Below are 55628 nucleotides of genomic sequence, written 5' to 3' on the forward strand. Positions count from 1 at the left end.
CGAGGTTGAAGCCGCTCGCGTTGCTCAGGAAGTCGTTCGAGATGGCCGTCCGGTAGCCCGACGGCACCGTGTCGAAGCCGTTGCCATGAACGATCGACGCGAAGCTCGCGTTCGTGAAGTGCGCGTTCAGGAAGTCATGCACGGCTGTCTTGACCGACGCATCCGCGTAGCACTGGCTCAGGATGATCTGGCTCGTGCCCGAGACCGGATAGCCCGACGTCGGCTTGCCGACGTTCGGCACCCAGTTCGCCGGGTTCGAAGCGGCGGCCTTGGTGGTCGGCGCTTGAGCCGTCGCCGTGCTGGCGATCGCGGCCGAAGCGTTCGCATACGTCGGCGCGTAGTACTGGGTGCCGTTCACGAGGCTCGCCACCGGCAGTTGCAGCGCGCCGGCCGCCGTCACGACCGTGCTCGACGGGGCGAGGAACGTGTTCGTGTAGTCCGGGCTCAGGTAAGCCACGGCGGCCGTGCCGGCCGACGAGAAGCTCGCCAGCTGGCCGCGCACGCCGCCGCTGCCCGACACGGGGACGAAGTTCGACGGGACGCCGCCTGGGAACGCGGTCGTGTTCGCGAACGTCAGCGAGTCGATGAACGTCACGCCGGCGGCCGTGTTGACGGTCGTACAGACGGCTGCGAGATGGCGGGTCAGCAGTTCGGTGGTGCCGCTGCCGTCCGCACGATAGATCACCTTGATCGGCGCGTTCAGCGGGTAGGCCGAGCCGGTTTCCGGGTTGACGACCTGGTTCCAGTTCGTCAGCTTGCCCGAGAAGACGCCGCACAGGTCGTCGTCGTTCAGCGCGATGCTGTGCGCCTGACCCGGCGTCGTTTGCGGCGTCGTCGTGCTCGCCACGGCCGGGCCGTTGACGACCGGCACGGCGATCGGCGTGACGATGTACGGGATCTGGATCAGCGGACCGTTGGTCGCGCCGAGGCCCGACTTGTACGACGTGAGCTGCGTGGCCGACAGCGCCGCATCGCTGTTCGCGAAATGGACCGTGCCCGTGACGCCCGCGCCGAAGAACGTCGGCTGGTTGTTCAGGAACGCGTTCATGCCGGCGCCCGAGCCGACCGAGTAATACGTGAACGAGCCTTGGGACGTGCCGAACAGGCCGATTTCGGTTGCGGGGTTGCCGATCGCGCCGATGGTCGGCGCGACGAGCGACGAGCCGCCGCCTTGCACGTTCGGAGCGGCCATCGCGGCCGTTGCGCCGATGCTCGAAACGAGAAGAGCCAGGACCTGACAGATCTTGCGCTTGCTGGATTTCATGAAAATTCCCTTGAACGAAGATAAACGACGGGGAGCCTGCTGCTGCGGCCTGAATGCGATATCGGCCGCGGAGTAACTGTAGGAGGGAATTCGCAATGCGCGTGTGAATTTTTCATAAAGAATGGTCCGTAACATTTTTGATGAAAGGCCGATTGCCTTGCTCCGATTGATAAATCATCGAATCAACGAGAATGCAGGCCAGGGTGTTGCTCGAGCGTGGCGGAGCATCACCCGGAATCGCGCTAGCGTAGCCCCGAGTCATTTTCGTGGCAGATGTTACGGACCTTTCCGACGATCGGCGCGCGGGTTGAAAGTCGAATTTCATTAATTCATTTACCGGTCGGCGAAAATAGCAAATGCCGACAAGAAAAGAATCAAACCAAATAATCCCCGCCGTCCCAAAAGGTAGCCCAACATCCGTCACAAATTTGCGCCGGTTCACTCTTTAGTCTTTGCCCGCGAATCCACCGGGCGCGACGTCGCTCGAGGCAGTGTTGCGCGTGACGGGAGGCCGCTGACATGTCCGCATTCCGCTATGAAGCGATCGATCGCGTCGGCAAGACGCTGAGGGGCGTGCTGGAAGCCGACAGCGCGCGCGCGGGGCGCAGCCAGCTGCGCACGCAGGGGCTCACGCCGCTCGTCGTCGAGCTGGCCGCGTCGCGGCTGCACGGCGAGCGCAATCAGCGTCTCGCGCTTGGCCGCAAGCTGTCGCAGCGCGAGCAGGCGATCCTCACGCGCCAGCTCGCGAGCCTGCTCGTCGCCGGGCTGCCGCTCGACGAATCGCTGTCGGTGCTGAGCGAGCAGGCCGAGCGCGAATACGTGCGCGAGCTGATGGCGTCGATCCGCGCCGAGGTCGTCGGCGGCCATTCGTTCGCGAATGCGCTCACGCAGCATCCGCGCGATTTCCCGGAAATCTATCGCGCGCTCGTCGCGGCGGGCGAGCACACGGGCAAGCTCGGCATCGTGCTGTCGCGTCTCGCCGACTACATCGAGCAGAGCAATGCGCTGAAGCAGAAGATCCTGCTCGCGTTCACGTATCCGGGGATCGTCACGCTGATCGCGTTCGGCATCGTCACGTTCCTGCTGAGCTACGTGGTGCCGCAGGTCGCGAACGTGTTCACGAGCACCAAGCAGCAGTTGCCGATGCTGACGGTCGTGATGATGGCGCTGTCGGATTTCGTGCGGCACTGGTGGTGGGCGTCGCTCGCCGCGTTCGCGGGGGTGGTCTTCGCGATCCGCAAGGTGCTGTCGCAGACGGGGCCGCGCCTCGCGTTCGACCGCTGGCTGCTGACCGCGCCGCTCGCCGGCAAGCTGGTGCGCGGCTACAACACGGTGCGCTTCGCGAGCACGCTCGGCATTCTCACGGCGGCCGGCGTGCCGATCCTGCGCGCATTGCAGGCGGCGGGCGAGACGCTGTCGAACCGCGCGATGCGCGGGAACATCGACGACGCGATCGTGCGCGTGCGCGAAGGCTCCGCGCTGTCGCGCGCGCTGAACCACGTGAAGACGTTTCCGCCGGTGCTGGTGCACCTGATCCGTTCCGGCGAAGCGACCGGCGACGTGACGACGATGCTCGACCGCGCGGCGGAAGGCGAGGCGCGCGAGCTCGAACGCCGCACGATGTTCCTGACGAGCCTGCTCGAACCGCTGCTGATTCTCGCGATGGGGGGCGTGGTGCTCGTGATCGTGCTGGCGGTGATGATGCCGATCATCGAGCTGAACAACATGGTGCAGTGATTTTGACGCGAGAGCGAATGACGACATGATGACGCGAGACCACGAGACCGAACCGGCGCACGACGCGATGCGCCGAACCTGCGGCGGCGGTCGCCACGCGCAGCGCGGCTTCACGCTGATCGAGATCATGGTGGTGGTCGCGATTCTCGGCATCCTCGCCGCGCTGGTGGTGCCGAAGATCATGAGCCGGCCGGACGAGGCGCGCCGCATCGCGGCGAAGCAGGACATCGGCACGATCATGCAATCGCTGAACCTGTACCGCCTCGACAACGGCCGCTACCCGTCGCAGGAGCAGGGCCTGCACGCGCTGATCCAGAAGCCGGGCACCGAGCCGATCCCGGGCAACTGGAAGGACGGCGGCTATCTCGAGCGGCTGCCGAGCGACCCGTGGGGCAATGCGTACCAATACCTGAGTCCCGGCACGCACGGCGCGATCGACGTGTTCAGCTACGGCGCGGACGGCAAGGCGGGCGGAGACGGAAACGATGCGGACATCGGCTCGTGGCAATAGGCGCGTCGGTGCCGCGCGGCGCGCGGCGGGCTTCACGCTGCTCGAAATGCTCGTCGTGCTGGTGATCGTCGGGCTGCTGGTCGCGGTCGTGACGCTCGCGCCGTCGCGCAACCGGCGCACGGAGCTGGCCGAGGACGCCCAGCGGCTCGCGAGCCTGCTCGAATCGGCCGGCGACGAAGCGCAGGTGCGCTCGATGGCGATCGCGTGGCAGCCGGTCGGCGGCGGTTACCGGTTCGTGCAGCGCACGGAGAGCGGCGCATGGCTGCCGATGACCGACGACCTGTTCCGCGCGCGCCGCTGGGGCGCGGAAGTGACCGGCGTGTCGGTCCGTCATACGGGCGGCGGCGAAGCAATCGAGCGCGTCGTGCTCGGCGACGAAAGCATCGACGTGCCGGTGACGATCACGCTGTCGTCCGGCTCGACACGGCTTCGCGTCGTCGGCACGGGGATCGGCAACTTCGTCGTGCAACAGCCTTGAGCGGCCCTACGACCGGCATACGAAAGGCTCGCGATTTGGCCGCTCGCCGTCACAATTCACCTGACTGTCACACGCTCCGCGCACAATCCGTCATTCGCTTGCCGCGAAGTCGCCCACGGGGGTGCGGGGGATTCGCCGGCAGCGTGCAACTTCACTTCCGTCCAGGAATTCATGATTCGTTCACGGGCGCCGGCCGGCGTCCTGGCGATCGTCGCGTGGTTCACCCTTGCCGCGTTGTTCATGCGTGTCGTGCACGCGCAGGAGACCGGAACCGCCGGACGTCAGCCGGGTGCCACGGCGCACTTCGATCTGCCCGCGCAGCCGCTCGCGAAGGCCTTGCAGGATTTCGCGCGGATCACCGAGCTGATCGTGCTGGCGCCCGCGCCGCTGCTGGACGGGCGCACGAGCGCGCCGGTCCGGGGCGAATTCATGCCGCGCGAAGCACTGGAGAGGGTGCTGGCGGGAACGGGGTTGCGCGCGGAATTCGCGCGGCCGGACGAGGCGATCATCGTCGCGCGGCCGGCGGCCGACACGGCGCCGGCCACGGTCGAGGCGCCGGCGGATTCCGCGCTGCCGATCGACGGGGTCGGCGCTTCGGACGAACTGCACACGTTCGCGGGCCTGTTGCAGGCGCATCTGGTCGATGCGCTGTGCGCGCAGCCGGCGGCGGTTCCGGGAAGCTATCGACTCGTCGCGCAAGTGCGCATCGATAACAAGGGGGCGGTGGTGGCGGTCAACATGGTGGCATCGAGTGGTCTTGCGTCGCGCGACGCGGCGGTCCTGCGCGCGCTGCGCACGCTGAGGCTCGACGCGGCGCCGCCGGCGGCGCTGCCGCAGCCGGTCACGATCCTGCTGCGGCCGGTCGGCAACGGCGTGCATTTCCGCTGTCCGCGGACAGCCGAACGGAACTAGGCGGTCATGTCCGACACCACCCGCGCCGGGCTCAGGAAGCTGCTGGCGTCGCGCTACGCGTACCTGGTCAGGCGGCTCGAGCGCGTGACGGGATCGAAGGACGGCGCCGCCGACGCGCTGCACGAGACCTGGCTGCGCCTCGAAAACGCGAACGTGTCCACGCAGGTGACCAACGCCGACGCCTATATTCTCGGGATGGCGAACAACGTCGCGATCGACCAGCATCGCCGCGAGCGGCGGCACCTGCACGACGACGACGTCGAGACGCTGCTCGAGCTGCCCGACGAGGTGGCCGATCCCGAGCGCATCGTCGCCGCGCGGCGCAAGGTCGACGCGCTGAAGGACGTGCTGCGCGGCTTGCCGCCGCGGCGCCGGGCGATCCTGCTGGCCGCCCGCGTCGACGGGCTGCTGAATCGCGAGATCGCCGAGCGCTTCGGCATTTCGCTGCGGCTCGTCGAAAGCGAGCTGAGCGCGGCGATGAAGTACTGCCTGCAGCGCATGCAGGAAGAGGGTGAGTCGTACACGGGTTCGCGCGGCGGGCCACGTAAATTTTGAGCATCCGGACGATGACGAAAGCCCAGGCCGATTCCGCACACGACACGCTCGACGAAGCGAGCGCGTGGCTGCTGCGTCTGCGCTCCGGCAGCGCGACCCGGGACGACGTCGACGCGTTCGAGCGCTGGTGCGCCGCTCGTCCGCAGGCCGCACAACTGCTGCGCGACACGTGGGGCACGTTGCGCACCGCCACGGCGGAACTCGCGCAGGAGGAACGCACGGCCGCCGCGTGGGCAAACGTTGCAAAGCGTGAACGCACGATGCGCACGGGCCGGCGCGCGTTCGTCGGCTTCGCGGTCGCGGCCGGCGCGTCGTGGCTCGCGCTGCGGCCGCCGATGGCGCTGTGGCCGTCGCTGGCCGAGCTCGCGGCCGACTACCGTACGGGCACCGGCGAGCAGCGCCAGGTCGCGCTGGCGGCGGGCGTGACGGTCGAGCTGAACACCCGGACGCGGGTCGACGTGCTGCCCGCGAGCGTCGCCGCGCGCGGCGTCGAGGTGGTCGCCGGCGAAGCGGAGATCGACGCCGCGCCGGCGTCGGGCCGTGCGGCGGCGCTGCAGCCGGTCGTCGTGGTCGCGGGCGGCGGCCGGATGCAGGCGACGGTCGCGAAGTTCAACGTGCGCCGCACCGGTGCGCAGGTATGCGTGACCTGCCTGTCGGGCACGGTCGCGCTGCAGCATCCGCGCGGCGCGCGCACGCTGCGCGCCGACGACCAGGTGACCTACGACGACCGCGGCGTGCAGCCGGTGTCGCGCGTCGATCCGGGCGCCGTCAGCGCATGGCGGCGCGGGATGCTCGTGTTCAACGGCGTGCCGCTCGCGGAGGTCGTCGACGAGATCAACCGGTATCGGCCCGGCAAGGTCATCCTGCGCAGCGGCGCGCTCGCCGCGAACCGCATGCAGGCGCAATTTCCGATCACGCGGCTCGACGACGTGATCGACATGGTTGGCCGCCTGTACGGCGCGCACATCACGCGGCTGCCCGGCAACATCGTGCTGCTGAGCTGAGCGCCGACGCGCCGCATCTCCATCATCGCGTCCCGCGTCCTGCGGGTTACGCGTCTTCGATTCGACATCGTCAATGAGGGCCGGCAAACGCCGGGCGGCCGTTCGCGGCTGCCCGGTGGAGCGTCGTCGGACCCGAGGCGTGTGTGGCAAAGCGCCCCGCGCAGCGCATCGCTGCGTTGCGCGGGAAGAACGCGTTCATTTGGCTTCGGGCGGTGGCGTGATCATGACCATATCGCAACGGGATGAATATTCCGGCGACGCGCAGGCGCTCGCCGACGAGATTCGCGAGGGCGCCATTCGCTGGCTGCTCTGGCTGCGCGCCGGCGATGCGACCGCGCGCGAGCTCGATGCTTTCCGGCGCTGGCGAATGCGCAGCGCCGAGCATGCGCGCACCGCGCACGAGCTGATCTGGCTATGGGCGGTGCTCGGCATGCTCGGGCAAGCGGAACCGGACGGGTCGACGCAGGTGCATTGACGCGACCGCCCTACAGGTCCGACGGCAGCAGCGTGACGCGCTCGCCGGCGAGCGGCATCGGACACAGCGCGACCGCGCGCAGGATCCGCTGCCGGTTCAGCTCGAATGCGAGCAGCAACTGCCGATGGCTCGCGTCCGCCGCGCCGAGGTGCTGGCGCAGCGTGTCGGGCGGCAGCGCGTAGGCGGCGTAGCCCCAGCCGAATCCGTAGGCCGAAAACCAGATTTCCGAATCAGTCGACGCCATCGGTGCAGTGAGGTAAATGCAGGGCAAGGGCATGTCGCAGGTCCGTTGAAGTGTTGGGATTGTGACGACGGCGTGACGCGACAACACTACCGCAACGTTGCCGGTTTGGCGATGGATGCGATGCGCGACGATGCCCGCATCGCAAGAAAGTCTGCGGGTTATGCGAACCCGCTACGACCTAGTAAACGAGAGCGAGGGGCCGTGAAGCGGGACCGGGGGGGCCGGCCATCCGGGGCCGGCCATCCGGGGCCGGCCGTCCGGGGGCCGGGCGAGACCGCCCCCCGGATTGCCGCGACCGAGAGAGAGCAGGTACAGAGCAACGACAGAGCAAGAGAACTCAGGGGCCGAGCCGCGCGCCGGCGGCATCAGCGCGCGGACGGATCGTCCTGCGCACCGGCGCGTGCGCGTGCCCAGGCGGCATCGAGCGGGTCGTCGGCGTCGCGCAGGGGCTCGCGCAGAAACGGAAAGCGTTCGGCGAGCGGTGCGGATTCTTGCAGGGCCACGATATGGTTGATCATCCATTGCAGCAGCTCGCCGCCGTGCCGGACCTGGTCCGGCCGCCAGTGCGGCATCGCGGCGAACAGCCCGGCGAATCCGCTCCAGCGGGACGGCCGGTCGTTGTCGCCGGGCCGCAGGTAAGTGTTCATCGACACGTCGCGTGCGTCGGTCAGCACGCCGACGAACAGCCCGAGCGAGGTCGGCACGCCGACCTGCCGCCAGCCTTCCGCGAGCGCGAGCGAGCGGATCACGCGCGCGCACACGAACGCGATGCGTGTTTCATGTTCGATCCCGGCCAGCGACATCACACCGTTGCGCTGCATGCAGCGGGCCACCGCATGCGGCCGGATCGCGTTCGACGCGAAGCTGCGCAGCACGAGATCGGGCACCGTGAGCTGCAGCTGGAATTCGCGCAGGCCGTGCTCGGCGCTCATCGTCGAGAAATTGACGAACAGCCCTTCGAGCCGGCCGAGCGCGCCCACGTAGGGCTCGAGCCCGAGCCGCGCGAGCTTCGGCGCGATCTGCCGTTCGAGGAGCCGCATCAGGTTGCGGCGGGTGCGCGCGCCGGTGAAGCCGTCGATGCCGCGCGTGACGACGTCGCTGATCTCCCAGCGGCGTTCTTCGGCGAAGAGGCGGGGCGAGCGGCTCAGGTCGAACCGGGCGCGGCCGTGCGCCACGCGGGGGTCTACGTACATGCCGGGGTCTCGTGCAGCGATTGCGGGCGGAGCGCCGCGACGCGACGTCGTCGCGCGCATCCGGTCGCTCACGATGCTGCTGCGTCGCAAGCGGCGCGTCAAGTGCGGCCGGCCCGAGCGTGTCGCGCTCGCGTCCAATCCAACCCAGACGAGGTGATCAGGTGATGCGCATGGTCGTGGAACGCTTTGTCGAACAGAGTCCGATGACGATCATGGCGCGACTCGTCCTGCAATGCGCGCTGCATGACGACTGGATCGACGGCGCGGCCGCTACGGGCGACGAGCCGGACGGCGAGGCGATCCGCGAAGCGCTGTTCGCGCTGGCGGTCGACGCGATCGTGGCGATCGCGGCGCGGCAGCCGGGTTCGGGCCGTCCGCCGCACGCGTTCGACGGCGGCGCGGCAGCGGGGTTCGGTCCGGCCGTCGCGGCGCTGCACGACTGCATGAGCCGGCTGCGCGCCGGCTGGGGCCGCGCGCTCGTGAAGGACAGCGTCGAGCTGCTGCTGTCCGCGACGGCGCCGCGCCCGCGCGAAGGGCCTCGCTTCACCGGCGGCATGCGGCTGCGCGTGCTGGACGGCGGGATGCCGTGCGGGCACGACGCCGCCGGCTGCGGGTGCGGGTGCGGCAATCCCGGCCGCGAGGCCGCCGCGCACGCGCGGGTGCTGCCCGTCTATGACCCGGATCTTGGCATGATCGTCGATCTGCTGCCGCACGAGCGCGGCCGGATGCACGAGCGCGCATTCGCCGGTGCACTGCGGGAAGCGGTGCAGCCGGGCGAGCTGTGGATCATCGACGGCCGCTTCGAGACGGACGCGATCCTGTCCGGCTGGCCGCGCCGCGGCGGCGCGTGCATCGTGCGCGAGCACGGCCGCGCGGCCGCGTGCCGCGCGCTCGGCGACTGGCGCGACGCCGGGACGCACGACGGCGGCACGGTGCGCGAGCAGGCGGTCGGCCTGGCGGGCGACCACGATGCGTCGGCCGCGCTGCGGCGCATCGAATGGCGCAGCGCGCCGGACGCCGTGGTGACGCTGCTGACGGACCTGCCGGCCGCGCAGTTCGATGCGCGGCAGATCGTGCAGCTCGCGTGCCGGCCGTGGCGCGACGCGCTGCCGCTCGGGCCGGCGTTCGACGGCGCGCTGTTCGGCGACGTGCCGGCGCGCGCGGCGCTGCTCGCGCACGGCATCGTCGCGATGGCGTACAACGCGTTCGCCGCGATGACGAGCGTCGTTCGCGCCGCGCTCGATCTCGACGCGCGCGACGTCGAACGCCTGCCGTCGCACATCGCCGACGGCGTCGCGGCGACCTACGCGGGAATGATGATCGCGCTGCCGCCTGTGTGGTGGCGGCGCTACGACCAGTTGCCGGCGACGACGCTCGGCCAGATCGTGCGGCTGCTCGCCGCGCACGTCGATCCGCGCAGCGAGCGCAGGAAGCGTCGCGACAGCCGGCTGTCCGCGAAATCGCAGGCGCTGCTGCGCGCGGCGACGCTCGAGCGCCTGCTGCACGACGACGGCGACGATGCCGCGACGAACGTGTTCAGCCTGCGTACGATCGCGATGGCGACGCGCGATTTCAGCAGCAATCCGTCGAAGGCGCTCCGGCATGCGAGCGAAGCGCTGGTGATGGTCACGAAATACAACCGGCCGATCGCGCTGCTGGTGTCGATCGACGACTGGAACCGGCTGCTAGGCGAGGTGCGCGAAACGAGCATGACGCGGCTGTCGCTGGACTATGCGGGCGCGATGCAGAGCCTGCGTCCGGCCGCGTTCGGCGATGCGTCGCCGAATCAGGACGCGCGCGCGGCCGGCGTGCCCGGCGTGCCGGCCGTGGCCGCGCTCAGCTCGTGAGGCGGCGCACCCAGATCACCGACGTCCACGTGAAGTTGCCGCTGCCGTAGCGCGCGATCAGCGTGTCGATGCGCGCATTGATCCGTGCGGACTGCACGCGGCAATGCACGATGAAATAGCCGCTGTTCACGCCGACGGCCGAGCCGTCCGGCAGCGTCGCGTTGCCCTGGACCGGCGCGAGATACTCGGCGACGTCGCCGGTGCTGACGAAGTACGCGGTGCGGCGGCGCTCGACGAGGCGGCGCGCCTGGCTGCGCGACAGCGTCGGGATCGCGGCGACGAGCACGGGCTCGGCCGCGGTGTTGACGTTGACGGTGGTCAGGTCGGGCAGGATCGTCACGAGCGGCGCGAGCGCGGCGATCGCGCGGGCGTCGTAGCCGGGAATGCGCGCGAGGTCGTCGACCGACACGAGCTGCAGCGGCCAGCCGCCGGGACCGTTCGCGTCGCGCAGCGAGCGCAGCAGGTAGTCGGCCGTCTGCTGCGCGAGCGCCGGATCGAGCGACAGCTCGCCGAGCAGCCGGCGATACGCGAGCAAACCCTCGCCGTGGGTCTGCCACGGCTTGCCGGGCGCGACGCGCGACACGAGATTCATCAGGTTGAAGCGTGCCTGCGCATCCTCGACGTGGCCGGAAATCCGCGCGCGCGCGAGCTCGGCGTTGACCGTCGCGGCGGCCGGCGGCAGCAGGTTCGAGAGCGGCACGTCGGCGGCCGGCTGCGACCACGTCTGGCCGTCGAAAGTCACGTTCGACGTGGCGCTCTGCGCGCGCAGCGTCGCCCGTGCCCACTCGACGGCCGCGCGTTCGACCCACATCGTCTGCGTCGCGAGCCGCTGGTTCTCGACGTCGCGCGTCGCGACCTGCTGGCGCCACAGCACGCTCGCCGCGAGGGTGGCCGCCAGCGCGACGACGAGCAGCACCGTCACGATCGCGATGCCCCGTTCGCGCCGCGCGGCTGCCTTCCGCCCTCGTTCGTATCGATGCATTCGCGTGTCCCCGACAGTGCCCACATTGCCCACGGTGCCCGCCGTGCCGGTGCGGCCGGCCGTCAATCCTCGAACGCCAGCCACGCGTGCACGATGCTCGCATGCGCGGATGACGCCATGCCGAACGCGGCGGCCAGCCCGGCGACCCACAGCGCGAGCGGCGCGCGCCGCGTGCCGTCGGCCGACGCCGCGAGCGGGCCGACCAGGCCGGCAATCGCGTGCGATTGCCACAGCAGCAGCACGAACAGCGCGCCGCCGACCGCCGTCGCGACGGCGAACGCGTGGAGCGCGACCGCCGTTCGGCGCAGGAACGGCGCGCGGTGATGGCGCTGGTTCGTCGCGACGATCGCGACGCCGTTCGCGACCGGCACGATCGCCATCGCGGCGGCCCAGAAGAACGGCTGGTCGCTGGACGGATTGATCAGCAACAGCGTGCCGATGGTCCAGAACGGCGGCGCGAGCAGCGTGAGCGCCACCCACGACAGCATCTGCCACGCGAGCCACGGCGCACGCCAGCGCAGCGGGCGTTGCGCGAGGCGGGCGGCGAACGGGCGTGCGCGGTCCGGGAGCGCGGCGGCGCCGGGCAGGCGTGCCGAGAGCCACCGCGCGAGCATCGTAGCGAGCCACATGGGCGTTTCCCATCGTTGACGTTTTTCTCAATAGCTAGGACGTAACGGCCGGCCGCAAGCCGCAGGATTTCGTCGCATGGCGGCCCCGGATAGACGGGACGCGCGCAATCTGGTGCGAATCTTCAGCGGAATGTCACAAAAACTTCCCGGTTGAGACACGACGATTGTCGGGCCGCGCGAGAACGCGGCGGCCGACGCATCGCAGCGCCGGGCAGAACGACAAGCACACGAAACGGGGGCCACGCACATTCATGCGCAACGTGCCGCGCGAAGCCGGCGCGGAACCCGTTGCGCGCGCATCGTCGGCCGCTCGCCGGCACGGCCGCAACGACGGGCCGGCGGGCCGCATGCAAAAAAATTGCGGCAATGCGCGTCTCGTTCCGTCTAGGTAGGTGTGAGCGGCGACCGGAGGCATCCGGTCGCGGTCACGCGCATTCATTTCATCGGGCGGCGCACAGCCGACAGGATCATGAACGTGGAACAGTTCGACGAAAGCCGATTGACCGGCGACGCAGCGCCGCCAGACGCGGATGCCGCGTCGCCGGTCATCAACCTGCGCGATACGGGGCGTTTCCTGCAGGTGCTCGCCGCGCTCAAGTGCTCGCTCGCAGTGAGTCGCCGTCCGTCCGGCGTCGCGCTGATCGGCGTCGGCGACGATGGCGTCCCGACGCTGTCCGCGTGTCAGCTGCCGCGCTCGATGGGGATGGCGGTGGCCGGCAACCGGCTCGCGGTCGCGACGATGCACGAGCTGATGGTGTTCGCGAACGTGTCGACGCTCGCGCCGCACTATCCGGCCCGTCCCGCGCATTACGACGCGGTGTTCGTGCCGCGCATCGCGTATTACACGGGCGATCTCGACCTGCACGACATGGCGTTCGACAAGCAGGTCGTGCTGGCGGTCAACACGCGCTATTCGTCGATCTGCGTGATCGACGGTTACTTCAATTTCACGTCGATCTGGCAGCCGCCGTTCGTGACCGCGCTGGCGCCCGACGACCGCTGCCACCTGAACGGGATGGCGTTCAGCGACGGCAAGGTCCGCTACGCAACCGCGCTCGGGCAGACCGACACGCCGTTCGGCTGGCGCGGCGGGATGGCCGACGGCGGCATCGTGATGGAAGTGCCGTCGGGGCGCATCGTCGCGTCCGGCCTGTCGATGCCGCATTCGCCGCGCGTGATCGGCGGCCGCCTGCACGTGCTCGAGGGCGGTCGCGGCCGGGTGCTGCAGATCGATCCGCAGACGGGCGCGAAGCGCGTGCTCGCGACGCTGCCGGGCTTCACGCACGGTCTCGCCGAATACGGCGGCGTGCTGTTCGTCGGGCTGTCGAAGCTGCGCGAGAAGCGCGGGCCGCAGGGCCTGCCGATCGAGCGCGAGGCGGACGCGCTCGTCGCGGGCGTCGCGGCGCTCGATGCGGGCAGCGGCGACGTGCTGGGGATTCTGCAGTTCTTCAACGGCGTCGACGAGATCTTCGACGTGCAGGTGATGCCGAACGTGCTGCGCGGCGAGATCCTGAGCCCGCACCAGTGGAGCGAGACGCCGTCGATCGTGACGATGCAGGGCGGCTTCTGGCAGACGCGTCCGCGCGAGCAGGACGAGCCCGCGAATCATGAAAGCTGAGCCGCCGATGAACGCCGATCGCTGCGGGTTTGCCGCGCCTGTTTCGTCATTACCGGTAGACGCGTGCGATCGCAGCGATGCGGGCGATCCGAGTGGCGCGGGCGGCGTGCTGTGGCTCACGGGGCTGTCGGGCGCGGGCAAGAGCACGCTGGCGGATGCGCTGGCCGACCTGCTGCGGCGCCGGGGCCTGCGGGCCACGGTGCTCGACGGCGACCGGCTGCGCGCGGGGCTGAATCGCGATCTCGGATTCTCCGAGCGCGACCGCTTCGAGAACGTGCGGCGGATCGCGGAAGTGGCGTCGCTGTTCGCGGATGCGGGATTCATCGCGATCGTCGCGGCGATCTCGCCGCGCGCGGCGATGCGCGACGACGCGCGGCGCGTCGTCGGCGCGGGCTTTCGCGAAGTGCACGTCGCCGCATCGCTCGAAGTGTGCGAGGCGCGCGATCCGAAAGGGCTGTACCGGAAGGCGCGTCGCGGTGAGCTGCGCGAGTTCACCGGTGTCTCGTCGCCGTACGAGGCGCCGCGTGCAGCGGACCTCGTGCTGGAGACCGGCAGCCGGTCGCTTGCCGACTGCGTGAACGCATTGCTGGACTTCGCGTTGCAGCAGTTCGGCCGAGTCGGCGACAGGCAGCCGGTCGTGCGCGAGACCGAGACCGGCTGACGATGGCGGAAACGAACAGGGCTGGAGCCTGAGAGACTTATTAAGGATGGCTGATAAAAAGTCATCAATTTGAAACAACGCATTGATAGCGGACATACCGAATGTCCGCGTCAGCGCGAGGATGATCCGCGACAGAAAGGGGAATGGCGCATGCCGCCAACAGCAGACCGTAAATCACGCGAGCCGCGGCGGCTCCGACGCCGGTGCCTGGCCGGCGTGGCGCTGGTCGGGGGACTGAGCCTCGCGTCCGGCGCTCGCGCGCAGGAGGCCGGCGCGGGGGCGGCGACGCCGGCGGCGCCGCCGGCGAGCGGCGTGCCGCAGACGTTCGACGTGAACGCATTCATCGTGCGCGGCAACACGACGTTGCCGAGCATCGAGATCGAGAAGGCGGTGTATCCGTTCGAGGGGCCCGGCCGCACGCTGGCCGACGTGAACGCGGCGCGCGATGCGCTGCAGAAGGTGTATCAGGACCACGGCTACCAGTCCGTCGTGGTCGAGCTGCCGCAGCAGCAGGTCAAGAACGGCGTAATCCTGCTGCAGGTGGTCGAGGCGAAGGTCGGGCGGCTGCGCGTCGACGGCGCGAAGTACTACTCGCCGCAGAACATTCGCGACGCGGTGCCGGCGCTCGCGGAAGGCGTCGTGCCGGATTTCAACCAGGCGCAACTGCAGCTCACCGACCTGAACCGCTCGGCGGACCGCCAGGTGATTCCGGTGCTGAAGCCCGGCACGCTGCCGCAGACGGTCGACGTCGACCTGAAGGTCGACGACCACAGCCCGCTGCACGGCTCGCTCGACCTGAACAACGACAGCAGCCCCGGCACGTCGTCGCTGCGCACGACCGCGACCCTCAGCTATTCGAACCTGTGGCAGCTCGGCCACGTGATTTCCGGCACCTACGTGCTCGCGCCGCAGCATCCGAACGACGCGCGCGTCTATGCGTTCTCGTATCTCGCGCCGATCAGGGACACGCGCTGGAGCTTCCTCGCGACCGTGGTCCACTCGGACAGCAACGTCGCGTCGGTCGGCGGCACCAACGTGCTCGGCAAGGGCACGACCTACGGGTTCACCGCGATCTACGCGCTGCCGGCGTCCGACACTTACGCGCAATCGGTGAGCATCGAGATCGACCGCAAGCATTACGACGAGAAGGTGAGCGTCGCCGGACAGTCGTCGACGGTGCCGCTGACCTACGTGCCGGTGACGTTCTCGTACAGCGGCCAGCTCAGCCTGAAGCAGTCGCAGACGTCGTTCTCGGCAGCGCTCGTGACCAACATCCGCGGCATCGGCAGCGACTGGGGCGCGTGGGACAGCAAGCGCTACAAGGCGACGCCGGATTTCGTCTACGGAAAGTTCGACGTGAACCATACACAGCGCTTCAACAACGACATGCAGGCCAACGCACACGTCAGCGCGCAGATCTCGAACTCGCCGCTCGTGTCGAGCGAGCAGTTCGCCGCGGGCGGGATGAACAGCGTGCGCGGCTACCTGCAGGCCGAGGACACGGCCGACAGCGGCGTGATCGGGTCGCTCGAGCTGCGCACCCCGTCGCTCGCGAAATTCCTCGGCGGCGCGATCGGAAGCCGCATCAACGAATGGCGCTTCCATGCGTTCGTCGATGCCGCGCATCTGTGGCTGCTGAGCCCGCTGCCCGAGCAGACGTCGAGCTTCAACCTGCTCAGCGTCGGCGTCGGCACGCGGCTGCAGCTCGCCAAGTACGTGAGCGCCGACTTCGAGGCGGGCTGGCCGCTCAAGGCGGGCGTCTATACGAAGCAATACAGCCCCCGGTTCGATTTCTACGTGCGACTGGGGTTCTGACGGTTTTTTTGATCGTGCCGCGCATCCGCATATCTGCGTATGGGGGCGGCGCATTCGGGGAGTGGATCGTGAAGCGAGTGATGGGGTTACTGTTGGCGGCGATGCTGGGCGTGCTGCCCGGCATCGCGAACGCGTGGTGGCAGAACGACTGGTCGTACCGCAAGGCGATCACGATCGATGCCAGCGCGAAGGGCGCGAACCTGACGGAAGCGGCGGGCCGCGTGCCGCTGCTGATCCGCCTGCATTCGGGCAATTTCCAGTTCGACGGGCTGGCCGACAACGGCGCGGACATCCGCTTCGTCGCCGCCGACGACAAGACGCCGCTCAACTATCACATCGAGCAGTACGACGCGATGCTCGGCGTCGCGCTGGTGTGGGTCGACATTCCGAAGCTGCCGGCCGGCACGGCGGAGTCGATCTGGATGTACTACGGCAACAAGAAGGCGCCGGACGGCGGCAAGCCGGCCGAGACGTTCGACGCCGACACCACGCTCGTCTATCACTTCAACGGCGCGGCGGGCGCGCCGCCGAAGGACGCGACCGCGTATGCGAACAACGCGCAGAACGCGCCGTTTCGCAGCGTCGAGGACGGCATCGTCGGCAAGGGCGCGCAGTTCGACGGCAGCGCGGCGCTGACGCTGCCGGCCAGCCCGTCGCTGAACGTCGCCGCGGGCGGCGGCTTCACGTTCAGCGCGTGGGTCAAGCCGTCGGCGCTCGCGCCGAACGCGCTGCTGTACAGCCGCCGCGACGGCGCGAACGCGCTGTTGATCGGCCTCGACAACGGCGTGCCGTTCGCGCAGGTCGACGGCGCCGCCGGCAGTCCGGCGCCCGTGCGCACGCCGGCCGCCGCGCCGGTCGCCGCGAACCAGTGGACGCATCTGGCGGTGACGGACGACGGCCGCAACCTGACCGTCTATGCGAACGGCAAGCAGGTCGCGCAGGTCGCCGCGCCGCTGCCGGCCCTGACGAGCGCGGCCGCGGTCGGCGCGGACGTCGCGGGCGCGCCGGCCGGCTTCGCGGGCTACGCCGGCGCGATCGACGAGCTGCGCCTGTCGAAGGTCGCGCGCCCGGCCGCCGCGCTCGCGGTCGACGCGCTGTCGCAGGGCTCCGAATCGAAGCTCGTCGCGTACGGCAACGACGAGAAGCAGTCGGGCTTCGGCTTCGGCTACTTCGGCGTGATCGTGCAGTCGGTGACGGTCGACGCGTGGGTGGTGATCACGATCCTGCTCGCGATGGCGATCGTGTCGTGGGTCGTGATGTGGACGAAGGCGCGCTACGTCGGCACGGTCGACAAGGCCAACCATTACTTCGTGCAGCGCTTTCGCGAAGTCGCGGGCAAGCACCTGGTCGGGCTCGCGCACGTCGACGAGCGCAGCGACGACGGCCGCCGCCTGAACCAGTCTTCGCTGTACCGCCTGTACCGGGCCGGCGTGCATGAAATCCACAGCCGCGTCGACGACAACGGCCGCACGGTGATCACGACCGAATCGATCGAGGCGATCCGCGCGTCGATGGATGCGACGCTCGTGCGCGAGAACCAGCGGCTGTCGAAGTCGATGGTGCTGCTGACGATCGCGATCTCGGGCGGCCCGTTCCTCGGCCTGCTCGGCACGGTGGTCGGCGTGATGATCACCTTCGCGGCGATCGCGGCCGCGGGCGACGTGAACGTCAACGCGATCGCGCCGGGCATCGCGGCCGCGCTGCTCGCGACGGTCACGGGCCTGTTCGTCGCGATTCCGGCGCTGTTCGGCTACAACTACCTGCTGATCCGCAACAAGAACGTGACCGCGAACATGCAGGTGTTCGTCGACGAATTCGTCACGCGCCTGGCCGAAGCGCATCGCTCGCCGGATCACGCGGTGCTGGCTGACTGAACGGACGCGGGGAGACCACCATGCAGGTTCAGGACGACGACAAGCCGTACGACGACATCAACATCACGCCGATGCTCGACCTCGCGTACGTGCTGCTGATCATCTTCATCATCATGACGACCGCGTCGGTGCAGGGCATCAAGGTGGACCTGCCGAAGGCGAGCTCGTCCGCCAGCCTCGCGAAGCCGAAGACGAAGGCGATCACGGTCGCGGATTCGGGGCAGATCTTCCTCGATGCGTATCCGGTGACGATGGACGAGCTCGAAAACCGGCTGCGCACCGAGAAGGCGAGCAACCCGGAATTCCCGATCGTGCTGAAGGGCGACGCGGCCGTGCAGTACCAGCGCGTGATGGACGTGCTCGACCTGCTGCGGCGCCTCGACCTGTCGCAGGTCGGCCTCGTGACCGGCAAGGCGAAGCAGGGCGGCTAGGCGATGGAAATGACCTACAACGGCGGCGGGCCGAACAAGGGGCCGGGCCGCTTCGTCAAGCCGGCCGTGATCGTGCTGGCGCTCGCGGGGCTCGGCGCGCTGGTCTGGCATTTCGCGAGCGACACCGCGGGCGTGAAGCGCGCGAGCGCGCCGCAGGTGACGACCGTGATTCCGCTCCCGCCGCCTCCGCCGCCGAAGCAGAAGCCGCCGCCCGAAAAGGTGAAGGACGAGGTGAAGACGCCGGTCGACAAGCCGAGCGTCGCGCCGAAGCCGTCGGAAGCGCCGAAGCCGTCGGACAACCAGCCGAAGCAGATGACGATGAACGCGCCGGCGCAGGCCGGCACGGACAACTTCAACATCGGCGCGGGCGACGGCTCGGGGATGGTCGGCAGCGGCGGCGGCGGCCGCTTCGGCAACGCGAGCTATGCGCAGTACATGGTCTACGTGCTGCAGCGCGCGATCGAGCAGGACAAGGCCGTGCAGGAGGCGGGCGGCGCGCGCTTCGCGGGCAGCCTGAACCTGTGGCTGGAGCCGTCGGGACGGATCGCGAAGGTGACGATCGCGCAGTCGACCGGCGACGCGCGGATCGACGCGGCGGTGGTCGCGGCGGTCGAGGCGCTCGGCAAGGTGGACGAGGCGCCGCCGCCCGCGACCGCGTATCCGGTGCTGGTCCGGCTGCAGGGGCGCAAGCCGGCATGAAGCGGCGCGGTGAGTCATGGGGCGGGCCTGGGGAAAAGGGCTCTGCCGGAAGAGGAATGGAAATTATTCGGAGTACTTTGATGATTCGGAAATCGAATGAACGGGGGAGCGAGCACCGGCGCGGCGCGATGCCCGCGCGCCTGACGCGCGTCGGCGCGGCGGCGCTCGCGTTCGGCGTGAGCTGCGCGCACGCGCAGTCGCTCGACGCGCAGGCCGCGGCGGGCAGCGCGGCGCCGACCGAGAGCGTGGTGATCAACCTGATCAACCTGCTCGTCAAGCGCGGCGTGCTCACGCAGCAGAATGCGACCCAGCTGATCGGCGAGGCGCGCGCGGAAGCCGCGCAGGCGAAGGCCGCGCGCACGACCGGCGGCGCGCGCACGGCGCTCGCCGGCGTACCGATGCCGCCGACGCAGCCCGGCGACGTCGCGGTGCCTTACGTGCCGCAGGTGGTGCGCGAGCAGATCCGCGACCAGGTCAAGCAGGAGGTGATCGCGCAGGCGAGGGCCGAGAACTGGGCGCAGCCGAACACGTTCCCGGACTGGGTGTCGCGCATCACGCTCGACGGCGACTTGCGCGTGCGCGACGAATACCACTTCTACGGCAGCGGCAACGCGAACAACGTGACGAACTTCGCCGCGATCAACCAGGGCGGCGGCTTCGACATCAACCCGAACACCAACACGACGCAGCTGCCGACGCAGAACACGACGCAGAACCGCAACAACCTGCTGCGCTACCGCGCGCGGCTCGGCGTGACGGCGACGCTGTCCGACGAGCTGACGGCAGGCCTGCAGCTCGCGAGCGGCAACGACAACGGGCCCGTGTCGACCACGGCCACGGCGGGCGGCGGCTTCGGCAAGAAGAACATCTGGCTGAACAAGGCGTACTTCGCGTACCGGCCGACGTCATGGCTGAACCTGACGGCCGGCCGCTTCGACAATCCGTTCTTCAAGTCGGACCTGGTGTTCTCCGACGACCTGATGATGGACGGCATCGCCGCGAACCTGCGCCATGCGCTGCCGTGGAACCCGGACGTCACGCTGTTCGGCACGCTCGGCGTGTTCCCGATCCAGTACACGAGCGAGAACTTCCCGTCGAACAGCACCGACAAGGCGGGCAGCGACACGAAGTGGCTGTTCGGCGCGCAGTTCGGCGCGGACTGGAAGATCAACGCGCAGAACCGCCTGAAGGGCGCGGTCGCGTACTACGACTTCCAGAACATGCGCGGCACGCTGTCGTCGCCGTGCGCGCTGTATCTCGGCGCGACGAGCTGCAGCACCGACAACCAGGCGCCGGCCTTCATGCAGGGCGGCAACACGCTGCTCGCGCTGCGCAACATCGTGCAGAACCCGAACCTCGCGCCGGGCATGACACCGCAGCCGCAGCTGTTCGGGCTCGCGTACAACTACCGGCTGCTCGACCTGAAGGCGCAGTGGGATACCGTCGTCGCCGACCGCTTCAAGCTGCGGCTCGACGGCGAATTCGTGCGCAACCTCGCGTACAACGAGAACAAGGCGTTCGGCGCGGCGTCGCTGCCGGTCAACAACTACGAGTCGACGTCGGTGAACGCGACCCGCGCCGACTACCGCAGCGGCCCGAACGGCTTCCTCGCGAAGGCGACGCTCGGCGAGCCCGAGCCGCGCGCGAAGGGGCAGTGGAATTTCTCGATCGCGTACAAGTACCTGCAGCCGGACGCCGTGCTCGACGCGTTCAACGATTCGGACTTCCACCTGGGCGGCACCAACGCGCGCGGCTACGTGATCGGCGCGGCCTATGCGGTCGCGCGCGACGCGTGGGTGTCGGCGCGCTACATGAGCGCGAAGGAAGTGTACGGCCCGCCGGTGTCGATCGACGTGCTGCAGCTCGAGCTCAACGCCCGTTTCTGACCGGAGCCGCGGATGAAGACCACGCAACATGCGATCGTCGCGGCCGGCCTCGCCGGTGCGCTGCTGCTGGCCGCCGGCGGCGCCGGCGCGCAGGGCATCGAGGACAAGCTGCGCAGCCAGCTGCGTTCGACCGTGCAGGAGCTGCGTCAGCTCCAGAACGGCCAGGCGCAGTTGCAGGCGGACAAGACGGCCGCCGAGCGGCAGCGCGACGACGCGCTCGCGCAGCTGAAGGCGGCGCAGGCGCAGCTCGCGGCGGCCAAGGGGCAGTCGGGCGGCGAAGCGGCCGCGAAGCGCGCACTCGCGCAGGAGCGGGCCGTGCGCGAGCAGGATGCGCAGGCGCTCGCGAAATACAAGGCGTCCTACGAGGATCTGTTGACCGTGTCGCGTGCACGCGATGCGCAGCATACGCAACAGCAGGGCGAAATCCGTGCGCGTGACACGCAACTGCAAACCTGCCAGGCCCACAATGCGGAGCTGTATCGCGTGGGCCGCGAGATCCTCGATGCGTACGAGCATGTCGGCATCGGCACGCTGTTCGCGTCGCGGCAGCCGTTCGCGGCCGCTGCGCGCGTGAAGTACGACGACCTCGCGCAGCGTTACGGCGATGCGCTGTATGCGGGCAAGTACGACCCGGCCGCGCGTGCGGCGAACCCGGCAAGCGCGCCCGCGGCGGCGTCCGCGCCTGCCGGCGCTCAGTGACGGAACGGGCCTTCCGTCGCGCGGGCGACCCGATCGATTCGTTGAAACAAGGAAGAGAGCCATGCTGGACAGCAAGATTGAAGCGTCGGGCGACCGCCCGGCACAGGACGCGCTGATCGATGCGATCGGCGTCGACGCGCTCGCGGACGTGTTCCGCAATGCGGGCTACCGCGTGACCGCGACCGAGCAGAACGGCGCGGTGCAGCTGATGAGCGCGAGCCAGGGCGTCGGCTTCGCGGTGCGCTTCGGCAACGCCGCGCCGCCGCAGGGCGAGGCCGCAGGTGCGTCGATTGCGCGCTACCTCGACTACACGCTCGGCTGCGTGCTGCAGGTGCAGGGCGACCTGCCCGCGCAGCTGGTGGCCGACTGGAACCGCACGAAGCGCTTTGCGCGGCTCGCGAGCCACGGGCCGTTCCTTGCGCTGGAGATGGACGTGATCGTGGCGGGCGGGGTGTCCGTGCGCTACCTGCGCTCGACGATCGAGTTGTGGGACCGCATGGTCCAGGAGTTCCTGCTGCATTTGCGCAACCGGCCGGCGTTCGCCGAGCAGGAAGCCGCCGCGCGCGCGGGTAGCGACCCGGAGACCGACGACGCGGGGCAGGGTCGCGCGGAAGCCGCCGCGCAATGACCGGCGCCGGCCGGATCGGCGCGGCGCTGCGTGCGCTGCTGACGCGCGGCCGGCCGGCGCAGCGCGGCCCGGTGGCGGTCGGCGACGCGCCGGCCGCGTGGGCCGACTATGCGCAGCGCGTCGCGCAGCGGCTCGCAGCGGCGCTCGACGGCACGGACGCGGCGGCATCCCGCTTTCGCGCGCAGCTCGAACGTGATGCGGCGCGCAGCGAGGACGACGAGAACGGCGACGCGCCCCCGGCGCTGCGGCTGAAGGCATGGCTCGACCGGCGCGGCAACGTCGAGCGGGTCGAGAGCGCGCCGGCGTTCGCGCCGGACGTCGCCGCGGACCTGCGCTCGGCGCTGGTCGGCCGGCGGGTCGGCGCGCCGCCGCCGCGCGGGATGACGCAGCCGGTGGTCGTGCGGGTGCGCGTTGCGGTTCAGGACAGCAGTCAGACAGGACAGGAACGATCGTGAAGAACTTTGCAACGATGATGGGCGGCCTGCTGCTGAGCGTGCCGCTGATGGCGGCCGCGCAGGACGACGTGATCGCGAACGGGCCCCAAGCGTCGGTCACGCAGTCGGATATCGCCGCGCTGCTGAAGGCGGCGGGCGACGAAGGGCGCGCGCGGCTCGCGGCCGATCCCGCCGCGATGGATCAGGTCGTGCGCGCGACGCTCGCGCAGAAGGCCGTGCTCGCCGAGGCGAAGGCGAAGGGCTGGGACAAGCAGGCCGACGTGCAGTCGGCGATCGAGCAGGCGCGGCGCGACATCGTCGCGCGCAGCTATCTCGCGTCGGTGAATGCGCCGCCGGCGGACTATCCGTCCGACGCCGAAATCCAGTCCGCATACGACAAGAATCGCGCGGCGTTCACCGTGCCGCGCGCGCTGCGCGTCGCGCAGATCTACGTCGCGGTCGCGCCCGACGCGGACGCGGCGACCGTCGACAAGGCGCGCAAGCAGGCCGCGGACCTCGCGAACCGCGCGCGCGGCGGCGACTTCGCCGCGCTGGCGAAGGCGAATTCGCAGGACGCCGCGAGCGCCGCGAACGGCGGCGACCTGGGCTTCGTGCCCGAGACGATGCTGCTGCCCGCGGTGCGCCAGGCGGCCGACGCGCTGAAGACGGGCCAGGTGTCCGCGCCGATCCGCACGGCCACCGGCTTTCACGTGGTGAAGCTGATCGACACGCGGCCGGCGGCGCCGCGTCCGCTCGCGGACGTGAAGGAGCGCCTGCGCACGATGCTGCGCGCGCAGCGCACGCAGCAGAACGCGCAGGCGTATCTCGCGAAGCTCGGCGGCGACGCGCCGATCAACGAAGACGCGCTGAAGAAGGCGCTCGCCGCCGCCCGGTAGGCATCCTCATGACCGTCACCCGTTCCGCACCGAAACCGGCCGCGCCCGAGCCACGCAGCCCGGCGCCCGCGCGCACCGTTGCCGCCAACGCGTGGCCCGGCGCGCCGGGCGTGCTGCCGTCGCACTGTCCGCTCTGTTTCGGCACGCTCGAGCCGATGCCCGGCATGCCGGGCCGCGCGCGCCATCGGAGTGCACGGTGCTCGGCCCAGTGCGTGCTGACGACCCGCCAGTACCAGCCCGACGAGATGGCGGTGCACGGCGGCCGCGACGCGCGGGTGTCGGCGCGTCATCGCGAGCGCTTCGTCGCGAACTGGGAGCGGCATTACGCGCTGGTGCGGCGCATGTGGCCGGCGTTCACGATCGCGCGCTTTACGGCGGTGCTGGCCTGCGCGGACGTGCAGGACCTGTGGTCGTACCCGTCGCTGCGCGACGACGACCTCGCGTCCGTGCTGCTCGTGCTGGCCGGTTTCATGCGGATGCCGGGGGCGCACGAGCCGGCCGATGCGTCGGCCGGCGGTCCGGCTCGCTGGGTGCGGTTCTGGTTCGACGCGAGCGTGCGGGACGTGGGGGATCTGTGGACGGCGGGCGCCGATGCGCCGCGATTCTTTCGCGTCGACTACCGGGAACCGCAGGCGACGCCGTTTCCGACCGGCGCTCAGGTGCTGGCGTGGCAGCAGATCGGCGGCGTGCGCGACGCATGGGCGCAGCAGCAGCGCGCACTCGTGCCGGCCGTCGAGCCGGCCGGGCGCGCGGCGTTTGCGCGTTTCGTCGCCCGCGCGAAGCGGCACGACACAATCTGACGACGGCCGCGACGAGGCCGCGAGCACGGGAGGAAGCAGGCATGGGCGAATGGCGGAAGTGGAGCGTGGCATGGGGTTGCGCGTTGCTGGCGGGCGCCGTCCATGCGCAGGCTGGTCGGCCGGCGGCGGCGGGCAGCCAGCCGGGTTCGGCGGCGAAGCCGGTCTGCGTCGATGTGGAAGTAAACGGCGAGCGCGCGCTGTCGTACGACTGCCTGAGCGCGCAGCTCAAGCCGAAGGCGACGCCGCAGGCTGGCGCGTCGCAGACGGCCGCGGAGGGGCTCGCGACGGCGCCGTCGAACCGGCTCGGCACGTTCAACCTGTCGACGGAGCGCAACCGCTTCGGCACGAACTGGGGCAAGTCGGCGACGCCGCAGCGCCCGGCGCAGCCGGTCGCGGTGCCGCCGAAATGAGCGGACGCGCGTCGTTCGCGCGTGAAACGACGAGGATGAGGATCGTGGAATCGGGTATCTGCAGTCGGGCGGGCGTGACGCTCGCGATGCTGGGCGCGATCGCGCTGAGCGGCGCGGGCGATGCGGACGGATTGGCCGTCGCCGCCGAACGGCCGGCGCAGCCGGCGCTCGCCGCGATGCCGTTGGCCCCCCCTGAGGCGGCCCTGCCGAACTTCGCCGCGCTCGTCAAACGGTATGGCGCGGCGGTCGTCAACATCAGCGTCACGCGCGAGGTGACGCAGCTGGGCATCCAGCTCCCGCCGGGCATCGGGCCGGACCATCCGCTCGCGCCGTTTCTCGCGCGCCGCGTGATCGGCAACCGCGAGGAGGTGAGCCTCGGCTCCGGGTTCATCGTCGGCGCGGACGGCGTGATCCTGACGAACCGGCACGTGGTCGGCGACGCGGCCGTGGTCGACGTGAAGCTGACCGACAAGCGGCAGTTCAGGGGGCGGGTGATCGGCAGCGATCCGCTGTCCGACGTCGCGGTGGTCCGGATCGACGCGCGCAACCTGCCGACGGTCGTCACCGGCGATCCGGCGCGCACCGAGGTCGGCGACTGGGTGATGGCGATCGGTTCGCCGTACGGGTTCGCGAACACGGTCACGCAAGGCATCGTCAGCGCGAAGTCGCGCTCGCTGCCCGGCGAGCGTTACGTCCCGTTCATCCAGACCGACGTGCCGATCAATCCCGGCAGTTCGGGCGGGCCGCTGTTCAGTCTCGACGGCCGCGTGATCGCGATCAACTCGATGATCTATTCGAAGACCGGCGGCTATCAGGGGCTCTCGTTCGCGATTCCGATCGACCTCGCGCTCGACGTGAAGGACCAGCTGCTGCGCACCGGCAAGGTCACGCGCGGACGGCTGGGCGTCGCGCTGCAGGAAGTCAGCGATGCGCTCGCGCGTTCGTTCGGCCTGCCGAATCCCGACGGCGCGCTGGTCACGATGGTCGAGCCGGGCGGGCCCGGCGCGCAGGCCGGGCTGCAGGCCGGCGACGTGGTGCTCGCGATCGACGGCAAGCCGGTCGCGGATTCGGCGGACCTGCTCGGCACCGTCGCGGGCATGCGGCCCGGGCATCGCGCGGATCTGCTGGTGTGGCGCGCGGGGCAGGCGAGCCGCGTGCAGGCGACGGTGGGGGCGTTCGACAGCGGCGTCGCGTCGAGCGGCGATGCGCAGGCGCTGGCGCGATTCGGGCTCGCGCTGCGTCCGGCGAGCGAGCAGGAGCGGCGGCAGCTCGGCGTGAGCCAGGGGCTCGTGATCGAGCAGGCGAGCGGCCAGGCCGCCCGCGCGGGGTTGCGGGCCGGCGACGTCGTACTGTCCGTCAACGGTGCGCCGGCCGCGAACGCCGGCGCGCTGTTCGGCGAGCTGGACCGTGCGCGCGGCGCGATCGCACTGCTGGTGCAGCGCGGCGGCGCGCGGCTGTACGTGCCGGTCGATCCGGGCTGACGGCGGGAGCGGACAGGCACAAAGGAATCCTCATGAAGCGAAACCAGAGGTATCGCGCGCGCGGCTGGAGCGCGGCGCTCGTCGTCGCATGGGCGCTCGTCGCGAGCGCGCCGTCGCGCGCACAGACCGCCGACGTGCCGCAGCCGTGGATCAGCTACGCGCAGCTCGCGGGCCGGCAGTTTCAGGCATGGCTCGAAGCCGACGGCGACGCGGCCGACCGGCTGCACCGGCATCTGGAGGATCGTGTGCTGCGCGCGAGCGCCGATGCGCCGCCGCCCGCGATCGTCGTGCGCGCGTGGATCGGCGCGAGCGGCGCGGTCACGCGCGTCGAATTCGCGACGCTCGGCGACCCGAACGCGGACGCCGCGTTGCGGCAGCTGCTGACCGCCGGGCCGCTGGCCGAGCCGCCGCCGCCCGACATGCGCCAGCCGCTGCGCGTGCGTCTGCGGTTGACGCCGAATCCCGACGCGCCGGCCGCGGCTTCCGGGGCGGCGGCTCCATGACGGGCGTGGCGCGATGACGATCGTGTTGATCCTGGTCGTGCTGGCGATCGGCGTGTTGTTCGGATTCGCCGCGCATGTGGACGCGCTGACCGGCCGGATCGGCCGGCAGCCGGCACGGGTGCAGCTCGAACGCTTGCGCAGGGAGGCGGTTGCGCTGCGGGCGGCGCTGCGGCGCGCATGGCAAGCGGCTTGCCGGGCGAACGCGCGCGCCGGCGCCCCGCGGCTTGGTGCAACGGGGAAGTGAGCGGGGGGATACGAGGCGCCGACGCCCGGACAATGCCGGCGCTTATCGCAATAAGATATGACGTTATTGCGTTGGCGGGATGACGACGACCCTCTTCCTCTCTTCCCCAAAAGGAACCGACCATGGAACTCACTCAATTGGGCTCGCAAGTCGCCCAACTCGGCTTCGCCGAACGGCAGAAACAGGCGCAGGCATTGATGTACGGCATGGCCAACATCACCGAGTACGTTCCCAGGGGCGTCTGCTACGACGCCGCCGCCTTCGTCAGATACCTGCTCCAAGGTCATGGGCTCATCACGCCCGGCATCTTGCTCGACACGACGGGTCAAAACTGGCGGCCGCGGTTCAACTTCGAGGCCGGCAATCAGTGGGACGGGCGGGCGAGCATTCCGGCGGGCACCGCGGTCGGCTTCTCCCGGGGCGGCAATGTGTTTCATGCCGCGATAGCCGTCGGAGGCAGCAGAATCCGGGCCGTGAACGGAGGGCGTTTGGGGAGCGGATGGCTGTATGCGGTGGACCTCGCGCGCGTTCTTGCCCCCGGTGACGACGGCACCTTCCTGTACGACAGGACGAACATTCGGGTGCACCTGTCGCGCCTGTAGACGACCGGGCGAACCTGCGTCGAATCGACGAAGGGCCGGGCCGCGAAAGGCCGAGCCGCGCTCATCCAGTCCCGGTCGTCCGGCGATATCCGCATGGCGTCGCGCCGTCTATCGCTGATATCCTCTCGATCGTGTCTGACTATTCAATGGATCGTGGCGACGCGTGCCGCGTCCCGGCGATGCCCGCGGGTGCAAACCGGGGCGCGCGCTGAGGTAGCATGGCTGAATCTCCACGCTGATCCATGACCTGTTTCGTGATCGATTTCCTTTCGTCCATCTGCGCATGGACAACCCAACGATGAGCGGCGCGACCAAACCCCCTGCCGCGAAGGCGCGGCCGTCGCGCCGGGCCGCGGCCGAGCACGACGCGCCGGAACCCGTCGCGGCCGACGACGACGAGCCGGCCGGCGGCGCGTCGTCGTATCTGGTGCCGGGCCTCGAGCGCGGCCTGCGGATCCTGGCCGAGTTTTCCGCGCGCGAGTCGGTGCTCGGCGCGCCCGAGCTGTCGAAGCGCATCGGCATTCCGCGCACGACGACGTTCCGCCTGCTGCAGACGCTCGAAGCGCTCGGCTTTCTCGAACGCGTGAACGGCGACCGCCATTTCCGGCTCGGCGTCGGCGTGCTGCGGCTCGGCTTCGAATACCTGAATTCGCTCGAACTGACCGATCTCGGTACGCCGGTGCTCGAACGGCTGCGCGATACGACCGGCCTGTCGACGCATCTGCTGATCCGCGACCGGCGCGACGTCGTGTTCGTCGCGAAGGCGCAGAGCCATGCGTCGATGTTCGGCTCGGTGAAGGTGCACGTCGGCACGCGGCTGCCCGCGCACGCGACCGTGCACGGCCACGTGCTGATGGGCGACCTCACGCGCGATGCGCTGCGCCAGCTGTATCCGGAAAAGCGTCTCGAGCAGTTCACCGAGCGCACGCCGGGCACGGTCGACGAGCTGTACGAGCGCGTGCGCCACTATGCGCGGCTCGGCTACGCGGTCAGCGAGGCCGCGTTCGAAGCCGGCATCTCGGCCGTGACCGCGCCGGTGCGCGACCATTCGGGCTCGATCGTCGCGGCGATCACCGCGACGGTGCCGCGCTCGGAGATCGGCGAGGCCGGCGAGAAGGAGCGCCTCGTCGAAGCCGTATGCGGCGCGGCGGTCGACCTGTCGCAACGGCTCAACTATCGTCCGCTCGAAAGCGATCCGACGTTCGCGCACGCGCGCCACAAGGTCGCGATGTTCTGATGCGCGGGCGGCGCGGCCGCACCGCCCGCCGCGTTCAGGCGTCCGGCGCGGGAACGCCTCGCACGAGCATAGTGCGAGCGTGTCCACGCCGGCGTGGCGATCCCTCGAAATTTCCTGAAAATGATGAACAAGACCAAACCCGTCCGGCGTTTTTCGATGATCCGGGAATTCCATCTGGCTGACTGGTTCACGCTCGGCAACGCCGTCTGCGGCACCAGCGCCATTTTCTCGATCATCTCGTACATCGCCACCGAAGATGTGCTGCACGTGTACTACGCGGCCGGCCTGATCGTCGCCGCGCTGATCTTCGACATCCTCGACGGCAGGATCGCGCGCTGGCGACAGAAGTCGTCGGTGCTCGGGCGCGAGCTCGACTCGCTCGCCGACGTCATTTCGTTCGGCGTCGCGCCGGCCGTCATCGGCTACGGGTGCGGGATGCGGGGGATGGTCGACCGGTTCCTGCTCGTCTACTTCGTCGCGTGCGGCGTGTCGCGACTGGCGCGCTACAACGTGACGGCGGAAGCGCTGTCGCAAGAAACCGGCAAGGTGACGTACTTCGAGGGCACGCCGATTCCGACCTCGATCGTCATCGTGCTGATGCTGGCCGTCGCCACCTATTACGGCGGGATCGGCCCGGCCATGTGGCTCGGCGAGGTCACGCTGCACGGCGCGGTCTTTCATCCGCTGACGCTGGTGTTCGGCTTGTCGGGCTCGCTGATGATCAGCCGGATCCGCATTCCGAAACCCTGACGGCCCGCAGCCGCTCCGGCACGCGCGGCCGCGCGCGAGCGCGCGACGCACGGCCGCGTCAGAACGAGTGGTGGATCCCCGCCAGCACGACGACCTGGTTCGCCGTGCTCGACACGCCGGCCGTGAAGAACGCCGCCTTCGCGCCGCCCGACGCGTGCTCGACGAGCACGTTCGCATAGAGCTGCGTGCGCTTGGACAGCGCATAGATGTCGCCGAGTTCGAGCTGGGTCCAGCGCCGGCCCGACAGCGTCGACGTCGCCGCGCCGCCCGCGATCGTGTTGAACGGGCTGGTGCGGTAGTTCACGCCGGCGTCGTAGCTCTGGAACGTGTCCGAGCGGCCGTTCGACTGCATCTTCGTGCGCGTGTACAGCCCGTGCACGAGGAAGTCGCCGATCTGGTACGACGCGCCCGCGCCGATGTTCTCCACCTTGCTCGCGAGATAGCCGTTCGCGGTGTTCTGCCCCTGGAAGTTAGCGATCCCGGTCTGGCCGATCAGGATCGAGCGGTCGTGCTCGCTCGAATAGACGGCCGACGCCTTGAACGGCCCGTTCGCATAGTTCAGCGCGACGCCGACTGACTTGCCGGTCGAGAAGTTCGTCGTGTTGCCGAGCGCCATCACAGCCGCGGCGCTGAAGCCCGCGACACTCGGCGAGCGGTACTTGACCGCGTTGTTGTACGGCACGTTGCCGGTCGCGGCGAGGCCGTCGATGTTGCCCGGATGGAACGCGTACCAGCTCGCCGCGAGGTACGCGGTGCTGAGCGGATCGAGATAGTCGAACGACAGCGGCGTCTGGCGGCCGAGGGTCAGCGTGCCGTAGCGCGCGGAATCGATGCCGACCCACGCGGCGCGGTTCCAGATCGTGTTCGCGGTCGCGAACTGGCCGTTGTTCGTATAGAAGCCGTTTTCGAGCTGGAAGACCGCCGACAGGCCGCCGCCCAGGTCTTCCTTGCCCTTCAGCCCCCAGCGGTCGGGCTGCGTATTGCCCTGGATCATCGCCCACTTCGCGTGGCCGCCGACGTTGTTCACATAGGCGACGCCCGCATCCGTGCTGCCGTACAGCGTCACGCTGCTCTGCGCCCACGCGCCGGACGCGACGCCGAACCCGACGACCGCCGCCGCTACCGCTTGCTTGACCATTTGATCTCCTTCCTGATGCTCTCGCTCGAATGAATACGGGGGCGGGGTGCGCGCATCGGCCGACCTGCCTGCCGCGCACATCCACCGCAAGACGGGCATTCTTATGTTCCATATAAGGAACAATGTGCCTCTGGTGGAATGAAGTATAGGGCGACGGGAAACGCGGAAAAAAATAAATTTATCGGGCCGGAGCAGCGGCCGGAGATGGCCGGCGTTGCCGGCGCGCATCCTGACGTGGCCCGCAAATCCGCGAAACATAAGCAGATTTCCGAGGACGCAAGCTCGTCTCGGCAATTGCCGACCTATTGGTCGGTGTTTTCCCTAGGACGCGCGGCTTTTTATTTTTCTTCCGGAAAGTCGCTCCTATAATCACCATCCATAAACTGCTGTTCCGGATATGGAACAAACTAAGCGTCGATCAGAAGGAAGGGTGACAGATGTCTGAACAATGGATTTGCGCCGGGCACGCCGGCGCGCTGTCGGAAGACACGCCGATCGAGTTCAAGCGGACCGACGGCGTCGAGATCGGGATCTACCGCGTCGGCGACGAGGTGTACGCGCTCGAAAACGTATGCCCGCATGCGTATGCGCTGCTGACGCAGGGCTTCGTCGACGACGGCACCGTCGAATGCCCGTTGCACGAGGCCGTGTTCGACATCAGGACGGGCCAGTGCCTGAAAGGGCCGGGCGGGCGCGCGCTGAAGCAGTACGCGGTGCGCCTCGCCGGCGAGGAAATCCAGATCAAGGTGGAGTAACCGATGAAAGAAGCGACCGTGAACTTCAATCCCTTCCTGAAGCCGTGGGTGGCGCCGCAGCCGAACAACGTCGCGGGCAAGGGGCAGATCGAGATCCCGGGCCAGGTCGAGAACCGGATCTGGCAGACCCGCAAGGCCGAGCCGACGCAATACGAGAACGATCTCGGCGACGCGCTCGAACGCGTGTTCGAAGCCGGCGCGACCGAGCTGGACGACGTCGTCGCGGGCCTGAACCGCATCGGCTTCCGCACGCCGGACGGCGCGCCGTGGACCGCCGAGCGCTTCCGCGCCGAGCTGGCCTCGCTCGCGGAATGAGCGCACGCCTGGCCGACCCGACGACAACCGATTCCGGAGCACACTGATGACGTCCCCCGCACAACCTGCATCCCAACACGACCCGGTCCGCGACTATCTCGACCGCGGCATCAAGAACTACTGGTATCCCGTCGCGCCGAGCTGGCAGGTGTCGAACGCGCCGGTCGGCCTCACGCGCCTGAATGAACAGATCGTGCTGTGGCGCGACCAGGACGGCCACGTCCATGCGCTCGAGGATCGCTGCCCGCACCGCGGCGCGCGCCTGTCGCTCGGCTGGAACCTCGGCGGCAACCTCGCATGCTGGTATCACGGCGTCGAGGTCGACGGCAGCGGCACGGTCAACCGCGTGCCGGCCGTGTCGAACTGTCCGCTCGAAGGCACGAAGTGCGTGAAGTCGTATCCGGTGCAGGAACGGGCCGGCGCGATCTTCCTGTGGTTCGGCGACGACGCGCATGCCGAGCCCGCGCCGCTGAACCTGCCGGAAGAGCTGGTCGCCGGCGAGTACGCGCACTTCCTGTGCATGTCGAACTGGAAGTGCAATTACCAGTACGCGATCGACAACGTGATGGACCCGATGCACGGCGCATACCTGCACGCGACGTCGCACTCGATGGCCGAAGGCGACAAGCAGGCCGACATGCGCGTGCGCAAGACGGAAACGGGCCTGGTGTTCGAGAAGACCGGCCAGCGCGACGTGAACTTCGACTGGGTCGAGCTCGGCGAAACCGGTTGCCTGTGGATGCGCCTCGCGATCCCGTACAAGCAGAAGTTCGGCCCGGGCGGCAACTTCGGGATCATCGGCTTCGCGACGCCGGTGGATAACGACCACTGCCAGGTCTATTTCTGGCGCACCCGCAAGGTCAGCGGCTGGCAGCGCGACGTGTGGCGCTTCATGTACCGCAACCGCCTCGAAGGCCTGCACTGGGACGTGCTCGAGCAGGACCGCTACGTGCTCGAAAGCCTCGCGCCGAACGCGCGCGATCACGAATACCTGTACCAGCACGACGTCGGCATCACGCGCGTGCGCCGGATGCTGCGCCAGCGCGCGCAGGAACACCTGTCCGCGCTCGACGCGCATCGCACGGCGCACGCCGCGTCGGAGTCCGCTCATGGCTGACCAGGCTCCGGTCGTGTCGCTCGCCGGCCGGCGCGTGCTCGTCACCGGCGGCGCGCGCGGTCTCGGCGCGGCGTTCGTGAAGGCGCTCGTCGCCGCCGGCGCGCAGGTCGCGTTCGGCGACGTGCTGGCCGACGAGGGCCGCGCGCTCGCCGCGCAGCTCGCGGCGCAAGGCCACGCCGCGCATTTCTTCGCGCTCGATCTCGCCGATCCGGCCAGCGTCCACGCGTTCGTCGCGCAGGGCGCGGCGGTGCTCGGCGGCATCGACGGCCTGATCAACAACGCGGCGATCACGAACTCGGGCGGCAAGCTGTCGACGGAGCTCGACGTTGCAACCTGGGACGCGGTGATGAACGTCAACGTGCGCGGCCTGTGGCTCGCGAGCAATGCGGCGCTGCCGTACCTCGCGCTGTCGGGGCGCGGCGCGATCGTGAACCTCGCGTCGGACACCGCGCTGTGGGGCGCGCCGAAGCTGCTCGCGTACGTCGCGAGCAAGGGCGCGGTGATCGCGATGACGCACGCGCAGGCCCGCGAATTCGGCGCGCACGGCGTGACGGTCAACGCGATCGCGCCGGGCCTCACCGAAGTCGAGGCGACCGCCTACGTGCCGGCCGAGCGCCACGCGTATTACCAGCAGGGCCGTGCGCTGACGCGCGCGCAAGTGCCCGGCGACGTGACGGGGCCCGTGCTGTTCCTGCTGTCCGACGCCGCGCGCTTCGTGACGGGTCAATTGCTGCCGGTGAACGGCGGCTTCGTAATGAACTGATTTTCACTCTGGATGAAGGAGATGACGATGGCGGACGCCGATCTCGATCGCAAGTCGTGGGATCAACCGGAAAGCGCGAGCTTTGCCGACTGGATGGAAGGGCGCGTCGCGCGCTATGCGACGCGGCGCTACGACTGGGACGCGCTGAAGTTCCAGGCCGACTACGACCCGAAGTATCGCCGTGCGCAGATGCGCTACGTCGGCACGGGCGGCACGGGTGTCGCGAAGGACGTCAACACGGTGCCGGCCGGCAACTTCACGTTCTCGACGATGGTGATCCCGGCCGGCAACATCGGCCCGAGCCACATCCACGTCGACGTCGAGGAAATCTTCTTCGTGCTGCGCGGCAAGATGAAGGTGATCTGCGAGCGCGACGGCGAGACCTGGGAAGCGATCCTCGGCGAGCGCGACCTGATTTCGGTGCCGCCGGGCGTGTACCGCACGGAGATCAACATCGGCGAGGAAGACGCGCTGATGTGCGTGATGCTCGGTTCGCCGAAGCCGATCACGCCGACGTATCCGCCGGATTCGCCGCTCGCGAAGATCAAGCGTTGAGCGCAGGAAGGTGAAGCGATGAGTGTCATCGACAAACGTGAACGCGACCGCGAGCGCATCGCGAGCTTCGCGACGCTGCTCGAGCGGTTTCCCGAGCAGCGCTGCGTGGCCGGCGCGGCGGGCACGATCGGCTACCGCGCGGCCGGCGTGCAGCATGCGGGCCGCACGCTCCCCGTCGTGCTGCTGCACGGGATCGGCTCGGGCGCCGCTTCGTGGGTGCGCCAGCTCGATGCGCTCGGCGCTTCGCGGCGCGTGTTCGCATGGGATGCGCCCGGCTACGGCGCGTCGACGCCGGTGCACGGCGCGTCGCCGGCCGCCGCCGACTACGCCGCGGCGCTCGCCGCATGGCTCGATGCGCTCGGCATCGACCGCTGCGTGCTGGTCGGCCATTCGCTCGGCGCGATCGTCGCGGGCGGCTTCGCCCGCGTGATGCCGGAGCGCGTTGCCGGGCTGCTGCTGATCTCGCCCGCGGGCGGCTACGGCAACGCGCCGGCCGAGACGCGTGCGTCGCGCCGCGACGCGCGGCTCGCGATGCTCGACGAACTCGGCCCGGCCGGGCTCGCGGCGCAGCGCAGCGGCAACATGCTGTCCGGCTTCGCGAGCGAGGACGCACGCGCCTGGGTGCGCTGGAACATGGCGCGCATCGTGCCGGCCGGCTACGCACAGGCGACGCATCTGCTCGCGAACGCCGATCTCGCGTCGGACCTTGCGGGCTTTCGCGGCCGCGCGGCGGTGGCCGTCGGCGCGAACGATGCGATCACGCCGCCCGCCGCGTGCGAGCGGATCGCCGCGGCTTTGCACGTCGGGCTGCAGGTGATTCCGCAGGCCGGACATGCGGGCTACGTCGAGGCGCCGGCCGTCTATTCCGCACTGATCGACGCATTCTGCCGTCAGTGCGACCTGCAGCGGGGGCCGGCATGAGCGAACCGCTGCTGAATGAAAACGACGGCGCGAAGGGCGACGCGAACTACGTGGTGCCGGGCCTCGAACGGGGCTTGAGGATCCTCGCGGAATTCTCGCCGCGCGAGCCGGTGCTCGGCGCGCCGGAGCTGTCGAAGCGGCTCGGCATTCCGCGTACGACTGTGTTCCGGCTGCTGCAGACGCTCGAATCGCTCGGCTTCCTCGAGCGCGCGGACAAGGACCGCAACTACAAGCTCGGCATCGCGGTGCTGCGGCTCGGCTTCGAATACCTGAGCTCGCTCGAGCTGACCGATCTCGGCCTGCCCGTGATCGAAAGCCTGCGCGACGCGACCGGGTTCACGACGCACATCGTGATTCGTGACGGCCGCGACGTGGTGTTCGTCGCGAAGGCGCAGAGCCAGGCGCCGGTGTTCAGCTCGATCCGGGTGAACGTCGGCACGCGGCTGCCCGCGCACGCGACCACGCACGGCCACGTGCTGATGGGCGATCTGTCGCTGGGCGAGCTGCGCGCGCTGTATCCGGAGGGCGCGCTCAACCGGATGACGAATGCGACGCCGGACACGGTCGATGCGTTGTACGAAATGATCCGCGAGGATGCGTTGCGCGGCTACGGCGTCAGCAACTCGTCGTTCGAGCGCGGCATCTCGGTGGTCACCGCGCCGGTGCGCAACGACACGCAGAAGATCGTCGCGTGCATCACGGTGACGGTGCCGCGCCCGGAGATCGACGCGGCGCTGATCGCGGACGGCCTGATCGACAAGGTGCGGCGCGCGGCGGCCGAACTGTCGCGGCGGCTCAACTACCGCTCGGACGACGAGCATACGTTTCTGAAGGCTTTGGGGTTGTGATGATCCAGATCGATTTGACCGGACAGGTTGCGGTGGTGACGGGCGGCTCGTCCGGCATCGGGCTCGCGACGGCCGAACGGTTCCTGCAGGCGGGCGCGTCGGTCGCGATCTGCGGCCGGGACGGTGAACGGCTCGCGCGCGCCGAAGCCGGGCTGCAGGCGAAGTACCCGGGCGCGCACTTGCTCGCCGAACGCTGCGACGTGCTCGACGAAAGCGACGTCGCCGGCTTCGCGCAGGCCGTGTCCGCGCGCTTCGGCCGCGCCGACATGCTGATCAACAACGCGGGGCAGGGCCGCGTGTCGACCTTCGCCGACACGGCCGACGACGCGTGGCGCGACGAGCTCGAACTGAAGTACTTCAGCATCATCCGCCCGACCCGCGCGTTCCTGCCGATGCTGCGCGACGCCGCCGCGCCGAGCATCACCTGCGTGAACTCGCTGCTCGCGCTGCAGCCGGAGCCGCACATGGTCGCGACGTCGTCGGCGCGCGCGGGCGTGCTGAGCCTCGTGAAGTCGCTCGCGAACGAGCTTGCGCCGCAGCGCATCCGCGTCAACTCGATCCTGATCGGCATCGTCGAGTCGGGCCAGTGGCGCCGCCGCTACGAAGCGCAGGCGCAGTCCGGCGAAAGCTGGGAAGCGTGGACGGGCGCGCTCGCCCGCCACAAGAATATTCCGCTGAACCGCTTCGGCCGGCCCGACGAGGCCGCCTGGGCGCTCTTTTATCTCGCAACGCATCTGTCGTCCTATACGACCGGCAGCCATATCGACGTTTCTGGAGGCTTTGCACGCCATGTCTAACAAAATCACGGTTGGCGAGCTGATTGCCGCCTTTCTCGAGCAGTGCGGCGTGAAGACCGCGTTCGGGGTCATCTCGATCCACAACATGCCGATCCTCGACGCGATCAACTCGCGCGGCAACATCCGCTACGTCGGCGCGCGCGGCGAAGCCGGCGCGGTGAACATGGCCGACGGCCTCGCGCGCGTGTCGGGCGGCCTCGGCGTCGCGTTCACGAGCACCGGCACGGCGGCCGGCAACGCGGCCGGCGCGATGGTCGAGGCGCTGACCGCCGGCACCGCGCTCCTGCACATCACCGGCCAGATCGAGACGCCGTACCTGGATCAGGATCTCGCGTACATCCACGAAGCGCCGGACCAGCTGACGATGCTGGGCGCGATCTCGAAGGCCGCATTCCGCGTGCGCACCGTCGAGACCGTGCTGCCGACGATCCGCGAAGCGGTGCGCATCGCGCAGACCGCGCCGACGGGCCCGGTGTCGGTCGAGATTCCGATCGACATCCAGGCCGCCGAAATCGACTGGCCCGAAGACCTCGCGCCCGCGCATGTCGCGGTGCGCGAGCACGACGGCGCGCGGGTCGCGAAGCTCGCCGACGCGCTCGCGAGCAAGCGCCGTCCGCTGCTGTGGCTCGGCGGCGGCGCGCGCCACGCGCGTGCGGAAGTTGAGCGCCTCGTGCAGCTCGGCTTCGGCGTCGTGACGAGCGTGCAGGGCCGCGGCGTGCTGCCTGAAGACCACCCGGCGACGCTCGGCGCGTTCAACGTGCATGCGGCGGTCGAGGCGTTCTACAAGACCTGCGACGCGCTCGTCGTCGTCGGCTCGCGCCTGCGCGGCAACGAGACGCTGAAGTACAAGCTCGCGCTGCCGCAGCCGCTGTTCCGCGTCGACGCCGACGCGCTCGCGGACAACCGCGGCTATCGCAACGACCTGTTCATCCACGGCGATGCGAAGCGCGTGCTCGCCGAGCTGGCCGACCGCCTCGAAGGGCGTCTCGCCGTCGATCCGCAATTCGCGGCGGATCTGGCGGCGGCGCGCGAGCAGGCGGTCGCCGACGTCGCGAAGGGCCTCGGGCCGTACAAGCAGCTCGTCGACACGCTGCAGGCCGCGGTGGGCCGCGACTACAACTGGGTGCGCGACGTGACGATCTCGAACAGCACGTGGGGCAACCGGCTGCTGAAGATCTTCGAGCCGCGCGCGGGCGTGCATGCGCTCGGCGGCGGCATCGGCCAGGGGATGCAGATGGGGATCGGCGCGGCGCTCGCGGGCGCGGCGGCGAAGACGGTCTGCCTCGTCGGCGACGGCGGCCTGATGGTCAACGTCGGCGAACTCGCGACCGCCGTGCAGGAAAACGCGAACGTGATGATCGTGCTGATGAACGACCAGTGCTACGGCGTGATCCGCAACATCCAGGACGCGCACTACGGCGGCCGCCGCTGCTTCGTCGACCTGCACCAGCCGGATTTCGCGCAGTTCTGCGCGAGCCTCGGCCTCACGCACTACCGGATCACGTCGCTCGACCAGGCCGAGGGCGTCGTGCGCGACGGCCTCGCGAAGCAGGGCCCGGTGCTCGTCGAAGTGGACATGCTGTCGGTCGGCTCGTTCGCGTCGGCGTTCGCGGGCCCGCCCGTCAAGAAGGAAGCGCCCGAGGAGCGGCAATATGCTTAACGAACACGGACGGGGGCACGCACACGGGCATGCGCCCGTCGACGTCGCGATGATCGGCTTCGGCGCGATCGGCGCGGCCGTCTATCACGCGGTCGAGCACGACGCGTCGCTGCGCGTCGCGCACGTGATCGTGCCCGAGCATCAGCGCGACGCGGTGCAGGGCGCGCTCGGCGGCGCGGTCGAGGTCGTGTCGTCGGTCGGCGCGCTCGCGCATCGCCCCCAGTTCGCGCTCGAATGCGCGGGCCACAGCGCGCTCGTCGATCACGTCGTGCCGTTGCTGAGGGCCGGCACCGACTGCGCGGTTGCATCGATCGGCGCGCTGTCCGATCTCGCGCTGCTCGACGCGCTGTCGCAGGCCGCCGACGAAGGCAACGCGACGCTGACGCTCTTGTCCGGCGCGATCGGCGGGATCGACGCGCTGGCCGCCGCGAAGCAGGGCGGCCTCGACGAGGTGCTGTACGTCGGCCGCAAGCCGCCGCTCGGCTGGCTCGGCACGCCGGCCGAGGCGCTGTGCGACCTGCATGCGATGACCGGGGAGCGGGTGATCTTCGAAGGCAGCGCGCGCGACGCCGCGCGGCTGTATCCGAAGAACGCGAACGTCGCGGCGACCGTCGCGCTCGCGGGGCTCGGCCTCGACCAGACGCACGTGCGCCTGATCGCCGATCCGGCCGTGACGCGCAACGTGCACCGGATCATCGCGCGCGGCGCGTTCGGCGAGATGTCGCTCGAGATGAGCGGCAAGCCGCTGCCCGACAACCCGAAGACTTCCGCGCTGACGGCGTTCAGCGCGATCCGCGCGCTGCGCAACCGCGCGGCCCGCTGCGTGATCTGAACCGGCTGAGGACGCACCGAGATGAAACGACCCCCACGCTCACTACGTTCGCTGCCCCCCGAGGGGGCGGTCAGCCCCCTTGGGGCGGCCCGGCGGAGGCTGACATGACTGCATTCGATTCCACCCTCGTACCGAACGGCGAGATTCTCGTCGGCGGCGAATGGCGCCACGGCCGCGGCGCGAAGACGCCGAACTTCTACCCGGCCGACCAGTCGCTGAACGCCGAGATCCACATGGCCGACGCGGCCGATGCGAACGAAGCGGTCGAGGCCGCCGACGCCGCATGGCGCAAGGCCGACTGGGCCGGCCTGAAGCCGCACCAGCGCGCGACGGTGCTGTATCGCATCTCGGAGCTGATCCATGCGAACCACGAGGGGCTCGCGCAACTGCAGCGCCGCGACAACGGCAAGCCGATCAACGAGACGCGCGCGCTCGTGACGAGCGCGGCGAACACGTTCCGCTACTTCGCCGCGTGCGCGGAGACGATGGAGGAGGAGCTGACGCCGTCGCGCGGCGATTTCCTGACGATGAGCGTGCACGAGCCGCTCGGCGTCGTCGCGGCGATCACGCCGTGGAATTCGCCGATCGCATCCGACGCGCAGAAGCTCGGCCCCGCGCTTGCCGCCGGCAACGCGGTCGTGCTGAAGCCCGCCGAGGTGACGCCGCTCGCGTCGCTCGCGCTCGCGCGCCTCGTCGAGCAGGCCGGCGTGCCGCGCGGCGTCGTGTCGGTGATCCCCGGCAAGGGCTCGGTGGTCGGCGACGTGCTGGTGCGCCATCCGCGCGTGAAGAAGGTGTCGTTCACCGGCGGCACCGAAGTCGGCCGCGGCATCGCGCGGCTCGCCGCCGACAAGCTGATGCCGCTGTCGCTCGAGCTCGGCGGCAAGTCGCCGACGATCGTGTTCGACGACGCCGATCTCGATCACGCGGTCAACGGCGTGCTGTACGGGATCTTCAGCTCGTCGGGCGAATCGTGCATCGCCGGTTCGCGGCTGTTCGTGCAGCGCGGGATCTACGACGCGTTCGTGTCCCGGCTAGTCGAAGGCGCGCGCAAGCTGCGCGTCGGCGATCCGGCGAGCGAGCGCACGCAGATGGGCCCGCTGATCACCGGCCAGCATCGCGAGTCGATCGAGCGCTACGTCGCGCTCGGCCGCGACGAGGGCGGCCGCGTGCTGTGCGGCGGCGAGCGTCCGGCGGGCGACGGCCGCGAGCAGGGCTTCTTCTACCTGCCGACGATCCTCGACGGCCTGACCAATCGCGCGCGCATCTGCCGGGAAGAGATTTTCGGTCCGGTGCTCGTGGTGCTGCCGTTCGACGACGAGGCATCGCTGATCGCCGAAGCGAACGACAGCGTGTTCGGCCTCGCAGCCGGCATCTGGACCCGCGACTACAAGCGCGCATGGCGGATCGGCCGCGCGCTGGAGACGGGCACCGTGTGGATCAACACGTACAAGCAGTTCTCGATCTCGACACCGTTCGCCGGCTGGAAGGAGAGCGGGATGGGCCGCGAGAAAGGGCGCCTCGGCATCCGCGAGTACATGCAGCAGAAGAGTATGTACTGGGGCTTGAACGACGCGCCGCTGCCGTGGGCGAACTGAGCGAAGGGGAATGACGCAATGAGCATTTTGGGCATCGAGCAGATCACGTACGGCGTCGACGACCTGGCGACCTGCCGGCGCTTCTTCGCCGACTGGGGGCTCAGGGAAGTCGCGCACGACGACACGCGCGCGCGCTTCGAGACGATGAACGGCTGCACCGTGCTGGTGGTCAGGGCCGACGATCCGGCGCTGCCGCCCGCGTTCGAAACGGGCCCGACGCTGCGCGAAGTGACGTGGGGCGTCGCGACGGCCGCGGAACTCGACGCGCTGCGCGGCAAGCTCGCGGGCCAGCCCGGCTACTACGCGCACGACGACGCGGTCGGCTGCATCGATCCGAACGGGATGGCGATCCGCGTCGAAGTCACGCGCAAGCGCGCGCTCGACGTGAAGGGCTCGCTGTCGAACGTATGGGGCGAGACGCTGCGCGTCGATACGCCGAGCACGATCTACGAACGCGCGGAGCCGGTCGAGGTCGGCCACGTCGTGTTCTTCACGAACGCGCTCGACGCGCAGGAGCGCTTCTATCACGAGCTGCTCGGCTTCGAGACGTCGGATCGTTACCCGGGCCGCGGCGCGTTCATGCGCTGCGCGCCGCACGGCGGGCATCACGACCTGTTCCTGCTCGCGCTGCCGAACGGCAAACGCGGCCTGAACCACGTCGCGTTCACGGTGCGCGACATCCATGAAGTGTTCGGCGGCGGGATGCATATCGACCGCTGCGGCTGGGCGACCCAGCTCGGGCCGGGCCGGCATCCGGTGTCGTCCGCGTATTTCTGGTACTTCCAGAACCCGGCCGGCGGCCTGATCGAGTACTACGCGGACGAAGACGTGCTGACGCCCGACTGGCAGCCGCGCGAGTTCGAGCCGGGCCCGACCGTGTTCGCCGAATGGGCGGTGGACGGCGGCCTCGACGGCAACACGCGCCGCCAGAAGCATGCGAAGGCGCCGGAAGGCAAGTTCATGACGGAGCGCAAATCATGACTGACGCAACGAACGAAGCGGGCGCGGTGCGAACCGTCGTCGTGATCGGCGGCGGGCAGGCCGCCGGCTGGGTGCTCAAGACGCTGCGCGCGGAAGGCTACGCGGGGCGGCTCGTGATGATCGCCGACGAGCCGCACCTGCCGTACGAGCGCCCGCCGCTGTCGAAGGCGGTGCTCGCCGGCGATGCGCACATCGAGACCGTGCGCGTCGTGCATCCCGATGAATTCGCGGCGCTGAACATCGACGCGTGGCAGCCGGAGCGCGCGGCGTCGATCGACCGTGCGCGCCGCGTCGTGCGCACCGAAAGCGGCCGCGAGGTCGAATACGACCGCCTCGTGATCGCGACCGGCGGCACGTCGCGCCGTCTGCCGGCATCGCTGGTCAGGACCGCTAATCTGCACTACCTGCGCACGCTCGACGACGCAGCCGCGCTCGGCGAGAAGCTGCGCGCGAGCCGGCGCGTGCTCGTGATCGGCGGCGGCTGGATCGGGCTCGAAGTCGCGGCGACCGCGCGCAAGCTCGGCGTCGAGGCCGTCGTCGTCGAAGGTGCGTCGCGCCTGTGCGGGCGTTCGGTGCCGCAGCTCGTGTCGGACTTCCTGCTCGACCTGCATCGCGGCAACGGCGTCGACGTGCGCCTCGGCGCATCGCTCGTGTCGCTCGACGCACAGCCGGACGACGCGTCGAAGGTGCGCGCGACGCTCGCGGACGGCACGACGATCGACGCCGATTTCGCGGTGGCCGGGATCGGCCTTGCGCTGAACACGTCGCTCGCGACCGACGCGGGGCTCGCGGTCGACGACGGCATCGTCGTCGACGAATTCGGGATGACGAGCGACGCGGCCGTGTTCGCGTGCGGCGACGTCGCGAACCACCACAACGGCTGGCTCAAGCGCCGCGTGCGGCTCGAATCGTGGGCGAACGCGCAGAACCAGGCGATCGCGGCCGCGAAGGCGGTACTCGGCGTGCGCGCGCCGTACGCGGAGATTCCGTGGTTCTGGTCCGATCAGTACGACGTGAACCTGCAGATCCTCGGCGATCTGCCGGCCGATGCGCAGCTCGTCGTGCGCGGCGAGCTCGCCGCGCGGCGCGCAACGCTGTTTTTCGTGGGCGACGGGCATGTGAGAGGTGTCATCGCCGTCAACAACGCACGCGAGCTGAAGCTCGCGCGCAAGTGGATGAACCAGGGCCGGGCAGTGGATACGGAAGCCCTGGCGGACACGAGCAAGGCACTGGCCTGACCGGGCGACGAGACAAAGGAGACACCCCGCATGAGCACTTTCGACAACGTCGTGGCCGGCCGGGCCGCGACGGACGCAGCCGCCGCCACACCCGGCGCGATCATCGCGCGGCTGGAGCGGCTTCCCGCCAATGCGATGCAGATTCGCGCGCGCGTGCTGATCGGCGCCGCGACGTTCTTCGACGGCTTCGACGTGATCACGATCGCCGCGACGCTGCCGCTGCTGATTCACAAATGGGGGCTGTCGCCGAACCAGATCGGCCTGCTGATCGCGTCCGGCGCGATCGGCCAGCTGATCGGCGCGTTCCTGTTTCCCGCGCTCGCGGAGAAGCACGGGCGCGTGAAGGCGATCGCGTGGAGCTCGGCCGTGATCGGCGTGACGAGCATCGCGTGCGGCTTTGCGCCGACCTTCGAGGTGTTCGTGCTGCTGCGCATCCTGCAGGGGCTCGGCCTCGGCGGCGAGCTGCCGGTCGCGGCCACCTACATCAACGAGATCACGCGCGCGCATGGCCGCGGCCGTTTCGTGCTGCTGTACGAGATCGTGTTCCCGATCGGCCTGCTCGTGTCGATGGCGCTCGGCGCGTGGCTCGTGCCGCGCTTCGGCTGGGAGATCATGTATTTCGTCGGCGGCATGCCGCTCGTGCTTGCGCTCGTGCTCACCCATCTCGTGCCGGAATCGCCGCGCTGGCTCGCGTCGCGCGGGCGGCTGCCGGAAGCGGGGCAGGCGCTCGGCGTGTTCGAGGCGTCGGTGAAGGGGCCGCTGCCGCCCCCGCCCGTCACGCAGGCCGCCGCATTCGACGAGATGGTGCGCCAGCATCCGAAGCGCCGCATGATCGACCTGTTCAGCGCCGCGTACCGGAAGCGCACGCTCGCGGTCGCGACGCTGTGGGCTACCTGCGGTTTCATCCAGTACGGGCTGTCGACGTGGCTGCCGACGATCTACAAGAACTTCTATCACGCGCCGCTGCAACTCGCGCTGAATCTCGCGGTGATCGGCTCGGTGATGGGCGTGCTCGGGTCGCTCGCGTCCGCGCTGCTCGTCGACCGGCTCGGCCGCAAGCCGGTGATCGTCTGGTCGTTCGTGCTGTGCGCGCTGTCGCTTGCGCTGGCGGGCGTCTATCACGCGGCGTCGGTGTACGTCGTCGCGACGTTCTGCTCGCTGTCGCTCGGGTTGATGGCGTCGGGGTTCATCACCGCGTATGTCTATACGCCGGAGCAGTATCCGACGAGCATCCGCGCATCGGGGTGCGGCCTCGGCAGCGCATGGCTGAAGATCGCGTCGTTCGTCGCGCCGATGGTGGTGCCGCACGCGATCATCGGCGGCGACCTGAGCCCCGCGTTCTACCTGCTGGGCGTGGTGCCGCTGATCGCCGCGGTCACCGTGCATTTCGTCGGGATCGAGACGAAGGGGAAGGTGCTGGAGGCGCTGGAGGCGTAGGCGCGGACGATTCCGCGCCGGCGTATTCCGGCGCGGTTCGCAAGCCCGCAGGAATGGAACCTGTCCGCACGGTTGCGGGCCGAGTCGAAACTTTGACAGGTGCGACTCCGGAACGCGGGAATAATCGGGAATTATTACAATCCTGTCATTGTTAACGGTTTGCTTTCAATAAGTGGGGTGATAATTTCAATTCTCCTTTAAACGGAAATCGATAAATAGAAAAAGGAGAAGATGAATGAATGGAGTCATACGACAGGGCTTGATCGTCGTCAGTGCATGCTGGCCGTTGTTCATGTCTTCGGCGCACGCGGGGGGCGCGCCCGACGTGTCGCCCATTTGCACGTCCGTATTCCAGGAGACGAGCGACGACTCCCTGCTCAGTCGCGGTTCGCATTGCCAGAAGTCGGAATCGTTCGAGCGGGTGCTGATTGGAGACGACAACAGCGAGACCGGCCGGGTCCGCATCGACGCCTACACGTATTCGGATAATCCGCTCAACCAGCTGTCGTGGCAGGTCCGGTTCCGGTTCCGCACGACGACCCTGTCCGGCAATGGTGGCGGGTTGCAGATCAAGCCGGTCATCGAATGCGGGTCGCAGTGCACCGTGTCGCCGAGCGCCGGCGTAGGCCTCGTGCCGGGCGGCCTGTCCGGTGAGACGATCGTCACCATCACGCCGAACATGAGCGGCGGCAATCCGCTGTATGTGCGCCCGTATGTGGAGTACCGGATCGTGAAGACCGGCGACTCGTTCGAGAACGGTTCGAGCCTGACCACGCATTCGGGCATGAGCTACGTGCCCGAGTTGCGCTGCGACGTCGGCCTCGCGAAAAGCAGCACGCAGGGATGCATCTACTGGAAGGCGCCGGCGGTGATGCGCACGGTCAAGACCGACAACCCGGATGTCGACGAATCCGCGAAGCACATCAAGGATGCGCAGGCGCAGGGGCTGCCGGGCAACTTCGTGCCGCGTGACGACGGTACGATCCTGCCGGGGTCGGACTCGCGGGCGCTGACGCGCACCCGCAACGCAACGCTGCGCGCCTCCAATCGCGATGCGTCCAAGCAGCAGTGCATTGCGCTGTATGGCCGGGTCACCGGACAATGCGTGTTCACCGGCGATTCCGAGGAAACACCGAGCGATTGCGATTGCGACGAGTATCCGTTCGCGGCAACCAACCAGGGCGCGGCGGGCGGCAAGTTCTCGGTCAGGCGCATCGACGCCAGCGACAATCGTCGCGCCGGCGCGTTCCTCGGCAATTTCTTCAGCGCGCAGCGTGTGCTCGACGGCGACGAATTCTACGTCGACGTCGAACCGGGCGGCGCTGTTTCCACGTCAAAGCGGCGCTGATTCGACGCTGCACCTGATCGACCGCGCGCATCATCGGGCTGCTTGCCGATGATGCGCGCGCCCGTAGTGTATTGACATGACGATGACGAACGACCTTTTACCGATGCCGGCATGGCTGGCCGATGCCTATCGCCGTTGCGCCGACGCCGTGCCGGGCGGCATGCGCGTCGAGACCGTGCCGGTCGAGCACGCGTGCGGACGTGTGCTCGCGCAGGCCGTGACCGCGCCCGAGGCGCTGCCGCGGCTTGCGCTCGCGGCGATCGAAGGCTATGCGCTGCGCGCCGGAGACGCGGCACACGCATCACCCGCGCGGCCGGCGACGCTGAATGTGCGTCTGCAATATCCGATTCTGATTCATCGCGGCGGCGATCCGGCGGCACGCGCGCTGTCGGCGGGCGATGCCGAATGGCTGCCGGCGCTCGCGCCGTTGCCGGCGCATGCGGATACCGTGGTGCCTCGCACGCGCAATCGCGCGCCCGCCGGGCAGCAGCATGCGCGCCTCGACCTTGACGCGCCGCCGGTCGAAGGAGAGGGTGTGATCGCGCGCGGCGCGGATTACGCATGTGATGCGCTGCTGCTCGACAAGGGGCAGCGCATCGGCGCGGAACAGCAGGCGCTGCTGATCGCCGCCGGCGTGCGTACCGTCGAGGTCAGCCGGCGGCCGCGCGTGTGCGTGGTCGTCGCGAGCTACGACCTCGTGCCGTCCGCGTGCGAGCGGCAGCCGTGGCAGCGTCCCGACGCGAACGGCCCCTATCTGTGCGCGCTCCTGAAGCAATGGGGCTGCGACGCGTCGCTCGAATATGTCGCTCCGCCCGACATGACCTTGCCTCCGCTGGAGTCCCGCGATGCCGAGCTGGCGTTTCGCCGCCGGCTTGCCGCGCTCGCGCAGCGCTACGACCTGCTGGTCGGCACCGGCGTGCTGGCGGATGATCCGCACCAGGATGCCGCGCTGAACCGGTTGCCGGTGTTTCCGGTCAGCGAGGCGCGCGTGACGCTGCCGCAGGTGCGTGGCGCGCGCTTCAATTTCGGCCGCAGCGAGGATCGTTCGCCGGCGCAGCGCCGCACGTTCGAGTTGACCGATGCGGCGGGCCGGCCGCGCGGCTCGCGCGTCGTGACCTATTTCGACCAGGCGACGCTCGTCAATCTGCCGGGCTATCCCGGCGACGTCGCGATTCTCGCGCACACGATCCTGCGTCGGCTGATCGATCTGCTGGAATTTGCCGACATGCCGGGACCGTACTGGGAGACGGGCGTACTCGGCGCGCCGACGTCGCGCGATCCGGTGCGGCATGACCTGCGCTGGGCGACGCTCGCGGCGGGGGCGGCGGGCGAACCGGTCGTGACGCCGCTCGCGGGCGAACGGGCCGATGCGCTCGGCGCGCTCGCCGGAGCCGATGCGCTCGTCGCGATCGAGTCGGGGGCGATGCCGCTGGCAGCGGGCTCGCCGGTGCTGTTCATGCGGCTCGATCAGTCGCGCCGGCCGGTGCGCGCTGTAGGGGACGCTGCGCAAGCGGCTCGATCTCCTGCGGTGGATGCATCGCATGCGGCAGCCCCTGATTCAGCACGCAAGGATGCGACGAGCGCGGCCGTCGCGCCGTCGCCGGACGACGCGATCGCGGCAGCCTGGGCGCGTCTCGACGCATGGCGGCGCACGCTGCCGGCCGACGCGCCGGAGCCGTTCCGCGGGCCGGCGAGCGACGACGACCTGCGCGCGCTCGAGGCGGGGCTGGGCGTCGCGTTGCCGGAGGCGTGGCGCGCGAGCCTGCGGTTGCACGACGGACAGGAAGCCGGGCGCACCGAGCCGTTTGCCGGCGAGACGCTGCTGTCCGCGCGGCAGATCCTCGCGCAGTGGTCCATCTGGCGCGATCTGGTCGTGCGCGGCGATCTGGCCGACTGCGAGGGCGAGCCCGAGCCGGGCATTCGCGGCGACTGGTACAACCTGAAATGGATTCCGCTCACGCACAACGGCAGCGGCGATCATCTGTGCGTCGATCTCGACCCGGACGAGGGTGGGAGGATCGGGCAGGTGATCAGGGTGTGGCACGACAGTCCCGAGCGCGAGCACGTGGCAGAGGGTGTGGGGGAGTGGCTGGCGCGTGGGGTGCCGGGTTGAGGCGTGGCTGGGGGCGGCCGAAAAGATGGAAGCCGACGATTCGTGAAAACGAGGAATGGGGCACGTGCCGCCGCTGATCGCGGCGGTCACCATGCATTTCTAACGGCAACTTTCCAGGTCAAACCTTCACCCCTTCACGCCGGGCTCGCCTGACGTCAACAGCGCGGCAATACCAGCGGCATCAAGCCAGCACAGCCTCCACGGGACGGCGGGGCGAGAATGGCAGGGTCGGCCCGTAGCCGAAGCGCAGGACGATATCAGGCCGTCGCCGGCCGGTATTGCCGACGATGCCTGCCAGATGCGGACGAAGGCGCGCGACCTCGACGGGCTGATTGATGAAGGCGACCTTGATCCCGAGGTTTGTCGCTGTCAGCGCGAAGCGCTGACAGGCCCGACCGACCCTGATCCAATGCACCTTGTCTTCCCGATCGCCAACGAACACGGCGATGCCTGCTGACGAATCGATTTGGCGGGCATATTTGTCGTTCTCGGTTCGGGCATTAAAGAACTGCTCGAACGCGAAGCGGCCGAGCGCGCTCGGCAGCACGGGATTCCCGCTTGCAGCGGAGAACAGGCCATCGCCCGACAACATGGCGCTGCGTGGGTTGAATCGGATCCATCGCTTCAGTTCGCTCATGAAAGCCCAATCCGCCATTTGAACGTCGTTGGCGGCTACAACCAGATCCCTGACCTTGTCGATCCTCATTCGGTCGGTGATGAGGGTCAGGTGAACGCCGGGCGTGGCGGCCGTCTGTTCGAGGAACGCGAGATCGGCGACAGGAACGGGACGTCTGTCATATTCGGCGCGCGTCGATTGTCGTTTGGCAATTGCAGCATAGAGTGAACTCGCTCTCATCGATCCGCGTACGAATGCATAACGTGCGCCGTCTCCGCCGGGAGCCATCTGGACCTCGCCCGGCCAGCCCGTTGCTGCAGCCGAGATGGCGAGGTTTTCCGCCGCGCATCCGAGGCTCACAAACAGATGATGGTCGTCCGGGTCGACAGCGGGTGTGCGGCGCGAGATATCCGGAAGAATGTCGATGAACCCGTCGCCGACATGAAACCGCCAAGGCTGCGTATTGTGGCTGTTGGCGGCAAGCGTCGCATAGCGGATGAGGCCACCAAAGTTCGGCGGCATTGTCAGAGCGGCACGCAGGCGCTTTGCATAGGCCTGATAGTCGGCCATCGATCCCACGGACGACATCCAGGCAGTCGTGCCGCCTGCCAGCATCAAGGCGCCGCCGGCGCCGACGAAAAAGGTTCGCCTGTTCATGCCAAATTCCCGTACGTTGTCGCGGCTGCCGTGTCAGGGTGCGGCGCGCACAGTGCTCGACCAAAGACTTGCTGAAAATGGGCACGGTGACACGCGACTCGGCACGCATCAAGACGCAAAGGCGATTCTCTCCGTCGCTTGAAATCTCAGCCTTTGTATCTCCGCTCCAGGCCGTTTTCGGCGCGCGTTGCCAATCATCGAGCCAGTCGCTTCAACCTATGTCAGGCAAATGCCGGCTCTGTTGACCTGAGTCAATTGCGGTCGGCTCGAGGTCGGGCCTGCGAAGCGGGTCCGTGCAGGCGGGCCGCTCACTCTTGCGGGCCGTGCATCTCGAAGTCGGTCATCTTCGGTATTTGATTTGTATCAAGCGCCGGATGACCCGGTGGTAGAGGATAGGATTTCACGAACCGGAAGGTGATCCATGGACGAACAGATCAAGGAAAAGATCCTGTCATTGCTGGATCAGCATCGAATCATGACGATTGCCACGCTCAGGCCGGACGGCTGGCCGCAGGCGACCACCGTGGGGTACGTGAGCCAGGGGCTGACGCTTTACTTCCTTTGCGGTCTGGAAAGCCAGAAGGCGGCCAATCTGGCCCGCGACGACCGCGTATCGCTCACGATCGACCACGACACGTCGGATCTGATGGCGATTACCGGTTTGTCGATGGCGGCGCACGCACAACCCGTGACTGATCGTGCCGAAGCGGAGAAGGTCTTGCGCATGCTTCCACTGAAGTATCCGGATATGCAAGCGCTGCCAATGCCGATGCCGTCTCCTGACGAAGTCCGGATATTTCGCGTGATTCCGACGGTCATTTCGGTGCTCGATTATTCGCAAGGCTTCGGGCACACCGATCTTTGCACTTGCTGATCTCCTTCCATATCAAAGACGTAAAACTCGATGACGCGGTGCTCACATCGTAGCCTCAGGTGGGCAGCCTGCGCCGAAGCGGGCTGCCTTTATGGATTGATCGTTTTTGTGATCGGCTTCGCCTTCGGAGCGATTCGCGTCCTGCTGCTTGTGCCGCTCCTGGGAGAGACGGCAGCCGTATCGCTCGAAGCGCCATTCATGCTTGCCGCGAGTTGGACCCTGTCGCACTGGAGCGCGAAAAAACACGACATGCTGACAGATACCAACGAGGCGTTGCTGATGGGCGCATTCGCCCTGGCCGTATTGACGCTTGCGGAGTTGTGCACTAACGGACTCCTGTTCGGAAGGACGGTGCTCGAGTACTTTGTCGGCTTTTGGTCGGTGCCCGGCGCGATCGGCCTCGCAGGCCAACTTTGCTTTGCAAGCTTTCCGTTTCTGCAGGCGCGCGGTAACCGAATCGGATCGAGCAGGTGAACGCGATTGCAGGCGGTCAGGAGCGCAACGCCGAATTGGCTGTTGAATCCGCAGAGCACAACGGCCACTCATTCCGAAGATCCGAAAGCTTGTCCCCCTTAGCGGATCGGTTGCAGCAACCAAGAGCCCGGCGCACCACGTGACTGACCTGACTCCAGCCCCGCACCCAGCACGACTTGAAACCCAAAGGGCAAGCAATGATCAGAGATCTCCGCGCACTTCACCGGTTCCCAGCGCGCTTCGCTGCCGGTTGACTTCCGCCCAAAGCTCATCGCTGTCGTCATTGCGCAGCAGGACCATCCAGTCCAGTTGATCGTCGGTCACGCCGAAGTATTCCAGGATTTCCCGGCGAACCGCATCGACGAACTGCGCGTATTCCGGGGTTGCCTGGGCCTGCGCGTGCAAGGCATCGTATGCTGCATCGTCCGCGCCGCCGCCGTGCTCGTCGATATAGCGCGAGATCCACTGGTCTCGTTCGTGGTCGTAATCGGCCTCGGCACGCATCGCTTGCACAGCCGTGTAGAAATCCAATTGGGCAAACGCGGCGATCGCCGCCGTTGTCGCCTCGTCGAATGTAGTCGTCATTCCATTTCTCATGTTGGTCATCGCACATCATCGCACGGGTCGCACCCGGGCAGGTGCCGCGAATGCGGACGGTGCAATGCGCCGCCTGGCGGCTTGCACCGACCCACTGCCGTCATCCCGTGGTTTGCAAAGCAGCCGTTCGGCGATCGTCTTCCAGACCATAGAAGCTATTGAACAGAGAGATTGGAGCTTCGACCGCCAGTGCCTGGAACGGAAAGCAGAGCGCCAAGTCTTGAATGTCCGCTGCGTGCGATAGCCGGTTTATGAAGCTATCGGCGACGCTGCCCCTGACGAGGCCGTAACGATTGAGCAATTGCCCCCACAGAGGCATGTTGCGGAATCGCGATTCTGCAACCCTGGCACTCGCAACATACTCCTCTGGAAAGCACCGTCGATAAGCGCCCAGGTTATAAAGCCAAGATGTGCCGACAACACGTGCCGCATCTTTGTGGTTCCGCCCGACGTGATCGAACAGCGAACGGAGTTCACAAAGTCGCTCGGGCAGGCGGTCGATGCTCAACGGAGAGACCGTGAGCGGGTCCACATTCTGGAAGTGAACACGAACGCATCCATCATCCTGCATGACATATGAGAAGCAGCCGAACGCTGCGCCTACTGATTGCCCCTGCGCACCTTCGACACGCGCGAGATAGCAGCGATAGGTCCAGTCGGACAGGTCTGCAGCTTGACTGAAGCCGTCTATGTAATGACGCCATGCCGGATGCGCTTCGTCGAAGTCGCGGCCAAGCCCGAGACGGACGTAGACGTTCGTATAGTCCAGCAACGCCTGCTCGATCCTCATGCCGGTTAGATCGGCAGCGGCTCGTGCAAAGCGGATCTGCAGATCGAAGAACTCCCTGCTGTATTGCACACGGATATCCTCCCTGGGCAGGGATTGTCAACGATCTGGCCTTCCATGCCAATCGACGGCTCCTGGCCGCGTGCTGCCCGACACCGTCGGCTATAGTCGCCCCTAAGTGGACGCGAGAAGCTACATGCAACCGCATCGCGGCTTATATTGTACGACTGCCAAGTCGCCTTATTTGGGTTCATCGCGGAATCCCGGGGAACGCGGCGCGGATCTTGAGGAAGAAGTATTCCTCGTCGCGGTACCCGTAAGCACGGCGCTTGATGACCTTGATCGTGTTGTTGATCCCTTCGACGGCGCTGGTATTGAGCGGATGGCGGCAGCGGGCCACGATTCCGTGCCAGTACCCTGCAAACGCTCGGCGAACTTTTGCAGGGCGGCGCCCCGCTTTGCTGGGCCTGTTCGAACCATTGCCCTCAAGCCTTTTCCGCCGAGGCTGGCTGGAGTCCGATAATATCGACATGCGACTCACTGCTTAACTGACTGCAAAATCCCGCCGCAGGTCATTACCGAATTTGCGCAAAACATATCCCATTCGGAGACAACCATGTCCGCAGGCCCCCCTGATTCCGGTGTCTCGAAGTGCCCCTTCCACGACGCGGCGCCGGCCGCGCCGATCACGCCCGGCGGCTGCCCCGTGAGCGCGCGCGCCGCCGCGTTCGACCCGTTCGGGGACGGCTACCAGCAGGACCCGCCCGACTACCTGCGCTGGGCCCGCGAGCAGGAACCGGTGTTCTACAGCCCCGGGATCGGCTATTGGGTGGTCACGCGCTACACCGACATCAAGGCGATCTTCCGCGACAACCTCACGTTCAGCCCGTCGATCGCGCTCGAGAAAATCACGCCGACCGGCCCCGAAGCGAACACGGTGCTGGCTTCGTACGGCTACGCGATGAGCCGCACGCTCGTGAACGAAGACGAGCCCGCGCACATGCCGCGTCGGCGCGCGTTGATGGACCCGTTCACGCCCGATGCGCTCAAGCACCACGAGCCGATGGTGCGCCGGCTCGCGCGCGAGTACGTGGACCGCTTCATCGACGACGGCCGCGCCGACCTGGTAGACCAGATGCTGTGGGAAGTCCCGCTGACGGTGGCGCTGCATTTTCTCGGCGTGCCGGAAGAGGACATGGACACGCTGCGCGCGTATTCGATCGCGCATACGGTGAACACCTGGGGCCGCCCGCAGCCGGACGAGCAGGTCGCGGTCGCGCACGCGGTCGGCAAGTTCTGGCAGTACGCGGGCAAGGTGCTCGACAGGATGCGCGCGGACCCGTCCGGCCCGGGCTGGATGCAGTACGGCATTCGCAAGCAGCAGGAACTGCCCGACGTCGTCACCGATTCCTATCTGCATTCGATGATGATGGCCGGCATCGTCGCCGCGCACGAGACGACGGCCAACGCGACCGCCAACGCGATGAAGCTGCTGCTGCAGCACCGCGACGCGTGGCGCGACATCTGCGAGGACCCAAGCCTCATTCCGAACGCGGTCGAGGAGTGCCTGCGTCACAACGGATCGGTCGCCGCGTGGCGCCGGCTCGCGACGAAGGACGTCACGATCGGCGGCGTCGACATCCCGGCGGGTTCGAAGCTGCTGATCGTGACGTCGTCGGCCAATCATGACGAGCGTCAGTTCGCGGATGCCGATCTCTTCGACATCCGCCGAGAGAACGCCGGCGACCAGCTCACGTTCGGCTACGGCTCGCATCAGTGCATGGGCAAGAACCTGGCGCGCATGGAGATGCAGGTCTTCCTCGACGAGTTCACGCGCCGCCTGCCGCACATGCGGCTGGCCGAGCAGCGCTTCACGTATGTACCGAACACGTCGTTTCGCGGGCCGGAGCATCTCATCGTCGAATGGAACCCGGCGCAAAACCCCGAGCGTCGCGATGCGTCGGTGCTGAAGCCGCGCGCGGCGGTGCGGATCGGCGAGCCGTCGTCGCATGCGGTGAGCCGCGCGGTGACGGTCGAGCGCGTGTCGGCGTGCGCGGACCGGATCGTGCGGATCAGGCTCGTCTGCGCCGACGGCAAGCCGCTGCCGCGCTGGGCGCCGGGGGCGCACATCGACGTGCTCTGCGGCGACACGGGGCTGTCGCGCCAGTATTCGCTTTGCGGCGATCCAGCCGATCGCGGTGCGTTCGAGATCGCGGTGCTGCGAGAGCCGGAGAGCCGCGGCGGATCGGCGTGGATTCATGCGAGCGTCGACGCAGGCGACGTGCTGAGGATCCGCGGCCCGCGCAATCACTTCCGTTTCGCCGGCGAGGTGCGCACGGCGATCTTCGTCGCGGGCGGCATCGGCATCACGCCGATCAGCGCGATGGCGCGCGACGCAAGGGCCCGCGGCATCGACTACGCGATTCACTACAGCGGGCCGCGCCGCGCATCGATGGCGATGCTCGACGAGCTGGCCGCGCTGCATGGCGAGCGTCTTCATCTGCACGTATCGGAAGAGGGCACGCGGAACGATTTCGCGTCGCTGTTCGCGCAACCCGACACGCAGACGCACATTTATGCGTGCGGCCCGGCGCGGATGCTCGACGCGTTGGAAGCGTGCTGCGCGCACTGGCCGGAAGATGCGCTGCGCGTCGAGCATTTCGCGGCGACGAAGCCAGCCGTCGATCCGGCGCAGGAACAGCCGTTCGAGATCGAACTGAAGGACTCCGGAATGGTGATTCCGGTCGCCGCCGATCAGACGGTGCTCGCGGCGCTGCAGCAGGCGAACATCGACGTGCAGAGCGATTGCCGGGAAGGCCTGTGCGGCTCGTGCGAGGTGCGGGTGCTGGCGGGCAGGGTGGACCATCGCGACAGGGTGCTCACGCGCGCCGAGCGCGAAGCGCACGACCGCATGATGACCTGCTGTTCGCGCGCGTGCGGCGGCGAACGGCTGGTGCTCGAACTGTAGGCGCGCAGGCCGGCTCGCGGCGGTCGGTTCTCGACGCGGGTCGCCGGCCTGCTGATGACGGCGGCTCAGGGCCTGAGCAAGGCCGCCGACTGGAAGAACGTTTGTGCGCGCGGATCGCCGGCATACGCGACGTTGATGCGAATCCACGGGCATTTTTCGGCATTCGGGCGGAAGTATTTGCCGGGCGCGATCGTCACGCCGCGCGGCGCGCCGAATTCGGCGAGGCGCGTGGAATCGTCGATATGGGGCAAGCGCGCCCAGACGAACGTGCCGCCGACCGGCTTTTCGAACAGCTCCCAGCCGCAGCTCTCCAGCATCTGCACGGTCGCGCCGATCGCGTACTGGATGCGCAGGCGCAGTTTCTCGAGATACTTCCGATAGGTGCCGCGTTCGAGCATCGCCGCGGCGACCGCTTCGATGAAGCGAGAGCCGCCCAGGCTCGTCAGCATCTTGATGTCGGCCAGGTCCTTGATCACCGACGGGGGAGCAAGCACGTAGCCGACCCTGAGCGACGACGACAGGGTCTTGGACAGCCCGCCGACATAGATCACGTGCTCGAGCTGGTCGAGCGTCGCGAGCCGGTCGGTCGGCGCCGCCTGGAAGTCGGCGTAAATGTCGTCCTCGACGAGCGTGACGCCGTGTTCACGCGCGAGTTGCAGCAGCCGGAACGCGATCTGCGGTGCGACGGTCGTGCCCGTCGGGTTGTGGAACACGGTGTTGACGAAGAAGAGCTTGGGGCGATG

The 55628-nt window shown here is 68.6% G+C and carries 56 protein-coding genes and 1 pseudogene (2 of these 57 cut by a window edge); 46 read left to right on the forward strand and 11 right to left on the reverse strand.

Annotated features, from left to right (window positions below; all coding sequences use genetic code 11):
* Nucleotides 1–1264 carry the 5' portion of a substrate-binding domain-containing protein gene (locus tag HWX31_RS03525; protein WP_174965103.1) on the reverse strand. Its footprint begins 47 nt before the window's first position, so the window shows 1264 of its 1311 coding nt (coding positions 1–1264); the start codon lies at nt 1262–1264; its stop codon lies beyond the left edge, outside the window.
* A 519-nt stretch (nt 1265–1783) separates the two neighbouring features.
* Here HWX31_RS03525 and gspF point away from each other — a divergent pair.
* The 7 genes from gspF (at nt 1784) to HWX31_RS03560 (ending at nt 6936) form a co-directional block, all read left to right on the forward strand.
* A complete protein-coding gene (gene gspF / locus HWX31_RS03530; RefSeq protein ID WP_059612550.1) occupies nt 1784–3001 on the forward strand; it encodes a type II secretion system inner membrane protein GspF in 1218 nt (405 codons plus the stop codon).
* Between the two features lie 67 nt (nt 3002–3068).
* Nucleotides 3069–3512, forward strand: a complete 444-nt coding sequence (gspG, locus tag HWX31_RS03535) for a type II secretion system major pseudopilin GspG (protein ID WP_059776198.1) — start codon at nt 3069–3071, stop codon at nt 3510–3512.
* Nucleotides 3487–3990 (forward strand): GspH/FimT family pseudopilin, encoded by a 504-nt coding sequence (locus HWX31_RS03540; protein WP_174965102.1) that lies wholly within the window; start codon nt 3487–3489, stop codon nt 3988–3990. The genes gspG and HWX31_RS03540 overlap by 26 nt, the downstream gene beginning before the upstream one ends.
* 171 nt (nt 3991–4161) lie before the next feature.
* Nucleotides 4162–4902, forward strand: a complete 741-nt coding sequence (locus HWX31_RS03545; RefSeq protein ID WP_174965101.1) for a secretin and TonB N-terminal domain-containing protein — start codon at nt 4162–4164, stop codon at nt 4900–4902.
* 6 nt (nt 4903–4908) lie between these two features.
* On the forward strand, nt 4909–5457 hold the full coding sequence (locus HWX31_RS03550) for an RNA polymerase sigma factor (RefSeq protein ID WP_042588213.1): 549 nt from the start codon (nt 4909–4911) through the stop codon (nt 5455–5457).
* 11 nt (nt 5458–5468) lie between these two features.
* Nucleotides 5469–6461: a FecR family protein gene (locus HWX31_RS03555; RefSeq protein WP_174965100.1), complete on the forward strand. Its 993-nt coding sequence runs from the start codon at nt 5469–5471 to the stop codon at nt 6459–6461.
* Nucleotides 6462–6684: 223 nt separating this feature from the next.
* On the forward strand, nt 6685–6936 hold the full coding sequence (locus tag HWX31_RS03560) for a FecR/PupR family sigma factor regulator (protein ID WP_059739020.1): 252 nt from the start codon (nt 6685–6687) through the stop codon (nt 6934–6936).
* A gap of 10 nt (nt 6937–6946) precedes the next feature.
* On the opposite strand, the gene HWX31_RS03565 is transcribed toward HWX31_RS03560, so the two are convergent.
* Together HWX31_RS03565 and HWX31_RS03570 are read right to left on the reverse strand one after the other, a co-directional pair.
* Nucleotides 6947–7180, reverse strand: a complete 234-nt coding sequence (locus tag HWX31_RS03565) for a hypothetical protein (protein ID WP_174965099.1) — start codon at nt 7178–7180, stop codon at nt 6947–6949.
* Between the two features lie 365 nt (nt 7181–7545).
* Nucleotides 7546–8373, reverse strand: coding sequence for a hypothetical protein (locus tag HWX31_RS03570; RefSeq protein ID WP_174965098.1), 828 nt, complete (start codon nt 8371–8373; stop codon nt 7546–7548).
* A 203-nt stretch (nt 8374–8576) separates the two neighbouring features.
* On the opposite strand from HWX31_RS03570, the gene HWX31_RS03575 reads away from it, so the two are divergent.
* On the forward strand, nt 8577–10220 hold the full coding sequence (locus tag HWX31_RS03575) for a type II toxin-antitoxin system Phd/YefM family antitoxin (RefSeq protein ID WP_174965114.1): 1644 nt from the start codon (nt 8577–8579) through the stop codon (nt 10218–10220).
* Here HWX31_RS03575 and gspK read toward each other — a convergent pair.
* Nucleotides 10210–11202 carry a type II secretion system minor pseudopilin GspK gene (gspK, locus tag HWX31_RS03580; RefSeq protein WP_174965097.1) on the reverse strand — a complete coding sequence of 331 codons (993 nt, stop codon included), beginning with the start codon at nt 11200–11202 and terminating at the stop codon, nt 10210–10212. The genes HWX31_RS03575 and gspK overlap by 11 nt on opposite strands.
* A 62-nt stretch (nt 11203–11264) precedes the next feature.
* A complete protein-coding gene (locus HWX31_RS03585) occupies nt 11265–11831 on the reverse strand; it encodes a hypothetical protein (protein ID WP_174965096.1) in 567 nt (188 codons plus the stop codon).
* A gap of 469 nt (nt 11832–12300) precedes the next feature.
* On the opposite strand from HWX31_RS03585, the gene HWX31_RS03590 reads away from it, so the two are divergent.
* The 19 genes from HWX31_RS03590 (at nt 12301) to pssA (ending at nt 29499) form a co-directional block, all read left to right on the forward strand.
* Entirely contained in the window at nt 12301–13449 is a 1149-nt protein-coding gene (locus HWX31_RS03590) for a TIGR03032 family protein (protein ID WP_174965095.1), read from the forward strand.
* The gene (gene cysC / locus HWX31_RS03595; protein ID WP_244143636.1) at nt 13439–14110 is read left to right on the forward strand and encodes an adenylyl-sulfate kinase; all 672 of its coding nucleotides are present in this window, start codon (nt 13439–13441) and stop codon (nt 14108–14110) included. Before HWX31_RS03590 ends, cysC begins: the two co-directional genes overlap by 11 nt.
* 150 nt (nt 14111–14260) lie before the next feature.
* Complete coding sequence (locus HWX31_RS03600; protein ID WP_174965094.1) at nt 14261–15925, forward strand: ShlB/FhaC/HecB family hemolysin secretion/activation protein; 1665 nt, start codon at nt 14261–14263, stop codon at nt 15923–15925.
* 80 nt (nt 15926–16005) lie between these two features.
* Complete coding sequence (locus HWX31_RS03605; protein WP_244143637.1) at nt 16006–17799, forward strand: DUF2341 domain-containing protein; 1794 nt, start codon at nt 16006–16008, stop codon at nt 17797–17799.
* Between the two features lie 20 nt (nt 17800–17819).
* The gene (locus HWX31_RS03610) at nt 17820–18230 is read left to right on the forward strand and encodes an ExbD/TolR family protein (protein ID WP_042588204.1); all 411 of its coding nucleotides are present in this window, start codon (nt 17820–17822) and stop codon (nt 18228–18230) included.
* 3 nt (nt 18231–18233) lie between these two features.
* Entirely contained in the window at nt 18234–18929 is a 696-nt protein-coding gene (locus tag HWX31_RS03615) for a TonB C-terminal domain-containing protein (RefSeq protein WP_174965092.1), read from the forward strand.
* Between the two features lie 80 nt (nt 18930–19009).
* Nucleotides 19010–20815 (forward strand): putative porin, encoded by a 1806-nt coding sequence (locus HWX31_RS03620; protein ID WP_174965091.1) that lies wholly within the window; start codon nt 19010–19012, stop codon nt 20813–20815.
* Nucleotides 20816–20827: 12 nt separating this feature from the next.
* Nucleotides 20828–21514 (forward strand): hypothetical protein, encoded by a 687-nt coding sequence (locus HWX31_RS03625; protein ID WP_174965090.1) that lies wholly within the window; start codon nt 20828–20830, stop codon nt 21512–21514.
* A 61-nt stretch (nt 21515–21575) separates the two neighbouring features.
* On the forward strand, nt 21576–22142 hold the full coding sequence (locus HWX31_RS03630; protein WP_174965089.1) for a YbjN domain-containing protein: 567 nt from the start codon (nt 21576–21578) through the stop codon (nt 22140–22142).
* On the forward strand, nt 22139–22597 hold the full coding sequence (locus HWX31_RS03635) for a hypothetical protein (RefSeq protein ID WP_175933869.1): 459 nt from the start codon (nt 22139–22141) through the stop codon (nt 22595–22597). Before HWX31_RS03630 ends, HWX31_RS03635 begins: the two co-directional genes overlap by 4 nt.
* Before the next feature lie 17 nt (nt 22598–22614).
* Nucleotides 22615–23472, forward strand: a complete 858-nt coding sequence (locus HWX31_RS03640; RefSeq protein ID WP_174965084.1) for a peptidylprolyl isomerase — start codon at nt 22615–22617, stop codon at nt 23470–23472.
* Between the two features lie 8 nt (nt 23473–23480).
* Nucleotides 23481–24272, forward strand: a complete 792-nt coding sequence (locus HWX31_RS03645; RefSeq protein ID WP_244143639.1) for a hypothetical protein — start codon at nt 23481–23483, stop codon at nt 24270–24272.
* A 41-nt stretch (nt 24273–24313) separates the two neighbouring features.
* The gene (locus tag HWX31_RS03650; RefSeq protein WP_059650869.1) at nt 24314–24682 is read left to right on the forward strand and encodes a hypothetical protein; all 369 of its coding nucleotides are present in this window, start codon (nt 24314–24316) and stop codon (nt 24680–24682) included.
* Nucleotides 24683–24726: 44 nt separating this feature from the next.
* Entirely contained in the window at nt 24727–26163 is a 1437-nt protein-coding gene (locus HWX31_RS03655) for a Do family serine endopeptidase (RefSeq protein ID WP_415493494.1), read from the forward strand.
* A gap of 32 nt (nt 26164–26195) precedes the next feature.
* Nucleotides 26196–26666: a YbaB/EbfC family DNA-binding protein gene (locus HWX31_RS03660; protein ID WP_174965051.1), complete on the forward strand. Its 471-nt coding sequence runs from the start codon at nt 26196–26198 to the stop codon at nt 26664–26666.
* Nucleotides 26667–26679: 13 nt separating this feature from the next.
* Nucleotides 26680–26910 (forward strand): hypothetical protein, encoded by a 231-nt coding sequence (locus HWX31_RS03665; RefSeq protein ID WP_174965052.1) that lies wholly within the window; start codon nt 26680–26682, stop codon nt 26908–26910.
* 122 nt (nt 26911–27032) lie between these two features.
* Nucleotides 27033–27512 carry a type 6 secretion system effector deamidase TecA gene (gene tecA / locus HWX31_RS03670; protein WP_174965053.1) on the forward strand — a complete coding sequence of 160 codons (480 nt, stop codon included), beginning with the start codon at nt 27033–27035 and terminating at the stop codon, nt 27510–27512.
* A 283-nt stretch (nt 27513–27795) separates the two neighbouring features.
* Nucleotides 27796–28749, forward strand: coding sequence for an IclR family transcriptional regulator (locus HWX31_RS03675; RefSeq protein ID WP_415493497.1), 954 nt, complete (start codon nt 27796–27798; stop codon nt 28747–28749).
* A 123-nt stretch (nt 28750–28872) separates the two neighbouring features.
* Complete coding sequence (gene pssA, locus HWX31_RS03680; RefSeq protein WP_174965086.1) at nt 28873–29499, forward strand: CDP-diacylglycerol--serine O-phosphatidyltransferase; 627 nt, start codon at nt 28873–28875, stop codon at nt 29497–29499.
* A gap of 58 nt (nt 29500–29557) precedes the next feature.
* Here pssA and HWX31_RS03685 read toward each other — a convergent pair whose 3' ends face one another.
* Complete coding sequence (locus HWX31_RS03685) at nt 29558–30637, reverse strand: porin (RefSeq protein WP_174965054.1); 1080 nt, start codon at nt 30635–30637, stop codon at nt 29558–29560.
* 437 nt (nt 30638–31074) lie between these two features.
* Here HWX31_RS03685 and HWX31_RS03690 point away from each other — a divergent pair, with 437 nt between their 5' ends.
* From HWX31_RS03690 to HWX31_RS03765, 16 genes are all read left to right on the forward strand, one after another.
* Complete coding sequence (locus HWX31_RS03690; protein ID WP_017329029.1) at nt 31075–31392, forward strand: non-heme iron oxygenase ferredoxin subunit; 318 nt, start codon at nt 31075–31077, stop codon at nt 31390–31392.
* A 3-nt stretch (nt 31393–31395) separates the two neighbouring features.
* Nucleotides 31396–31707: a recombinase-like helix-turn-helix domain-containing protein gene (locus HWX31_RS03695; protein WP_174965055.1), complete on the forward strand. Its 312-nt coding sequence runs from the start codon at nt 31396–31398 to the stop codon at nt 31705–31707.
* A gap of 46 nt (nt 31708–31753) precedes the next feature.
* Nucleotides 31754–32824 (forward strand): aromatic ring-hydroxylating dioxygenase subunit alpha, encoded by a 1071-nt coding sequence (locus HWX31_RS03700; RefSeq protein WP_059615831.1) that lies wholly within the window; start codon nt 31754–31756, stop codon nt 32822–32824.
* On the forward strand, nt 32817–33587 hold the full coding sequence (locus HWX31_RS03705; protein WP_174965056.1) for an SDR family oxidoreductase: 771 nt from the start codon (nt 32817–32819) through the stop codon (nt 33585–33587). Before HWX31_RS03700 ends, HWX31_RS03705 begins: the two co-directional genes overlap by 8 nt.
* Nucleotides 33588–33614: 27 nt before the next feature.
* Complete coding sequence (locus HWX31_RS03710) at nt 33615–34142, forward strand: cupin domain-containing protein (protein ID WP_059612750.1); 528 nt, start codon at nt 33615–33617, stop codon at nt 34140–34142.
* An 18-nt stretch (nt 34143–34160) separates the two neighbouring features.
* A complete protein-coding gene (locus HWX31_RS03715; RefSeq protein ID WP_174965057.1) occupies nt 34161–35063 on the forward strand; it encodes an alpha/beta fold hydrolase in 903 nt (300 codons plus the stop codon).
* Complete coding sequence (locus HWX31_RS03720; protein ID WP_174965058.1) at nt 35060–35911, forward strand: IclR family transcriptional regulator; 852 nt, start codon at nt 35060–35062, stop codon at nt 35909–35911. Before HWX31_RS03715 ends, HWX31_RS03720 begins: the two co-directional genes overlap by 4 nt.
* Nucleotides 35911–36708 carry an SDR family oxidoreductase gene (locus HWX31_RS03725; RefSeq protein WP_174965059.1) on the forward strand — a complete coding sequence of 266 codons (798 nt, stop codon included), beginning with the start codon at nt 35911–35913 and terminating at the stop codon, nt 36706–36708. The genes HWX31_RS03720 and HWX31_RS03725 overlap by 1 nt, the downstream gene beginning before the upstream one ends.
* Nucleotides 36701–38368, forward strand: coding sequence for a thiamine pyrophosphate-binding protein (locus tag HWX31_RS03730; protein WP_174965060.1), 1668 nt, complete (start codon nt 36701–36703; stop codon nt 38366–38368). The genes HWX31_RS03725 and HWX31_RS03730 overlap by 8 nt, the downstream gene beginning before the upstream one ends.
* Nucleotides 38361–39200, forward strand: coding sequence for an aspartate dehydrogenase (locus HWX31_RS03735; protein ID WP_174965061.1), 840 nt, complete (start codon nt 38361–38363; stop codon nt 39198–39200). Before HWX31_RS03730 ends, HWX31_RS03735 begins: the two co-directional genes overlap by 8 nt.
* A gap of 104 nt (nt 39201–39304) precedes the next feature.
* Nucleotides 39305–40795 (forward strand): aldehyde dehydrogenase, encoded by a 1491-nt coding sequence (locus HWX31_RS03740; protein WP_174965062.1) that lies wholly within the window; start codon nt 39305–39307, stop codon nt 40793–40795.
* A gap of 18 nt (nt 40796–40813) precedes the next feature.
* The gene (locus HWX31_RS03745) at nt 40814–41776 is read left to right on the forward strand and encodes a VOC family protein (protein ID WP_174965063.1); all 963 of its coding nucleotides are present in this window, start codon (nt 40814–40816) and stop codon (nt 41774–41776) included.
* The gene (locus HWX31_RS03750; protein WP_174965064.1) at nt 41773–43014 is read left to right on the forward strand and encodes an NAD(P)/FAD-dependent oxidoreductase; all 1242 of its coding nucleotides are present in this window, start codon (nt 41773–41775) and stop codon (nt 43012–43014) included. The genes HWX31_RS03745 and HWX31_RS03750 overlap by 4 nt, the downstream gene beginning before the upstream one ends.
* A 30-nt stretch (nt 43015–43044) precedes the next feature.
* The gene (locus HWX31_RS03755) at nt 43045–44451 is read left to right on the forward strand and encodes an MFS transporter (protein ID WP_174965065.1); all 1407 of its coding nucleotides are present in this window, start codon (nt 43045–43047) and stop codon (nt 44449–44451) included.
* Between the two features lie 292 nt (nt 44452–44743).
* Nucleotides 44744–45799 carry a NucA/NucB deoxyribonuclease domain-containing protein gene (locus tag HWX31_RS03760; RefSeq protein WP_174965066.1) on the forward strand — a complete coding sequence of 352 codons (1056 nt, stop codon included), beginning with the start codon at nt 44744–44746 and terminating at the stop codon, nt 45797–45799.
* Between the two features lie 82 nt (nt 45800–45881).
* Complete coding sequence (locus tag HWX31_RS03765) at nt 45882–47912, forward strand: SMI1/KNR4 family protein (RefSeq protein WP_174965067.1); 2031 nt, start codon at nt 45882–45884, stop codon at nt 47910–47912.
* A 181-nt stretch (nt 47913–48093) separates the two neighbouring features.
* On the opposite strand, the gene HWX31_RS03770 is transcribed toward HWX31_RS03765, so the two are convergent.
* Nucleotides 48094–49185: an Acg family FMN-binding oxidoreductase gene (locus tag HWX31_RS03770; RefSeq protein WP_174965068.1), complete on the reverse strand. Its 1092-nt coding sequence runs from the start codon at nt 49183–49185 to the stop codon at nt 48094–48096.
* 421 nt (nt 49186–49606) lie between these two features.
* Between HWX31_RS03770 and HWX31_RS03775 the strand changes: the two genes are divergently transcribed.
* Together HWX31_RS03775 and HWX31_RS03780 are read left to right on the forward strand one after the other, a co-directional pair.
* On the forward strand, nt 49607–50059 hold the full coding sequence (locus HWX31_RS03775; RefSeq protein ID WP_059612477.1) for a pyridoxamine 5'-phosphate oxidase family protein: 453 nt from the start codon (nt 49607–49609) through the stop codon (nt 50057–50059).
* A 108-nt stretch (nt 50060–50167) separates the two neighbouring features.
* Nucleotides 50168–50533 (forward strand): hypothetical protein, encoded by a 366-nt coding sequence (locus HWX31_RS03780; protein ID WP_174965069.1) that lies wholly within the window; start codon nt 50168–50170, stop codon nt 50531–50533.
* A gap of 201 nt (nt 50534–50734) precedes the next feature.
* Here HWX31_RS03780 and HWX31_RS03785 read toward each other — a convergent pair whose 3' ends face one another.
* From HWX31_RS03785 to HWX31_RS03795, 3 genes and pseudogenes are all read right to left on the reverse strand, one after another.
* Nucleotides 50735–51118, reverse strand: coding sequence for an ATP-dependent protease (locus tag HWX31_RS03785; RefSeq protein ID WP_174965070.1), 384 nt, complete (start codon nt 51116–51118; stop codon nt 50735–50737).
* Nucleotides 51119–51230: 112 nt separating this feature from the next.
* Nucleotides 51231–51989, reverse strand: coding sequence for a hypothetical protein (locus HWX31_RS03790; RefSeq protein WP_174965071.1), 759 nt, complete (start codon nt 51987–51989; stop codon nt 51231–51233).
* 178 nt (nt 51990–52167) lie between these two features.
* Nucleotides 52168–52399: pseudogene (locus tag HWX31_RS03795) on the reverse strand (transposase); the annotation flags it as partial.
* A 134-nt stretch (nt 52400–52533) separates the two neighbouring features.
* On the opposite strand from HWX31_RS03795, the gene HWX31_RS03800 reads away from it, so the two are divergent.
* Nucleotides 52534–54885, forward strand: coding sequence for a cytochrome P450/oxidoreductase (locus tag HWX31_RS03800; protein WP_174965072.1), 2352 nt, complete (start codon nt 52534–52536; stop codon nt 54883–54885).
* Nucleotides 54886–54950: 65 nt separating this feature from the next.
* On the opposite strand, the gene HWX31_RS03805 is transcribed toward HWX31_RS03800, so the two are convergent.
* Nucleotides 54951–55628: the 3' end of an aminotransferase-like domain-containing protein gene (locus HWX31_RS03805; RefSeq protein ID WP_174965073.1), read on the reverse strand. It continues 738 nt past the right edge of the window; 678 of the gene's 1416 nt are visible here — the last part of the coding sequence; its start codon lies beyond the right edge, outside the window — the gene reads right to left on this strand; it ends in the stop codon at nt 54951–54953.

Source organism: Burkholderia ubonensis, assembly GCF_902833085.1.
GTDB classification, from domain to species: Bacteria; Pseudomonadota; Gammaproteobacteria; order Burkholderiales; family Burkholderiaceae; genus Burkholderia; species Burkholderia ubonensis.

Bases quoted from the DNA above. Each gene is read 5' to 3' on its own strand.
- gspF (WP_059612550.1), top strand. From the start codon at position 1,784: ATGTCCGCATTCCGCTATGAAGCGATCGATCGCGTCGGCAAGACGCTG.
- gspG (WP_059776198.1), top strand. From the start codon at position 3,069: ATGCGCCGAACCTGCGGCGGCGGTCGCCACGCGCAGCGCGGCTTCACG.
- HWX31_RS03540 (WP_174965102.1), top strand. From the start codon at position 3,487: ATGCGGACATCGGCTCGTGGCAATAGGCGCGTCGGTGCCGCGCGGCGC.
- HWX31_RS03545 (WP_174965101.1), top strand. From the start codon at position 4,162: ATGATTCGTTCACGGGCGCCGGCCGGCGTCCTGGCGATCGTCGCGTGG.
- HWX31_RS03550 (WP_042588213.1), top strand. From the start codon at position 4,909: ATGTCCGACACCACCCGCGCCGGGCTCAGGAAGCTGCTGGCGTCGCGC.
- HWX31_RS03555 (WP_174965100.1), top strand. From the start codon at position 5,469: ATGACGAAAGCCCAGGCCGATTCCGCACACGACACGCTCGACGAAGCG.
- HWX31_RS03560 (WP_059739020.1), top strand. From the start codon at position 6,685: ATGACCATATCGCAACGGGATGAATATTCCGGCGACGCGCAGGCGCTC.
- HWX31_RS03565 (WP_174965099.1), bottom strand. From the start codon at position 7,180: ATGGCGTCGACTGATTCGGAAATCTGGTTTTCGGCCTACGGATTCGGC.
- HWX31_RS03570 (WP_174965098.1), bottom strand. From the start codon at position 8,373: ATGTACGTAGACCCCCGCGTGGCGCACGGCCGCGCCCGGTTCGACCTG.
- HWX31_RS03575 (WP_174965114.1), top strand. From the start codon at position 8,577: ATGACGATCATGGCGCGACTCGTCCTGCAATGCGCGCTGCATGACGAC.
- gspK (WP_174965097.1), bottom strand. From the start codon at position 11,202: ATGCATCGATACGAACGAGGGCGGAAGGCAGCCGCGCGGCGCGAACGG.
- HWX31_RS03585 (WP_174965096.1), bottom strand. From the start codon at position 11,831: ATGTGGCTCGCTACGATGCTCGCGCGGTGGCTCTCGGCACGCCTGCCC.
- HWX31_RS03590 (WP_174965095.1), top strand. From the start codon at position 12,301: ATGAACGTGGAACAGTTCGACGAAAGCCGATTGACCGGCGACGCAGCG.
- cysC (WP_244143636.1), top strand. From the start codon at position 13,439: ATGAAAGCTGAGCCGCCGATGAACGCCGATCGCTGCGGGTTTGCCGCG.
- HWX31_RS03600 (WP_174965094.1), top strand. From the start codon at position 14,261: ATGCCGCCAACAGCAGACCGTAAATCACGCGAGCCGCGGCGGCTCCGA.
- HWX31_RS03605 (WP_244143637.1), top strand. From the start codon at position 16,006: ATGGGGTTACTGTTGGCGGCGATGCTGGGCGTGCTGCCCGGCATCGCG.
- HWX31_RS03610 (WP_042588204.1), top strand. From the start codon at position 17,820: ATGCAGGTTCAGGACGACGACAAGCCGTACGACGACATCAACATCACG.
- HWX31_RS03615 (WP_174965092.1), top strand. From the start codon at position 18,234: ATGGAAATGACCTACAACGGCGGCGGGCCGAACAAGGGGCCGGGCCGC.
- HWX31_RS03620 (WP_174965091.1), top strand. From the start codon at position 19,010: ATGATTCGGAAATCGAATGAACGGGGGAGCGAGCACCGGCGCGGCGCG.
- HWX31_RS03625 (WP_174965090.1), top strand. From the start codon at position 20,828: ATGAAGACCACGCAACATGCGATCGTCGCGGCCGGCCTCGCCGGTGCG.
- HWX31_RS03630 (WP_174965089.1), top strand. From the start codon at position 21,576: ATGCTGGACAGCAAGATTGAAGCGTCGGGCGACCGCCCGGCACAGGAC.
- HWX31_RS03635 (WP_175933869.1), top strand. From the start codon at position 22,139: ATGACCGGCGCCGGCCGGATCGGCGCGGCGCTGCGTGCGCTGCTGACG.
- HWX31_RS03640 (WP_174965084.1), top strand. From the start codon at position 22,615: ATGGGCGGCCTGCTGCTGAGCGTGCCGCTGATGGCGGCCGCGCAGGAC.
- HWX31_RS03645 (WP_244143639.1), top strand. From the start codon at position 23,481: ATGACCGTCACCCGTTCCGCACCGAAACCGGCCGCGCCCGAGCCACGC.
- HWX31_RS03650 (WP_059650869.1), top strand. From the start codon at position 24,314: ATGGGCGAATGGCGGAAGTGGAGCGTGGCATGGGGTTGCGCGTTGCTG.
- HWX31_RS03660 (WP_174965051.1), top strand. From the start codon at position 26,196: ATGAAGCGAAACCAGAGGTATCGCGCGCGCGGCTGGAGCGCGGCGCTC.
- HWX31_RS03665 (WP_174965052.1), top strand. From the start codon at position 26,680: ATGACGATCGTGTTGATCCTGGTCGTGCTGGCGATCGGCGTGTTGTTC.
- tecA (WP_174965053.1), top strand. From the start codon at position 27,033: ATGGAACTCACTCAATTGGGCTCGCAAGTCGCCCAACTCGGCTTCGCC.
- HWX31_RS03675 (WP_415493497.1), top strand. From the start codon at position 27,796: ATGGACAACCCAACGATGAGCGGCGCGACCAAACCCCCTGCCGCGAAG.
- pssA (WP_174965086.1), top strand. From the start codon at position 28,873: ATGAACAAGACCAAACCCGTCCGGCGTTTTTCGATGATCCGGGAATTC.
- HWX31_RS03685 (WP_174965054.1), bottom strand. From the start codon at position 30,637: ATGGTCAAGCAAGCGGTAGCGGCGGCGGTCGTCGGGTTCGGCGTCGCG.
- HWX31_RS03690 (WP_017329029.1), top strand. From the start codon at position 31,075: ATGTCTGAACAATGGATTTGCGCCGGGCACGCCGGCGCGCTGTCGGAA.
- HWX31_RS03695 (WP_174965055.1), top strand. From the start codon at position 31,396: ATGAAAGAAGCGACCGTGAACTTCAATCCCTTCCTGAAGCCGTGGGTG.
- HWX31_RS03700 (WP_059615831.1), top strand. From the start codon at position 31,754: ATGACGTCCCCCGCACAACCTGCATCCCAACACGACCCGGTCCGCGAC.
- HWX31_RS03705 (WP_174965056.1), top strand. From the start codon at position 32,817: ATGGCTGACCAGGCTCCGGTCGTGTCGCTCGCCGGCCGGCGCGTGCTC.
- HWX31_RS03710 (WP_059612750.1), top strand. From the start codon at position 33,615: ATGGCGGACGCCGATCTCGATCGCAAGTCGTGGGATCAACCGGAAAGC.
- HWX31_RS03715 (WP_174965057.1), top strand. From the start codon at position 34,161: ATGAGTGTCATCGACAAACGTGAACGCGACCGCGAGCGCATCGCGAGC.
- HWX31_RS03720 (WP_174965058.1), top strand. From the start codon at position 35,060: ATGAGCGAACCGCTGCTGAATGAAAACGACGGCGCGAAGGGCGACGCG.
- HWX31_RS03725 (WP_174965059.1), top strand. From the start codon at position 35,911: ATGATCCAGATCGATTTGACCGGACAGGTTGCGGTGGTGACGGGCGGC.
- HWX31_RS03730 (WP_174965060.1), top strand. From the start codon at position 36,701: ATGTCTAACAAAATCACGGTTGGCGAGCTGATTGCCGCCTTTCTCGAG.
- HWX31_RS03735 (WP_174965061.1), top strand. From the start codon at position 38,361: ATGCTTAACGAACACGGACGGGGGCACGCACACGGGCATGCGCCCGTC.
- HWX31_RS03740 (WP_174965062.1), top strand. From the start codon at position 39,305: ATGACTGCATTCGATTCCACCCTCGTACCGAACGGCGAGATTCTCGTC.
- HWX31_RS03745 (WP_174965063.1), top strand. From the start codon at position 40,814: ATGAGCATTTTGGGCATCGAGCAGATCACGTACGGCGTCGACGACCTG.
- HWX31_RS03750 (WP_174965064.1), top strand. From the start codon at position 41,773: ATGACTGACGCAACGAACGAAGCGGGCGCGGTGCGAACCGTCGTCGTG.
- HWX31_RS03755 (WP_174965065.1), top strand. From the start codon at position 43,045: ATGAGCACTTTCGACAACGTCGTGGCCGGCCGGGCCGCGACGGACGCA.
- HWX31_RS03760 (WP_174965066.1), top strand. From the start codon at position 44,744: ATGTCTTCGGCGCACGCGGGGGGCGCGCCCGACGTGTCGCCCATTTGC.
- HWX31_RS03765 (WP_174965067.1), top strand. From the start codon at position 45,882: ATGACGAACGACCTTTTACCGATGCCGGCATGGCTGGCCGATGCCTAT.
- HWX31_RS03770 (WP_174965068.1), bottom strand. From the start codon at position 49,185: ATGAACAGGCGAACCTTTTTCGTCGGCGCCGGCGGCGCCTTGATGCTG.
- HWX31_RS03775 (WP_059612477.1), top strand. From the start codon at position 49,607: ATGGACGAACAGATCAAGGAAAAGATCCTGTCATTGCTGGATCAGCAT.
- HWX31_RS03785 (WP_174965070.1), bottom strand. From the start codon at position 51,118: ATGACGACTACATTCGACGAGGCGACAACGGCGGCGATCGCCGCGTTT.
- HWX31_RS03800 (WP_174965072.1), top strand. From the start codon at position 52,534: ATGTCCGCAGGCCCCCCTGATTCCGGTGTCTCGAAGTGCCCCTTCCAC.